Raw genomic sequence first — 57,671 nt, 5'->3', positions numbered from 1 at the left:
CATACGTAATATTAACTCCTTCATCAAATAAATTTGTGAATGGGGTTGTGTTTCGCCGAATACGTTCAACGTCCGAGCAAGCTCGTCCCTGTTAGGCTAGTCAGCCGCTGGCCTACAGCGAACGTATTTCATGAGGGTGACACAAAACCGTACGCCCATCTATTCATCAATATATAATATATGAAATATATAGTCATTGTCAAGGTTCATGCATGAATTTAAACAAGATCTTAAGAGCATCGAAAGTCCTATATTTTATCGACTTAGTAGTGCAAAATTCTCAAAGATGGAGTATGATGATTGTAATAATAAGCTAAAATGGGAAGCTCATCTCCTTGGTTATCAGATGAAAGGGTTGGGGCTGCATGGTTGATCGAGTGAATAGCAATTTTGCATATTATAAAACCTCTACAATTGTGGATATATCAGCAGAATCACAACCGATTTGGTTCAGTAGTGAAGATATACGCGATGCGGACAAGCCTTTGTTACCTCCTTTGTTTCAAGAGGGTTTTAATCAATGGGCAAATGAATCAGCTGCTTTGGCATCATTTAAGAATGGTGAGTTTGTGCTGTTCAATCAAGAAGCGGAAGAGGTTGCTGCAGCGGGTCAGTATGACGATGGGCGTGAAAATCGTAATGCTGCACTTGAGACAGCGGTCAGCCGTGTTCTAAGCAGCGGAGAGAGCTGTGAGAGTGGCGAAGAAGATCTATTTGTTGCAGCAGTGCCTGTGCATAGGCGTAACGATGGCGCTGTTTTTGGCGTTTTCACATACATTTCATCTAACGGCTCTCTGATGGATTTGACTCAGCTTCTAGGATGCTCGCTTCATTTCCGCAGCTGTTTTTACCATAAGTTCGAACAATTATACGTCAAGGATCTGCTCTTGCAGCAGCAGCGGGCAGAGAAGGAAGCGAAAAAAAGAAATGAGCTGTTTCAAGCAACCAAACGGCTGTATGATCAAATCGATGTTTCCTCCGTGCTATCGGAGCTGCTTCGCAGTTTAGAGATGCTGTACCCGAGCTCTGAGGTTTATTTGTATTTGTCGCAGGATCACTTGAACGGCGATCCTCGCGTGAAGCCGCTCGTCTTCAAAAATGCCGAGCATGATATTGTGGCTAAAGCGTTTCTTAACGGGAAATCCGTATCCGAGAAGGATCGGGACGGTACCCTTCGGCTGGCTGTTCCGATGACCGGCAAGCAAGCTGCATATGGCGTTCTATGCATGTCTATCGGGCCAGGAAAATGGGATGTGGCAGATTTGCCGGCCTTCCTGCTGTTAGCCGATACTTCAGGGTCAGCATTCGAGAATGCGAAACTGTACGAGCAGTCTAATTTGCTTATCAATGAGCTGCGCCTTATTAATGAGCTTACGAAACGACTGAACCAATCGCTAAGGCTTAAAGAAATTTTTCAATTTGCGACAAGCGAGCTTTTAACGATATTTGATGCTGACTTTTGCTGTGTTCTGCAGCTAAATAAAGATAAGAATCAATTTGTTGTAATGTCCAGCAATTTCCCGGCACTTACGAGCGAGCATTTCTCGCCCGACTATGGCTTCTGCGGCATTGTTTACCGTACGAGAGAGCCTTTAATCATATCCGATTACTGGCATACTCGTGTCGTAACCTCCAAGCTAATGGACAATACGAGCTCGAGATCGCTTATCGCTGCGCCTATTTTGGCGGATAACGAGGTCGTAGGCGTCATTTTGGTTGCGCATAAGGCGCCGAATTTTTTCTCTTACGAAAATTATAAGCTGCTTCAAGTGATGAGCACGCATATCGGTCTTGCGGTGACGAATGCTTCCTTGCATGCTGAAGTGCGTCGGATGGTTATTACCGACAATTTGACCGGGCTTCATGCCCGTCATTATTTAAATGAACAAATTTTAAACCGTCAGCGCAAGGATCCATTTGGGTCGCTTATCCTTGTGGATATTGATTTATTCAAGCGAGTGAATGACACTTTCGGGCATCAAGTCGGCGATCGCATTCTCATTCAAGTGAGCGACATTATAATGAACTCGATCAGACTTGGCGACATAGCGGCAAGGTGGGGCGGCGAAGAGCTAGCGGTATACCTGCCAGGCATAAGAGCCGAACAAGCTTACCGCATCGCCGAGCGGATTAGGCTGCAGGTGGAGAGAGAGACTGACCCGGTCGTAACCGTATCATGCGGCGTATCCGAGTGGACGTTTGAGGATGATAAAATTAGCGTAGAATCGTTATTTTATCGTGCCGACATGGCGCTCTATGAGGCTAAGAATAACGGAAGAAATTGTATTTATGTCGGACAAAGCTGAATATAGCCTGATTTTTATTACAGAACAGGTCAGATGAAGGATGCCTTAGCGGGCATCCTTTTCTTTTTGCCCATAAGTGGAATAAGTATCTTGCAGGTTAGGGACGATATTACAATAACCGATTGGATGGGAGGAGCAGAAATGAAACGAAACAAATCAATTGGAGCGGGTCTACTTGCATTAGCATTTATGTCGATGCTAGGATGCGGCGATGCAGGCGATAAGCGATCACCAGAGGAATGGCTATCCTTATCTTATTCAGGACTTGCGGCCACGGATCAATACGCTTTTACGGGCTCGATGAGCATGAAGACGGCGGATGGTTTGGAATTTAAACCGGAAATATTCGAAGGCAAAGTGGTGGACCATCAGCAATTGACGCTTCAGACGAGTACGGCAGACCCGCTGCATTGGAACCCTGTGCAAGTGCTGGAGGCATTGAACAATGCTAATGAGGGAGTTCGTTTGGCAAACGACACCTACGATCCAGAAACGGTCACGCTGCTGATTACAGAAAATGCCGCCGTCTCAAAGGAGCGATGGAAGCAGAGGCTGCGTCAGCAGCTCGATCAGCTCGATATCCCGGCAAAGAATCGTCCGTACCGCCAAGCATGGTTGAAGGAGCTTACACGCTCTCGCAAGCAGTTAGACGATATGCTGGCTACAATGAATGCGGTGACGAAGTATGAATTGGTCATTGATCGAGATCGGATGCTTCCACTTAAAATGGAGGAGAATACATCCTTCAGCTATACGTACAATCATAAACCGGCAGCAGAGGAAAGGTACACGACAGTAAGATTTCAATCCTTTAACGGAGCATCGAGCGAAACTGTTCAACAGAAGCAAAAACGTGTTACGATGGATTAGAAGGCAAGGAAGAAGGAGAGGATTTTTAACATGCGTGACCCAAGATTGCAAAAGCTGGCAAAAAATTTAGTCGAATATTCTATTGATGTTCAGCCGGGCGAAAATGTATTAATTGACATGGTCGGTTCAGAACGGGAGCTGACAAAATGTTTAATAGAAGAGGTTGCTAAGCGCGGCGGAAGACCTTTCGTTGAATCGAGCGATCGTTCCGTGCTTCGTACTTTGCTGCAGCATGCGACTAAGGAGCAAATGGAGCTATGGTCATCGCTTGATTTGGAGCGGATGAAAAACATGCAGGGCTATATCGCAGTACGCTCTGGCGACAATGTCAACGAGCTGGCAGGCATTCCTGATGCGAATATGCGCTTATACGAGCAAATCTACAGAAATCCGGTACATATGGAGCAGCGCGTTAAAAAAACGAAATGGGTCATTTTGCGTTACCCGACCCCTTCAATGGCGCAACTTGCGAACATGAGCACGGAAGCGTTCGAGGATTTCTATTTTGACGTATGCAATTTGGATTATGCCAAAATGGACAAAGCAATGGACCCGCTGCAGGCGCTTATGAGCAAAACAGATCGCGTCCGCATCGTATCGCCAGGAACGGACCTTAGCTTCTCGATCAAAAACATCGGAGCTAAAAAATGTTCCGGACATCGCAATATTCCAGACGGCGAAGTATTTTCCGCGCCGGTACGCGACTCCGTGCAGGGCACGATCACGTATAACGCGCCTAGCGTTTATTCTGGCGTAACGTTCCAGAACATCTCGCTCACGTTTGAGAACGGGAAAATTGTGAAGGCAGAGAGTAATGACACGGCCCGTTTGAATGAAATTTTAGACATGGATGAGGGCGCGCGCTACATTGGTGAGTTTGCGATAGGGTTTAATCCGCATATTTTGCATCCGATGAATGACATCTTGTTCGATGAGAAAATTGCGGGCAGCCTGCACTTCACGCCAGGCCAAGCGTATGAGGAAACGGATAATGGCAACCGCTCCTCCGTGCATTGGGATTTGGTGCTCATCCAACGTCCGGAATATGGCGGAGGAGAAATATATTTTGACGATATTCTCATTCGCAAGGATGGCGTTTTCGTAATTCCTGAGCTTGAAGCGTTAAATGCTGAAAACTTGAAATAAATAAAGAAAGTGTCATTGCTTTCTTAATTATAAATGGAAAATAAAGCGTTTTTCATTTTACCACTTGCTCGATGTTACGTTTCGGGTTATCATGGTGACAAAGGTAAGCTTTACTAATTTAACTGGAGGGATCTCCCATGTCCAACAATGCAGCTATTGTAGAAATTTCCCAAACGGCTAGCCAATTCACTTCGTCCATCGTACTGCAAGCCGAGAGCAAATATATTGATGTAAAAAGCATTCTCGGACTATTCACAACACTAGTAGGCGGCCATGCCTATGAACTGCATGTACACGGACCTGATGCTGAACAAGCAAAAACAGCGATGGCGGATATTTTCGCTAAGCATAACTTGAACGTTACTGTTATCACGGATTAGTAGTATTATAATATTCCAGAATAGCGTCCCTTCTTTTTGAAGGGGCGCTTTTCTGTTTTGACCTTGTATAATCCCTCTTTTTCGTCTAATATAAAGGGTATAGAAGACGGCGGCGGATACGCGCACAGGGGGGAAAACGATGTCTTCACCGGAAATTACGGTACAATTGCATGAGAAAGCGCTTCGTCTCCTTCAAGAAGATGCGAGTAAAATAGAAAAGCTAATCGAAGTTCAGATGGAAAACTTGACAACCCGTCAATGTCCGCTGTACGAGGAAGTGCTAGATACGCAAATGTATGGATTCTCGCGAGAGGTTGATTTTGCTGTTCGCGCAGGTTTGTTAGCAGAGATGGCAGGCAAGGAAATAGTGAGTCGATTAGAGCGTAATTTAGCAATGCTATACGAAGCTTTGGAAAGAAAAGAGTAGCCTCCAAATGGAGACTACTCTTTTTTTTTCTCTCGAATAGATCAATGGTGTATGCTTATACAAGGTAGAAGGCAATACCGAGAATAACATAGACCATAAGGAGCAGAACGCCCTCATACCAGTTCGTCTGTCCGTCGCGCGACACGGATTTGGCGATAAAGACGGATACGCCGATTGCGGTCAACTCGATTGGCGTGAAGACGATATCCATCGTGTTGCCGAACATTGCGCTGACGAGAATGAGTACGGGAGCTACGAACAACGCGATTTGAAGGCTGCTTCCGATGGCAATTTCAACAGCTGCGCCGATCTTGTTTTTCATGGCCAAGATGACGGCAGCGCTATGCTCTGCGGCATTACCGACGATAGCGATGACAAATGCCCCTATAAACAGCTCAGATAGGCCAAATTGCTCGCTAAATGCATCAAGGGTATGTACAAGCCATTCACTTACAAAGGCGACCATAACGGTAGCAAGGACGAGGAAAAAAATCGATTTTCCTTTGGACCAGGCAGGCTCCTCGCCATGATCGGCATTCATGACTTCGTCTGAGAGCATATCCTTATGCGTCACCATCGAGAAGATGAGCCACAAAATGTAGGAGATGATCAGAATGCCTGCAACCGCTAGGCTTAGAAACTGATCCTTCTCAAACGTGAAATTCTCTGAAACAACGAATACAGCTGGAACGAAGAGTCCGATGACAGCCATGATCATTAGGGTAGAGTTATGATCGGCCAATCGGTTGTTGAAGCGCTGCTCCTTATACTTCAGACCGCCCAACAAAATACTGAGTCCCAGCACAAGCAAAAGATTTCCGATGATCGCGCCCGTCAAGCTCGCTTTCACCATATCGAATTGCTGTTCCTTGATCAAGAATATAGCGATAATAAGCTCGGCGGCGTTGCCGAAGGTTGCATTTAGAAAGCCGCCCAACCGCTGACCCGCATAGTGCGCGACGCTCTCGGTCGCTTTGCCGAGAAACCCTGCCACAAAAATAATGGCAATCGCGGAGATGATGAACTGCAGCGTGTTGCCAAAGTGAGCAAAATGACCGATCCCGCTTAGCGCAAACATGACGATTAAACCTGTGAAAAACAATTTTTGATTCAAACTAAGCACCTCTTTGCAAATTTGCTGAAATCCTGTTAATAATATAGCGGAAAAGATGAGCTATGTAAACTTTACCATCTTTTAATCGAAATGAAACTTACAAATTATTATATTTTAAAATAACAGATTTTCGCATTCATTTAAAAGCAGTGTTCTTGCTTCGCGCCTAAGGTTCCATTACAATAAACGTATATGGCAAAATGAGGAGTGAGTTACATGTCCGAAGAACTTCAAACTGGTCTAATCCGAATCTCTGATGATGTAGTTGCAACGATAGCTGGACTTGCAGCACTTGAAACACCAGGCATCGCAGCAATGTCTGGCGGAATCTCCGAAGGTCTTGCCAAACGGCTGAGCGGCAAAAACGTGCAAAAAGGCGTGTCTGTTGAGGTTGGAACAACTGAGGCTGCCATTGATCTTCGAATTATCGTTCATTATGGCATCCCGATTCAAGAGGTTTGCCGTCAATTGCAGCTTAATGTGCGTGAGTCGGTAGAGAATATGACTGGCCTGCATGTAGTGGAAGTAAACGTGAAGGTAGAAGGCGTTGCCTTCAAAGAGGAAGAAATTGAAGAATCGCAGCAGCAGCAGCAACGGCTAAAGTAACGAATAGATAGGCAAGCAAAAAGACCTCTTACATGGAAGAGGTCTTTTGTTTTGTTGTGAATCGGTTTTGCGAACCGCTTTTCGCATTTCGATTTTCAACTTTATTCGATTCTCTTGAGATGCTTAGAAGAACGCCCATGCACATGAGGCAAATAAGCAAGGATGAACCGCCATAGCTTATGAATGGCAGAGTGACGCCGGTCATTGGAATCGCGTTGGTAACGCCTCCGATGTTGATGAATGCCTGCATAGTCAACAGCCCAACGATGCCGATGCCTACGATCGTTCCGTATTCATCAGGACAACGCAGGGCGACAATAAGGCCGCGCCATAAAAAGACTAAATAAAACAACAAGAAAATAGTGCTTCCGATAAAACCGAACTCTTCGGCTATGATTGAGAAAATAAAATCGTTGTAGGCGTATTTTAAATAATGCAATTTTTGTACGCTTTCGCCAAACCCGGCCCCGGTTAATCCGCCATGCCCCAATGCTTGCAAAGAAGACACAATTTGAAATCCGGTATTTTGTGCATCAGCCAGCGGATCAGAATAGGTCGTAAACCGGTCAATTCTATATTGCCATCCTTTTGGGTCGATTGCCATTCCTATGCTGACTATAACCGTACCTAAAATCGCGAGGACGATTCCGACAGCAAATAAATGCTTGAGGTTCGCGCCGCCTGCCAAAATCATTATAGCTGCACATGAGCCAAGTACTATACAGGATCCAAGATCGGGCTGCATCATAATAAGTCCACAAATGAACCCAACGATAACGATTACCGGCAGCAGTCCCTTTTTAAAATCGCGGAATTTCTCGCCTTTTTTGGAAATAAGCGCTCCGAGATACAAGATGAGTGCAAGCTTGGCAGCCTCAGTTGGCTGAATGCCAAGTGTTCCGATATTGAACCAGCTTCGGGCACCATTAACGCCCTCGTTGATAAAAGGAACAAGAAAGAGCATGAAAATAACAGGTACGAAGAATAGCATAAAAGCTTTCTTATATACTTGGTAGCGCAGGTTCATCATAAAAAGCATCATAAAAATACCAAGGCCAGCCCATACGAACTGGCGTTTGATAAAGTAAAGCGAGTCGTCTTTTACTACTGCTGCAACGCCTGAGCTTGCGCTGAATACCATCACAAGTCCGAAGCCTACGAGCAGAAAGGTCAAAATGAGAAGCAGAAAGTCCGGTCTTCCACGGCTACCGTTCTGCGTGGCTTTCATGATTCCACCGTTACACTAGCAGTTGTTTCAATTGCTGCAGTCTTTGCGTTGCCGTATTCATAATTGGCTGCGGTACCGGAGATTCATATTCAAGGCCATGAGGGAAAGTAGCTCGTCCGATGTAGACGGATTCGATAACAAGCACAGCATGAGGCGATTCCAGCTTGCCTTCAACGGCGCGAGTCGTAATTCTTAGAAAATATTCGGAGCCGCTAGCGCGATCCTCAAGTTTTAAATCGTATGTAGCGCGATAATATTCCCATTGCCAACGGACGAAGCCAACTTTTTCAGCAGATTCGTCTAAATGGTCTAGTTCGCTTTTAACACCGTTTAAGCCGGTATTTTCAATAATCATGGTAGTTCCTCCTAAAGGTTTTGTGAAGCAAAACTGACTTCGCAAGCATATGCTTCCAATTCAAAAGACAGAGTTGTACATTCTTTTCTCATGATAGTATGTTTCCCCAGCAAGCGCAACCCTTACTCCAACCCCTCAACGTGGTCAAAAGTGACATTTTGAAGAAATGTATATTTCCTTTTGATTCATTGCCGCATTAGCTTTCTTAATAAGGCCGTCATCTGGTAAACTAGATAAAATGATCTTATCCGTTAGGGAGCAAGGCTTCCTAAGGTAAGCTTTGTGAAATAAAACGCAGAGTGAGCTTTCAGAAGTTATTTGTTTCACAAAAATGTAAGGAGGTTTGCGATTTGCAGACAGAGGATGTCGTAGATCTAGAGCTTCAGCAGCTATATCCGAAAATGATTCGCTGGCGGAGGCATCTCCATCAATATCCGGAGCTTTCGTTCCATGAGCGTGTAACGTCGAGCTGGATTGCGAGCCAACTAGAGGGACTTGACTGCGAAGTGAAGAAGGATGTTGGCGGCCACGGGCTAATCGCCGTTTTTAAAGGGGGCAAGCCGGGTCCGGTTGTTGCGCTTAGGGCTGATATTGACGCACTGCCTATCCAAGACGAGAAAAAATGCGAGTACGCTTCAAAGGTACCTAACGTTATGCATGCATGCGGGCATGATGGCCACACTTCAACGCTGCTCGCAGTCGCTTCGTATTACTCGGCTAATCTCGCCGATATTAGCGGTGAACGCAGACTGCTGTTCCAGGCTGCCGAGGAGGTTACGCCAGGCGGGGCGATGCCAATGATCATAGACGGGGCGCTTGATGGTGTAGACGCCATTTATGGCGTGCATTTGTGGACGCCGCTTGCGCATGGATTGGTTGCTTCCAAAGCAGGGCCGTTTATGTCCGCAGCGGATGAATTCGTTATCGATATTGTTGGACGCGGGGGACATGGCGGATTGCCGCACCAAGCCACCGATGCGATTATGATCGGATCTACGCTCGTTCAGACGGTGCAGTCGATCGTTAGCCGAAATGTGAATCCGCTTCATCCAGCTGTCGTGTCGATTGGCTCCTTCCAAGCAGGCACTACCAACAATGTCATTGCTGAGCGGTGCAGGCTGATGGGCACGGTCAGATCATTTGACGAGAAGACGCGGAAGATGATTCATGAACGTTTGGAGTCGCTTGTTACGCATGTCTGCCAAATGCATGGAGCTGAGTTCGACTACCAGATGCGGATCGGATATCCGCCTGTGGTGAACGATGCGGCGGAGGCTGATCGTTTTTTCAAGGTTGGTGAGCGGTTGTTCGGTGAATCGGCTGTCGTCTTGTCGGAAGCAATCACTGTGGCAGAAGATTTTTCTTATTATTTGGAAAGGGTTCCGGGCTGCTTTATGTTTGTAGGTGCCGGTAACGAGAACGGTGGAGCCCATTACTCGCATCATCATCCTAAGTTCGATATTGATGAGCGGGCTATGCTTCGCGCAGCGAGACTTTTGATCGGAATGGCTGAAGATTACGCGAGCGGCTCTGCTCAATCAGCTCTGAGATGAATGTACAAGCTTCGAAGCGGACATGCTAATCCTCGGAATCACAATACGAGGAGGGAATTCAGATGAAAACCATTAAGCAAATTATGTCCACGGATTGCGTCACAGCTACGCTGCAGGATAATATATTCGAGCTTGCTGTGAAGATGAAGCAGCATGATATTGGATTCGTGCCAATCGTAGACGGCAAGAAGCTAATCGGTGTTGTAACAGACCGAGATTTGGTCGTGCGCGGTTATGCGGAGAAGCATTCCGGCTCAACGGCAGTTGCGGAAGTGATGACAACGGATGTGGATACGATAACTTCAGATACGTCAACCGATGAAGCGGCAGAGCTGATGGCATCGAAGCAAATCCGCAGGCTGCCTGTAGTGGATGGCGGCGAGCTGGTCGGTGTGCTGGCAATTGGAGACTTGGCGGTTCGTGAGATTTTCGTCAATGAAGCAGGGGAAGCGCTCAGTGCCATTTCCGAACAGGGGCATTCAGCGGTTCATTAATAAATAGGATTAAAATGAATAAGGCTGCCCGGAGCGTAGGATTACGCAATCGGGCAGCCTTATTTTTGCATGGGAATCAGCAAGTTTAATCATCTTCCCAGACGGATACTAATTCATTGTGTTGGTTGTAGAGCTCAGCGGGATCTGACTCTTTGTTATTCCAAATATTCGTAGCACCCCATTGCAGCATGGCAATGTCTGATGAGAACGACTCGTCTGCGGAGGAAATAATAACTTTTTGGTGAGCCTCCAGCAAATAATCTCCAAACGGGAATGTCTGGTTGCCGCGCACGCTGACGAGCTTCCAGCCGTTCAAATCAATCGCCTGGTCAGTCGTATTCGTAACGGTGGCAAGCTCTGCTTGCTTGTCTACCTCAATGATAATGCCGGTTCGAGCAGCTTTCTTAACTGGAAACTCCGTGCGATTGCTCTCAAAGTCGCTGCTCCAGAGTCCTCGCTTCGCTTGCTTTGCTTGCTGCTCCAATTGTTTGTATGTGTTTTCCATCCTGACATTTGGTTCAACAATAAGTACTTTTGCCAAACCTTGCTCCAGCAGCATTTCGTTTAGTATACGGCCATCTTTAAGCTCAACAACTGCCAGCGTACGATCATATTTATCGGTATCTTCCTTGTCGAAGGTAAGCCGGACCTCTTGCGATTCTGACAACAGCTTCTCTGTTACAGCGGATGCCTCGGGTCCGAATGGCTCCGCCGGACTATTGGGCTTTTTGGTTTCCGGCGTATCTACATATAGAAGTCGAATCGTCGTTTCATCGGAACCGGTCTTGATCTTAAAGGTGTCACCGTCAATATAGCCGGATACCTGATACCATTGGTTCGTCTGAATAACATTCGAGGAAAGCTCGGAAATGGCCGAACAGCCGACAAGCGGCATGCAAATGAGCATGAGGAGAATGATTATAATTCTTTTCATAGAAGTGATACCTCCAGCCCAATGTGCGGTCAATTATGAGAACTTCTTAATTACTATAACACATTTTATATAAAAAAATCGCGTTGCTCATGCGCTGGAATCGGCATAAAAAAGTGTTAAATTCTTCATACTGACAGGAGAGGGCTTATGCGTATATCCATAAGCTTATGATAGAGTGGTTCATTTGTGGAACAAATTGCTAAAGGAGGAGAATGATGCACGATCTTCTTGAAAGGCCTTTAGTCGTCCAATCGGATTTATTGGTGCTGCTTGATGAGAGCAAGCCTATGGCACAGGAAGCAAGAGAGAAGCTTGTTCTCTTCATGGATGCCATAAAGAGAGCAGGCTCGATACACACATACCGCATAACTCCCTTAACGCTATGGAATGCGGCAGCAGCAGGAGTCGCAACAGACGATATTATTGGCTTGCTTGTGAAATATGGGCGATATGAGCTGCCTTTTCAGGCTGAGGCAATGATACGCAAGCTGATGGGCCGATATGGGAAGCTTTGGCTGTCGACCGATTTAGGAAAGCTCTTCCTGCATGGTGAGGTATCGATAATGGATGAGCTTACAGATCACAAATCAATAATGAGCTATGTGACATCCCGGTTTGAGGCTGCTTGGGAGCTGAACGATAGCTGTAGAGGGGCTTTGAAGCAGGAGCTGACGCGTCTTGGATATCCAATTATCGATTTGGCGGGCTATCATGCGGGCGAGGAGCTAGCCGTTCAATTGAAGAATCGAACGCAGCATGATCGTACATTTGAGCTAAGGGAGTATCAACAGGCTGCTGTCGAGCTCTTTTATAAAGAAGGTACGGTACAAGGAGGAAGTGGAGTTATTGTACTGCCCTGCGGAGCGGGAAAAACGATTGTCGGCATTGCTGCACTAGCCAGGTTGAGCAGAGCGACGCTTATTCTTACGTCCAACTCCACCTCAGTTAAGCAATGGAAGGACGAGCTCCTTGATAAAACATCACTTACCGACTCTGAGATTGGTCAATATTGCGGTACGCTTCGGCAGGTAAGGCCGGTTACGATTGCCACTTATAATATGATGACGCATCGAAAGACAAAGGATTCGGCCTTTACCCATATGAAGCTGTTCTCTGAACGGGATTGGGGACTCATTATATATGATGAGGTGCATTTGCTGCCTGCTCCAGTGTTTAGGATGACAGCGGATATACAAGCGACAAGACGTCTTGGCCTTACGGCGACGCTTGTAAGGGAAGATGGGTGCGCTGAGGACGTTTATTCCTTGATCGGCCCGAAACAGTACGATATGCAGTGGAAAACAGCGGAGGCCGACTCCTATATTGCCTCGGTGTCGTGTACGGAGATAAGAGTGCCGCTCCATCCGAATAAGGAAGCTTTGTATGCTCAGGCAAGTGCACGCTCGAAGCTTAGGCTGGCTGCAGAAAATCCGGGTAAAATCCCAGTCGTGAAGCAGCTTTTGCGTGAGCATGAAGGCAAGCCTACCCTGATCATTGGACAATATTTGAATCAATTGCATGAGCTGTCCGCTGAGCTGGGTGCCCCTTTGCTTACCGGAGAAGTACCGCAGCAGGAGCGGCAGCAGCTGTATGACAGCTTTAAGGCGGGTCAAATATCCGTGCTTATTGTGTCTAAGGTGGCGAATTTTGCGGTTGATCTGCCTGATGCAGCCGTCGCGATTCAGCTCTCTGGCAGCTTTGGCTCACGGCAGGAGGAAGCGCAGCGGATCGGGAGACTGCTTAGGCCCAAGGCAGGCAACAATTGCGCTTGGTTTTATACCATTGTGACAGACCAAACAAAGGAAACGGAATTTGCGCTCAAGAGGCAGCTGTTTATGCTTGAGCAAGGCTATCAGTATGAGAGAGTTAGCTTGCCTCATGACGATATCAAGTTAGTGGAGGCTGCTGCTCAATGAGAATGCATCAACTGGCAGGGAAATTATCGGAGGAGCGAATAAAGAGCTTTATGCAGGCGTCAGTGTGGCAGTCTGCTAGTCACCGAGGATTGTCCTGGAAGGAAGCAGCTGCATGGGATGAAACCATTCAGGAGGCTGCCGCTTTGCTATCTCCTTATGCGGCGCAGGTGTTAAAGGAAATGCTGCGTTTCTTTTGCGCTGCGCCTGTCGAGGGTGATCGGCTTATTAAAGAATTGCGATGGCATACCGATTTATCCGGTGCTGAGTGTCAGATCGGAATAGCTGAGCTTGAGGAAGCAGGCATTTTATTTTCCGTTACAAAAGTATGGGGAGAGAGCCTGTATTTTGTACCAGTCGATGGCTTCGCCAGTTGGCAGAGGGCACTATTCCCATGCAAGCCTGAACCGATAACCGAAGGGGATAGGGAAAGATTAATGAAAGGGGTCATCAGACCGTATTGCAGGCCTTTTGGCAGGCAGCTGCTTTCCGCTCTTTCGGCATTGGGACGATGCAGCTTGGCGGTTACGGTAAATGGAACGCTGCCGAAGAAAACGATAAACAAGCTGGTACAGGCCGTTGATATAGATGAAAGTTATTTGAAATCGTTTGATCTAAAATGGTCATATTCAGACGTTTATCCATTGAAAGCAGCCTTTATATTGGAAGCGGCTTCCGCCTTTGGTTTGGTTGAAGCGATAGATGGGGCATTGCATTGGAATGAGGCGATGCTCAGCAGTTGGATGAGCACCGAGGAGTCTATGCGAGAGCGTCAATTGATGAACTGGTGTATGGCTTTGCTGCTTCCGGCCGGAGGCGGGAGCGCGCATCTGGCGGCAGCGCTTACGGCTTTGCATGCTGGGGAGTGGTATTCTGAGCGTGAGCTTGACAAGCGGCTAAGCGAAGCTGGCCTGCTGGCAGTTGACGGTACACAGTGTATAGAAGGCAGCAAGGCGCTCAGATGGTACGGACTATTGCATAGTCTCGGCTGGCTTGAGGTTGTGGATAGGTTCCATACTGATGGCAATGAGCTGTTTTTTAGATGGAGGTTTAGAGCTCCATTAAGCGGGGAGAACCAGCAACCGTACACTGCTGAACATCCTTTTATTGCTGTGCAGCCGAACGGAGAAATTATAGTTGAGCCGGAATGCCCTTTTTGGATCAGATGGGAACTTGAGCTTCTTGCGGAACGGAAATCGGATGAGCTGATCGCGATCTATAGATTGGAAGCGTCGTCGATTTCCCGTGCACTGGAGCATGGAAGAACACAAGCTTCCATTCTGTCTTTTCTTCAGCAATCATCGGGCGGTATTTCGCTGCCGCTTGCGGCTCAAGCTTTGCTGGTGGAATGGGCGAGCCGTGCATGCCGCACCGAGTTTGCAGAGGTTGCGCTGCTGCGCTGCGATAACGAAGCGATGGCGGCGATCGTTGAGAATCATCCTGCTATTTCACCTTTGCTTGTGCAAAAGCTGGGTTCCCTTGATTTTATTGTGGACAGGACTCAAATTAGTGCAATTAGAGGCATGCTGCAGAAGGCAGGCTATCCTGCTCGCAAGGCTGTGCTGTCAGACGGTCGGAATGAAGACAGCAGCTATCCGGTTGTCCAACCCGAGAACGAACAACCTGTAGGTCAGCTCTCCACGTGCAATCTAGGCAGACCTGCTCCTGCCTATATTTATGAAGCTTTTCCGCTTTATCATTTTGAACTTAATGAACATGCTGCAAGGAAGAAGCTTCAAACGATGGCTGAGCTTGACCGGGTCCCCGCGATGTGGACGAAGCAGCTGCGTGCCTATCACCACTCCACGAGGAAGGAGCTTATCGAACAAGCCTTGCAATGGCAAATGCCGGTACAGCTGCGAATGGAGCGAGAGCTTCGTTCATTCATACCTGAGAAGCTTGAGCTGCAGGATGACGGCTGGGCAGTCGTCGGATTGCTTCGCGATGAGCCGGAGAGACTGATGATTCGGCTAACTCCGGATATGTGGGAGGAAATGCGGCTCGTCATTCCGGGTCAATGGACTCCAATATAATCTCTATCTATTGGCTAAGCGAATATGATATGATAGTGTAGAATTTAGCGAATTGAAATGAGGTGGATGAATGCCAACTGCTGAAGGTTTAACGGCTATTCAGTTGGAGCAATCGCAAGGCGGCGTTTCTTCTCTCGATATGGCATCGCTGCTGCTTTGCGCCTATGAATTAGGTGACTGGATCAATCAATCGGCGGAAGTTGCCGAATATTTATATTGGAAGTCGGCTGTGAACGAGGACGAAGAAGTGAAGCAAATGACGAAGCGCTTCGCGAAAGCGAAGGAGCTGTTTGACGAATGTCAACGATTTGGCCGCTTTCACCCCGATTACAACGAAGCGAAGGACAAAGTAAAAGGCATTGAGCGAGAGCTAAGCGAAATTGAAAGCGTTCGCCGCTTCAAATATGCCGAGCAGGTCGTAGACGAGATGCTTTTTGATGTCTCTCGTACGATAGCGGAGTCCGTATCGGAAAATATTAAAGTGCCAGGCAATGAAAAGGCTGGCGGCGGCAGTTGCGGAAGCGGCGGTTCATGCAGCTGCGGAAGCGGCGGCTGCAGCTAGGCTTACGCTTTGCACAAAGTAGGTTTGCTACGCAAACCTTAGCACATGCTTACGAAGTAGGTTTGCTACGCAAACCTTAGCACATGCTTACGAAGTAGGTTTGCTACGCAAACCTTAGCACATGCTTACGAAGTAGGTTTGCTACGCAAACCTTACACATGCTTACGAAGTAGGTTTGCTACGCAAACCTTTGGGGAGGGAAAAGATGCTACCGGATCGAACTGGTTATATCGTTTGGGTAAGTGATTTGAAAGCTGCAAGGTCTTTGGAAAGATTCGGGACGGTTCATTACATGTCGCGCAAGATGCACTATGTCGTCATGTACATGAATGCGGAGCGCTCTGAAGAGGCTGTGCGGCAAATGGGGAAGCTTTCGTATGTTCGTAAGATTGAACGCTCCTATCGAAATGAGATCAAGACCGAATATAGCAAGGATAGCGAAGATAAAACAAGATTTTACAGCTTATAATAAGTTTCCCAATAAACATCATCTCAAAACCGACTGAAATTTAGTTGCATCGTTCGTTAAGTTTGTGTAATAATGTAAAATATTACATTCTTGCGAATATCAAGCGCTTCTCAGTGAGAAATAATACTGAGGAGCGTCTTTTTTGTATTAGTGTGCCAAATACTTACAAAAATGGTCTGACTTTAATTTATTGTTGTAATATCGGACAATCGTGGTAAAATGGAATAAAATGCATAGTATAAAAGCCCTGGTTCCTTGGAAGGAGTAGGTTGCGGATTGAAAGATAAAATGACGAGAAGATGGAGCACATATGAGTCGTTTTATATTGATCTGGGTGATAAGAAAGTTGCGGATATCGCAATTACGAACCATGCCAAAAGTCGCTGGTTAGACCGGATCGAAAGCGAGAAAACCGGTTTTGAGGACATTGCTGAATTTCTATGGGAATGTCTGAAGCAAGGACGGGTCGAGCCTTATTACCGCAACGAACAGGATGTTTATCTTATTGACGATGATCTTGTATTTGTTGCTGAATTTGCAGAATCATTAACGGAGACGGATATTACCGGACTTCCTTTACATAAGATGATCATCGTAACCTTTCTGGGACGTATGTCAGAAACCATTGAGCTCAGGGATCTGAAATCCTATTATTCATGGCTTCGTCATTCTAGGCGAATGACTCTTGTGAAGAGCAGTAGAAAACGTAAATAGGACTTTATACCTTTATAAATGGATAAAGCATGCAATCTGCAAAAGATTGCATGCTTTTTTGTTGGGGTTGTAAGATTCTGTACAAGCTATGTAGTATAATATTGACCAGAAGAAAGGATGATTGGTTCATGGCGCTTAATTTTCATCAACTGCATATTTTTTGTACGGTTGCGGAACGGGGCAGCTTCTCGGCTGCGGCGCAATCTTTACATATGACACAGCCCGCTGTCACGATGCAAGTACAGTCGTTGGAGGATTATTTCGGTACGAAGCTGCTGCAGCGTTCTACGAAACGCATTGAGCTGACAGAAGCGGGGCGGGCACTTATGCCTTACGCCCAGCGCAGCATCGATTTAATTCGTGATACGGACCAGGCGATGTCAGCTTTCACGAAACAACTGAAGGGAAGACTCCAGCTCGGCTCAAGCCTAACGATTGGCGAGTACATCTTGCCGCGCTTGCTCGGTCCGTTCGGTCAAGAATATCCGCATATTTCAATAAGCATGAAGGTTATGAATACTTCGCAAATTATGGAGGATATTTTGAATCATCAGCTCAATTTTGGGCTTATCGAGGCTCCTATAAATCATCCGGATATGCATATGGAAGCGGTGATGAGCGATGAGCTGAGATTAATCGTGTCCAAATCGCATCCATTAGCGGAGAGGGCTTCCGTTACGTTAGAGGAAGTTATGGAATACCCTTTTGTGCTGCGGGAGCAAGGATCGGGGACTAGGCTTGTGATGGAAGAACAGCTGCGAAACAAAAACATCGATCCCGCTTCTATGAAAATCGTAATGGAGCTGGGAAGCACGGGTGCCGTGAAGTCAGCGGTTGAAGCTGGCTTAGGCATTTCCTTCATTTCATCCTCATCCGTAAAGCATGAGGTGGCACTCGATTTAATTCGAATGATTAAGGTATCGGATTCGAAGTTTCAACGGCAGTTTTATTCGATTTACTTGAAATCAGCCATTTTGCCGATATCCGCCGTCACTTTTTTATCCTTTTTAAGAGAGAGGGACTTGCAGCAATGGCTATAATTAACGGACTTGCCGATCTGCACACACATACGACTGCTTCCGATGGCATGCAATTACCAGCTGAGAACGTTCGGTTGGCAAAAAAGGCGGGTCTTGCGGCAATTGCCATTACCGATCACGATACCGTTGCTGGCGTAGCGGAAGCGATGCTGGAAGGGAAACGATTAGGTATTATAGTTGTACCCGGCGTTGAAGTGAGCACCGTTGCAAGCGGGACGGATATTCACATTCTTGGCTATTACACCAATAACGACGACGAGAAGTGGCTAACACGCCTTGCAAGCCTCCGTGGATTAAGAGATCAACGGAATGAAATGATCCTTAATAAGCTGAACGAGCTCGGAATAGCGGTCACGATGGAGGAGGTCATAGCTGCGGCGCACGGCAACACTAACCTGGAGACATTGCAGGCGGCAGCTGTTAGTATCGGTCGTCCGCATATTGCTGCTGTGCTTGTAAGCAAAGGCATTGTTTCCGATATGAAAGAAGCATTTGACCGTTACTTAAAAACAGGTGCTGCGGCTTATGTCAATCCTCCAAGACTGAATCCGTTTGAAGCGGTGGATTGGATTCGCGAAGCTGGCGGCACCAGCGTCATTGCGCATCCGGGGTTATATGGCAATGATTCATTAGTCGAGGAAATTATTCGCTATGGCGTTCAAGGGATTGAAGTGTTCCACTCGGATCACAACCCTGAGGATGAAAGCCGATATGCGCAGCTCGCAGCGAAATATCAATTAATTGCGACAGGCGGCTCGGATTTTCATGGTTCGCGTCAAGGCGTTATTTTTCATGGTGAAATAGGCAATCGTACGGTAGAAGCAAAAGTGCTTCAGCAGCTTGAACCTTCCTGGTGGAAAGAACAAAATGAATCATAGGAAGGCGTTCCGAGCAAATTGAGACTGTTCAGTCAGTCATTCATGCATGCGGGTGATAGCAGGAGCTGCGCCAAAAAAACACGGCTGCTTATTCCAAAAGAATAAGCGGCCGTGTTTTTTTCATGCTTCTATAACCTGTTGTTTACTTTAATTCGCTTGCAAGCGATTTAATGCGCTGCTCGTCAGGCGTGATGTATAACGTCTTCTGGTTGTCATAAATAACGAAGCCGGGCTTCGCGCCATTCGGCTTGCGAACATGTCTAATCGTCGTGTAGTCTACCGGAATCGAGCTTGAGTCGCGGGCTTGGCTATAATGTGCGGATAGCATCGCGGCTTCCTCAAGCGTAGCATTGCCGAAGCCGCCGCCTCTAATCACAACATGCGACCCTGGGATATCCTTCGTATGGAGCCATGTATCGGAAGGCGCTGCGAGCCGGTTCGTTAAATACTCATTTTGCGTATTGTTCTTGCCGACATATATCGTTGCTCCCTCAGAGGAGGTATAGCACAGCAAGGTCGGTTTAAGCGTTTTTTTCTTCTTCGGACCGCGCCGGCCGCGCTCCTTCATATAACCCTGCTCAACGAGCTCATCGCGAATCTCGCCAATGTCGCCAAGCGAGGCGTTGTCGACCTGCTGCAGCAGCGATTCAAAATATTGGATTTCGGTACGCGCGATCTCCATTTGCTCGGCAACGATGGACAAGCTGTTCTTATGCTTCGTGTATCGGCGGAAATACCGCTGAGCGTTGTCCGATGGCGTAAGCTGCGGATCCAGATCAATCTTGACTAAAGCCTGCTCCTCATCATAAAAGTTAACGAGCTCAATGGCTGTGTCGCCGCGCTTTATTTGATGCATATAGGCGGTTAGCAGCTCGCCGAGCACTCTATATTTTTCCGCATCCTTCGCTTCAACGAGCGTATCCTCAAGCTTTTTAATTTTTGAAATGTTTTTAGCTTTTTCATTTTGGACGAACCGAATGAGATCCGCAGCGCGCTGCTTGACCGTATCGCGTTCCGCCTTATTGCCATAGAAGCCTTCAAGACAAGCGCTTATGTCTGGAAAAACAACAGCTTCACCTTCTATATGCGTAAGCTCCGTAATAGAGAAAAATGATTTGCCGGAGTCCGGGTTTGTTTTGATCGTTGGCGTATACCGATCCTTCCTCACTTGCTCTATAAAGCTGGAGTAGCTGCTCCATAATGCGGCAAGACCTTGCTGCGATGCAGCTTCTTCACCTGCTTGCTCTGCTGCGTCAATTCTCGCACGGTGCACAAGCTCCTTCGCGAGAAGCGGGCTGAAGCCGCTAAGCTTGTCCACCAGCCTTTTGTACAAGGGGGCAGTCTCGTCGGTGTCGCTAAGCGCATCTAGAAACTGCTGCTCGTTCTCTATGGCTAAAGGATCAAGCTTGCCTTGCTCAGGCGGCGAAGTGTAGCTGCTGCCGGGCAGCACGATGCGATGGCTGCTGATTGCTGGCGTGACATGATGAATGCCGTCATGAATGATGCCCGTTGATGGGTCCATCAAAATAATGTTGCTGTGACGCCCCATAATTTCGACTACTATCGTTTTGTTTGATAGGTCGCCGAGCTCGTCGCGGTGCTTCACTTCGATATGAATGATCCGCTCGCGTCCGATTTGGCGAATGGATTCGATCATGCCTCCTTCACAATGCTTGCGAAGAAGCATGCAAAACATAGGCGCTTCCATTGGGTTGACGTAAGTACCTGTAGTCCAGTGGACACGGGGATAGGTTGGATTGGCGGACAGCAGCAGCTTGCCCTGCGTTCCGGCGCCGCGAATGCTGAAAACAAGCTCGTGATCGGTAGGCTGATGGATTTTATGTATACGCGCGCCAATGCAGCGCTGCAGGTCATGCGTAATCGCATGGGTGACGATACCGTCTAATGCCATGGTGTATAGTTCCTCGCTTCCTTGGTCTTTCTTTCTCTATCATGCCATAGTTGAGACAAAAACTTAAGTCCTTGATGGGATATTTTATGGGCTGTCCGAATACATTTACCCTATAAAGGCTGTCCGAGGGGCCGGCGTCGTTGCTGCTTGGCTCGGCATATTACGGGAGGGAGTTATACCATGGAACAAATGAAATGGCATCAAATGGGGACAATTGAGCTGGTTGATGCGTTAGTCAGCTCCCCAGATCAAGGGCTGACGACGTCGGAAGCGGCGCAGCGGCTGGAGAAGCATGGACGGAACGAATTGACCGAGGGGAAGCGCGTTTCGCCGATATTGCTGTTCCTTAATCAATTTAAAGATTTTATGGTGCTCGTCTTAATGGGAGCGACATTGATTTCTGGCTTGCTTGGCGAATATTTGGACGCGATTACGATCGTCGCGATCATCGCCCTTAATGCAGTCCTTGGCTTCGCTCAGGAATTTCGCGCGGAACGCTCCTTGCGGGCACTCAAGGAATTGTCAGCCCCAACTGCAAAAGTTATACGCGGCGGGGAATTGCTGACTGTCCCGGCTAAGGAGCTTGTTGCCGGAGATCTTATTTATTTGGAAAGCGGAGACCGGATTCCGGCTGACGTTCGTCTGCTGGAAGCGAATAGCTGCTATGTCGAGGAATCGGCTCTAACGGGGGAATCTGTGCCTGTCGGGAAGCATGCCGCGGCTATTGGCGAGGATGATCTGCCGCTCGGTGATCAGCGCAACATGGGGTTCATGGGTACGATGATCACGCGTGGAACGGCTAGAGCTGTTGTCATTCGTACGGGCATGGATACGGAGATGGGCAAAATTGCGGGACTTATCGAGCAGACGGAGTCGATGGAAACACCGCTGCAGCACCGTCTGGAGCAGCTGGGCAAAATTTTGATCGTCGTTGCGGTAGGACTGACGATTATGGTTGTCGCAGCAGGAATTTTACATGGTCAGCCTCCGTATGGCATGTTCCTGGCCGGCGTAAGCTTAGCCGTTGCAGCGATTCCGGAAGGGCTGCCGGCAATCGTGACGATCGCACTAGCGCTTGGCGTGCAGCGGATGATCAAGCGGAAGGCTATCGTTCGCAAGCTGCCTTCCGTTGAGACGCTTGGCTGCGCATCGGTTATTTGTTCGGACAAGACGGGAACGCTGACGCAAAACAAAATGACGGTTACCCATGTGTGGATTGGCGGAAGACAGCTTGAGGTAAGCGGAGAGGGTTATGATCCGACCGGTGCTATTTATGAAGCGGGCAGCGCCCTTGATATTAAGCATGATCAATCTGTAAAACGTCTTCTTCAAATTAGCGCATTATGCAATAACGCTCAAATCGTGAAGGTTGAGTCAGCGGAAACGGGCAAACGCAAGAGCAAGGAAGTTCAAGAAGAATGGGTGCTTAAGGGTGATCCGACAGAAGGTGCGCTAGCCGTCCTGTCTGCCAAGCTGGGCTCATCCGCCAAGGCGCTTGAGCAGCTTTATAAGCGGGAGAAGGAATTTCCGTTCGATTCGGAGCGGAAACGGATGTCGGTCGTGGTGGCGCATCAGGGCGGACGTCTCGTCTGTACGAAAGGCGCTCCTGATCTTCTCATGGATCACTGCTCGTATGTACTTTGGGAAGGAAAGGTTGTGCCTTTCACCGCCACATTAAAACGCAAGTGTGCGGAGGCAGGCGAGCTAATGGCGCAATCGGCCCTTCGCGTGCTAGGACTTGCCTATCGTGATTTGCGTGCCGGTGATGTATGCGAGTCGGAGAGCGACGCCGAAAGCCAGCTAGTCTTTGTCGGCTTGACCGGCATGATCGATCCGCCGCGCCGCGAGGTGAAGGAAGCGATAGCAAACTGCAGACGCGCGGGAATCAAGACAGTTATGATTACCGGAGATCATCAGTTGACGGCGGAAGCGATTGCTGGACAGCTCGGCATTATGCCGCGCGGCGGCATCGCAATGAGCGGCAGGCAGCTGGAAGCGATGGACGACGAGCAGCTTGACCGGCTCGTGGACAATATTTACGTTTACGCGCGCGTCTCGCCAGAGCATAAATTGCGGATCGTCAAGGCGCTGCAGCGCCAAGGGCATGTTGTTGCTATGACGGGGGATGGCGTTAATGATGCTCCTGCGATAAAAGCGGCTGATATCGGCATCGCAATGGGCATCACCGGAACGGATGTGTCGAAGGAAGCTTCTGCGCTCATACTGAGCGACGATAATTTCTCGACGATTGTAGCCGCAATCGAAGAAGGACGAGGCATTTATGAAAATATTCGCAAGTTCATTCGGTATTTGCTTGCTTCGAACGTCGGTGAAATTCTCGTCATGTTTCTAGCGATGATGGCGGGGCTTCCGCTTCCGCTGGTACCGATTCAAATTTTATGGGTCAACCTGGTCACGGATGGTTTGCCGGCGATGGCGCTCGGCGTGGATCAGGCGGAGAAGGATTTGATGCAGCAGAAGCCGCGTTCGGCCAAAGAGAGCATCTTCTCGCGCCGGCTCGGCTGGAAAATCATCAGCCGCGGCATTTTGATCGGGGTCTGTACGCTTGGAGCATTCTGGATTACGCTGCATGACGCACCAGGCAGCGCTGCGCAGCTCATGAAGGCGCAGACAGTAGCTTTCGCGACCTTAGTTATGGCACAGCTCATTCACGTATTCGATTGCAGGAGCTCGCGCTCTATTTTCCACCGCAATCCGTTTCAAAATAAATATTTGGTGCTCGCCGTACTCTCATCGCTGCTGCTCATGATCGGCGTGCTCTATATTGAAGCGTTGCAGCCGATCTTCAAAACCGTTCCGCTCAACTTCCGTGAATGGTGTCTCGTCTTTGTAGCAGCCGGAATTCCGACTTTCGTAATGGGGATTGGCAGCGTGCTTGGCACGAAGAAGAAAAACAACAACAAAACAAAATGGCCGATTGGTCCTCAAACCGCGGCAAGATAACATAAAAATACAAATGATGATACAAATTATGAATAGCCTTTCTCCTTGCTTTGCGGTATGCTATTAGGAAATAATGATAGTTTTATTATACCTAGAGATGCGGCAAGGAGAGGGCTAACAGATGAATTTTACAAAGATGAACGGTTTAGGAAATGACTTTATCGTATTTGCAGGCGAGCAGCAGCTTCCTGATGATGTGGCGGATTTGGCCATCCGACTTTGCAACCGGTTTTTTGGAATCGGCGCTGACGGACTTGTTTACATTCTGCCTTCGGAGCTCGCGGATTTCCGCATGCGCATTATCAATTCCGACGGCTCTGAAGCAGAGCAATGCGGCAATGCGATTCGCTGCGTAGCTAAATACGTTTATGATAATGGCTTAACCGATAAAGAAGAGATTACGATCGAAACGCTCGGCGCCGGCGCTCAAAAGGTGCAGCTTACTGTTCAAGGCGGCGAAGTGTCATCGGTCCGCGTTGATATGGGAGAGCCGATTCTGAGTGGCCTTCAAGTGCCGACAACCGTCGATGCCGAGCGTGTCATTGAGCATCCGATTGAGGTGGATGGACGAGAATTCCGTTTCACCGCTGTATCGATGGGCAACCCACACTGCGTGATCTATGTAGACGATGCTGTTCATTTTGATCTGAACACATGGGGACCCAAGCTTGAGACGCATCCATTGTTTCCTCGCAAAATCAATGTAGAATTCGTCACGGTTACTTCCCGTTCCCATACCGACATGCGCGTTTGGGAGCGCGGCGCGGGCCCAACGCTTGCTTGCGGTACCGGCGCATGCGCAACGGTCGTCGCTTCGGTATTGACCGGCGCAACGGATCGGACGGCTACCGTATCGCTTAAAGGCGGCGATCTTCTCATTGAATGGAACGAGTCCGACAATCACGTTTACATGTCTGGTCCGGCTGCGGTATCATTCCGCGGCTCGTTATAAGAGCAGCGTCAGATGGGTGGTATGAAAATAATGAAACCGGATTTGCGGGAAGCGCTCCAGCAGCGTATCTTGACCGGGGACGGCGCGATGGGAACCTATCTTTATCAGATGGGGTTCCCTGTCGGCGTTTCTTATGAAGAATTTAATACGCTTCGTCCCGATGTCATCGAGAACATTCACCGCCGCTATTACGAGGCTGGTGCGCGTGTCATTGAGACGAATACGTTCTCGGCTAATTTGGAGAAGCTCTCCAAATATGGCTTGGAGGGCGAGATGGATGCAATCAACCGTGCGGGCGTACGCGTTGCTCGAGCAGCGATCGGCGATGACGCTTATGTCGTAGGCGCGGTTGGCTCTATTCGTGACGGCAAGCTGAAAAATTTGCGAACGGCAAAAGTAATCGAAGCCTACCAGCGTCAAATGCATGCTCTTCTTGACGAGGGCGTGGACGGGCTCCTGCTCGAAACGTTTTACGATCTTGATGAAATGCTGCTTGCTCTTCGCATTGCGAGAGCGGCATCCAACGTGCCTGTCATTTGCCAGTTTGCGGTCGAGGATGTTGGCCGCACGCAGGATGGCAATGGGATGAAAGGGGCATTTGATCAGCTCCAAGAGGCTGGGGCTGACGTTGTAGGCTTTAATTGCCGCAGCGGCCCTAACGGAATTATGAGAGCGATTGATTCGATAGCAGGACCAGTTGGATTGCCGTTATCGGTATATCCGAACGCGGGCATACCTGATTATATTGATGGCAAATATGCGTACAGCGCTGGCCCGGAATACTTTGCAGAGTCAGCCCAGCGCTTCGCTGATCGCGGCGCGCGCCTGATTGGCGGCTGCTGCGGAACGACGCCTGAGCATATCAAGGCGATAGCTGCAGCACTTGACGGTTATATTCCTAAGCTCGAACAAGCTTCGGCAGCCGCTGTGATCGAGAAGATTGTCGTAAAGCCTGTTGAGAAGCCGGCAGAAGCGGAAGCTGCACCTCAGAAGGTTGCGGTGCAGGAGCCGTCAATCGTTGATCTAGTGAGAAAGCGCCATACGGTCATCGTTGAGCTTGATCCGCCTCGTGATTTGGATATCCGCAAGTTTATGGATGGCGCGGCAGCGCTGAAGGAAGCGAAGGCGGATGCAGTCACGATGGCAGACAACTCGCTTGCGGTTACTCGTATGAGCAACATTGCGCTAGCGGCGCTTCTGCAGGAGAAAGTAGGCATTCGTCCGCTCGTTCATATCGCATGCCGCGACCGCAACCTGATCGGGACGCAGTCCCATATGATGGGATTGGATGCGCTCGATATCGATCATGTGCTGGCTGTAACGGGTGATCCAGCCCGGTTCGGCGACCTGCCGGACTCAAGCTCGGTTTATGATCTTACCTCATTCGAAATGATTCGGATGATCAAGCAGTTGAATGACGGAACGGCCTTCTCGGGCAAGCCGCTCAAGCAAAAGGCGAAGTTCGTAGTAGGCGCGGCATTTAATCCGAATGTCAAGCACTTGGATAAGGCTGTTCAGCGACTTGAGCGCAAAATCACTTCAGGCGCGGACTATATTATGACCCAGCCTGTTTATGATCCGGGCTTGATTGAGAGGATGGCAGAGGCGACGAAGCATTTATCGGTACCTGTATTTATCGGCATCATGCCGCTGGCAAGCGGTCGGAACGCTGAGTATTTGCATAACGAGGTGCCGGGCATTCAGCTGTCCGATGAGGTTCGTCAGAGGATGTCGGGTCTAGAAGGCGAAGCGGGCCGTGCGGAAGGCGTGCAAATCGCGAAGGAGCTGCTCGACGCGGCTTTGCCTCATTTTAAAGGAATATATTTAATAACACCGTTTATGTTCTATGATATGGGCGTTCAGCTCACGGAATACGTGTGGAAGAAGACAGAGCGTGTGTAGCCAAATAGGCTGAAATAAATGCGAAAATCAAGCTTTTTTGCTTGTTTTCGCATTTTCGCTTGTTCGTTTGTAAGAAATCAATTAAAATAAAGCATGGATACTGTTGCCTCGCTTACACTGCATGGCAAGGACAGGCTGCCGAGCATCGGCTTCGGCATATGCTTTAGCGTGCTTCGGGACGTATGTCCGGCACTTTTTTCGTCAACAATAGTGCAGTAGTTCTGTCTGTTTTTGGCAAGAACGCAAACTTGTCGTATTCACATTTATAAAATATAAACGAGTATTTGAACATTTGCAGGCAGATGCACAGGGAAGACCGTAGGCGGAGGAGGAACCAGGCTTGGCTATTAAACTTATTAATATCGGATTCGGTAATATTGTATCAGCAAACCGCATTATTTCAATCGTAAGCCCGGAATCGGCTCCGATTAAGAGAATCATTCAAGAGGCACGCGATAGGCATATGCTTATTGATGCAACATATGGACGCCGCACGCGCGCTGTTATTATTACGGATAGCGATCATGTGATATTATCGGCTGTTCAACCTGAGACGGTTGCGCACCGATTATCCACTAAGGACGACGATAACGACGAATAGTACGGGGAGTAATATGGATAAGGGATTGCTAATTGTATTGTCCGGCCCATCAGGGGTTGGCAAAGGAACGGTTTGCTCCGTTCTTCGTAATAAGGTTCCTGAGCTGGTATATTCGGTGTCGGCAACAACCAGACTGCCGCGTCAGGGTGAAGTAGAAGGCGTTAACTATTTTTTCAAAAGCAGAGAGCAGTTCCAGGATATGATTGCGCGAGACGCGCTTTTGGAGCATGCTGAATATGTTGGTAATTACTACGGAACGCCTCGTGATTTCGTGGAACTCACTTTGGCAAGCGGCAAGGATGTTATATTGGAGATTGAAGTGCAGGGAGCGCTCAAGGTGAAACAAAAGTTTCCCGAAGGCATTTTCGTATTTCTGTTGCCTCCATCCTTGGATGAGCTGAAGCAGCGAATTACCGGCCGCGGCACGGAAACCTTGGATACGATCAATAATCGCATGTCTGTAGCGGTAGAGGAAATGAATTTTCTCGGCCACTACGACTATGCGGTATTGAATGATGAGATAGATGCTGCTTGCGATCGTATTCGCAGCATCATGATTGCGGAGCACTGCCGCAGAGAAAGATATTTGCCTTACGTTTCGGGTATGGTTGCCGCAATTGAGAAAGCATGAGTGAGGAGAATGAACGATGTTATATCCGTCCATTGACGAAATGGTGAAAAAAGTTGACAGTAAATACACGCTTGTTGTAGCGGCTTCCAGACGCGCTCGCATGCTCCGCAATGGAGACAAGTCGGAGCTTAAAAATCCACGCTCCCGCAAGTATGTAGGCGTTGCGCTGGAAGAAATTTATGGCGACATTCTCCAAGTAGAAAACCTCGCTACCAAAGAGGATTAATCCAAATATTCGTTAGCTAGGAACAGAGTGCCTACTGCAAAGTAGGTGCTCTTTTTTTTATGCTAATGCGAAAGAAAGCTGACCAATTGCTGTTTTACGGTTTTGGGCAGCTTTTTTGTCGTGAGGGCCGTTTTTTTGATAAACTAATAGCAGCATCAATGAAACACAGCACGATAAGGGATTCAATAATAAATAGCGCTGCTGGAGAGGTTGATGACATTGGCTAACGATCAAGAAATTAAAGAAATAAAGAAAACGCTGCAGGAGCTGGAAGGTCAAGTAGCGCAATTGAGAGTGGATTCGAAACGTCAAAGATCAGGATGGTCTAGGTTTGCCATCGGTTTTCTTATCGTATTTGTTGTGATGTCCATTTCTGTTGGCGTTGCGCAGTTCATAAGTAATATGAAATAAATGCAGAGGAAGATTGAAGAGCTCATAAATTACACGCTCTTCGGTTGATTTAAATGCCACTCGTCTGCGAGCCTCTAAACCCGCCGGATGGCGAGCAGGTTATTGCGGTTGAGGTTGTTGACTTTGATGAGGCTGTAAGAAGGTTCGAGGAGATCGGCCGCAGCGATATTGCGGAGCTTTACAAGATGGCGCATCAATTGAAAAACGGTATTTTTTAAGCATAGAAAGTAGATTTTATCATATAAAAAGTAATCGGTCTGGTTAGATTTTGAAGCTGCATATGTTATGATAGATGGTGGGACTTACGATTCAGGGACGAATGAACAGGAGGGAACGGAATGGACAAATTACGTTATCCAATTGGCAGGTACTCGTTCGAGGGAATGACCGTAAAGCATCGCGAGCAGTGGATTTCAGACATCGAGAAGCTGCCAGGGCAGCTTAAGGCGGCGCTTGCAGATTTGAACGATGAGCAGTTAGATACATCTTATCGGAGCGGCGGCTGGACCGTGCGCCAGGTCGTCCATCACCTTGCGGATGCTTCAATGAATTGCTTCTCACGCTTCAAGCTTGCGCTCACAGAGCCCAATCCGACCATCAAGCCATTTAACGAAGAACGCTGGGCGGAGACGGCAGACAGCCTGCAAGCCTCGCCAGAGGTTAGCACAGCGATTGTAGAGGGCATTTATGTACGCTTAGTATTGCTGCTTCGATCGATGGAGGCATCTGATTTTGATAAAATGTTCTACCATCCGGAGAAGGGCAGTCAAATTGGATTGGCCAATTTTCTAGGATTCGTCGCGTGGCATGGCAAGCATCATGTTGCTCAAATTACGAGCTTGAGGGAACGCAAGGACTGGTAGACGTTTGAACAATCGTGTTGAATCGCTTATGTGAAAATAAATGAAATGATAAGCCTGACGCTCATCATGCGGCTTATCATTTTTATTGCGAAACGAGCTTTTGCTGCCAAAGGAGGCCTTTAGCCGTTTACGCTTGATAGGGAGATACACCATGCTAAAAGGGAAATCGATTATACTCGGCATTACAGGCGGGATTGCAGCCTATAAAGGCGCAGCGCTATGCAGCAAGCTGGTGCAGGCGGGCGCGGTTGTACATGTTATTATGACGGAATCAGCGACAAAGTTTATTACGCCGCTTACTTTGCAAACGTTATCGCGAAACCCGGTCTATACCGATACATTCGATGAGCGAGATCCCTCGGTCGTATCGCATATTCATTTGGCTGACCATGCGGATTTGATTGTTATTGCTCCGGCTACTGCCAATGCGATTGCGAAGCTGGCCGGAGGCCATGCCGATGACATGCTCAGCACGACGCTGCTGGCAGCAACTTGTCCGGTATTAATCGCTCCGGCAATGAATGTGCATATGTATGAGCATCCAGCCGTTGTGAGCAATCTGGAGCTGCTGGCAGCACGCGGCGTTATGTTCGTGGAGCCTGGCACAGGCCAGCTTGCCTGCGGATACGTCGCTAAAGGGCGTCTTGCGGAGCCTGAGGACATCGTTATGGCGATTGATTCTTGGTTCGGCAAAGGCGGCAAGCTGAAAGGCAATCAGGTGCTGGTAACTGCAGGCGGCACGATGGAGCGGCTTGATCCTGTAAGGTATTTGACGAATGATTCATCCGGCAAAATGGGATTTGCGATTGCAGAGGCAGCTCGTCTGATGGGCGCTGATGTGACGCTTGTCGCAGGCCGTACCTCGCTCGCTCCGCCTGCCGGCGTAAAGGTCATCCGAGTAGCGTCCGCGCAGCAAATGCTGGAGGCGGTAACGAGCGTCTATGACGAGATGGACATCGTAGTGAAGTCGGCAGCGGTGGCTGATTACCGGGCAGTAAACGTCAGCGATCAGAAGATTAAAAAGAGCGGCGAGAAGCTGGTGCTGGAGCTCGAGCGGACAACTGATATTTTGGAGACGCTTGGACAGCGAAAGAAGCATCAGTTTCTTGTTGGCTTTGCGGCAGAAACAGAGCAGATTGAGCATTATGCGATGGACAAGCTGCGAAGGAAGCATTGCGACCTCATTGTAGCTAACGATGTAAGCAAGGATGGGGCAGGCTTTAACGGCGATACGAATATCGTTAAAGTGTTTGCTTCAGAGGGACTTGTTGAGTCGATGCCGCTCTTGTCTAAGCGCGAGGTTGCCTCTCGTTTGCTGGAGTTGATTGCTGCGCGTCTTCCTTCCTCTGGAGGGAGAGGCGAATGATTGCTAAAGTCATTGTAGACGTGCCGAGCCGCCAGACGGATCGGCCGTTTGATTATGAGGTGCCTGCGGCGCTTGAAGACTGGATCGAGGTCGGAAGCCGCGTCGGCGTTCCGTTCGGACCGCGTGTATTGCAGGGATTCGTCACACATCTTGCAGAGACAACGGACGTAGACATGAAACGGCTGAGGCCCATATCGGAGCTGCTCGATCACGTTCCGCCGCTGCTGCCCGATCTCATCGAGCTTGCGAAATGGATGAGCGAGAAGTATTGCTGCTCTTGGACAACGGCGCTGCAAGCGATGATCCCGGCTGCTTTGAAGGGGAAGGCTGAGCGCCTTGTCGGCATTCAGGACGAGGAAGCGGCGAAGGAGGACCTCCCAGCAGCTATGACGGAATGGATAGGAGCGAGCGGACAGCTCGTAAAGCTGGAGGTGCTGCTGGAGCGATTTCCAGAGCATGCGAAAGCAGTGAAGGCTGCGCTTCGGGAGGGCGTGCTGGTAGAACAAACCTCGATCAAAGATCGGCTTGCGATCCGCAAGGTTCTAACCGTATTCGTACCTGATGATGCGGAGGAAGTCCGCAGGCAAATGGAGGCTTTGCCGGCAAGAGTGGCGAAGCAGCGCGAATTGCTGGCTTATATGCTTGATCACGGCGGCCCATTGCCAATGCAGCAGCTGCTCGCAGAGGCAGGGGGCTCAGCGGCAAGCGTACGCTCCTTGGCGGAGAAAGGGCTTCTTGTCATAGAGGAGATCGAGCAGCAGCGCGATCCTTATGCAGGGCGTTTATTCGAGAGAACGACGCCGCTCGAGCTAACTGAAGGCCAGAAAGACGTATTTGATCGGATTGCGAGAGCCGTTCATGCAGGCGAGCCGCAGACGATGCTTCTTCACGGCGTAACGGGCAGCGGCAAAACAGAGGTATATTTGCAATCGATTCAGTTCTGCTTGGAGCAGGAGAAGCAAGCGATCGTGCTCGTCCCGGAAATTTCACTTACCCCGCAAATGGTTGAGCGCTTTAAAGGACGATTCGGAGATGCGGTCGCGGTGCTGCACAGCAGGCTCTCGAACGGCGAGCGCTATGACGAGTGGCGCAAAATTCGCAGCCGCCAGGTGCAGGTAGCGATTGGCGCGCGTTCGGCGATTTTTGCACCGTTTGAACGGCTTGGGCTTATTATAATCGATGAAGAGCATGAATCGTCCTATAAGCAGGAGGAAAGCCCGAAATACCACGCGCGAGATGTGGCTGTGCGGAGGGCGAAGCAGCATGGCGCCGCGGTTGTGCTAGGTTCGGCGACACCTTCGCTTGAGTCGTTTGCGGCAGCGAGCAGACCGTTAACGGCCCGTGATGAGGGCCGCGAGCCCGCGCTGCTGCCAATGCCAATCCGCGTGGGCGGCAGGCCGCTGCCTCCCGTTGCGGTTATCGATATGCGCGAGGAGCTGAGAGAAGGCAATCGCTCTATGTTCAGCCGCTTGCTTCACAGCTCGCTTGCCGAGCGGCTTGAGCGCGGCGAGCAGTCGGTGCTGCTGCTTAACAGGCGCGGATACTCGACTTTCGTCATGTGCCGCTCCTGCGGCTATACGGCGGCTTGCCCGCACTGCGATATTTCACTTACGTACCATCAGAAATCGCGCGCGCTCCGCTGTCACTATTGCGGCCATGCCGAGCAGGCGCCAACGACCTGTCCTTCCTGCCAAAGCGAGCATATCCGTTATTTTGGCACAGGGACGCAGCGGGTTGAGGAGGAGCTCTCGAAGCTGTTTCCGGGCATTCGGGTGATCCGGATGGATGTGGATACGACGACGGAGAAAAACTCGCATGAGAAGCTGCTGAAGCAGTTCGGAGAGCGAAAAGCAGATGTGCTGCTAGGCACGCAAATGGTAGCGAAGGGACTCGATTTTCCTTACGTTACGTTAGTCGGGGTCATCGCGGCGGATACTTCGCTTAATTTGCCTGATTTTCGCGCAGCCGAACGAACATTCCAATTGCTTACGCAGGTTGCGGGGCGCGCCGGCAGACATCATTTGCCGGGAGAGGTCGTTATTCAGACCTATGCGCCTGAGCATTATGCGGTCGTAACGGCGCAGCAGCATGATTACGCGGCTTTTGTAAGCGAGGAGCTGCGGCATCGGAGCGCCATGGGTTATCCGCCTTATTGCAGGCTGATCCTCGTTACGATGTCTCATGAGCAGCTGCCGCTTCTATCATCGATCAGCGAACGATTTGCTGCGGATCTGCGCGAGTTGGCCGAGAATGAAGGCGTACTGCTTCCGCTGAACAGCGGATTTAGTAGAGCGCTCGAGGTGCTTGGGCCTGTTGCATCGCCCATTTCGAGAATGAAGGATCGCTACCGTTTTCAATGTGTGATAAAATATCGGGGGAACATCGATGCTTCGGCTCTCGTTCGCAAGGCGCTCACGTCATTCACGGACGGACCGCCGCAGCGTCAGGTGCAGTTCAGTATTGACGTAGATCCGCAAGTTATATTATAAATAGCTATTACTATTTTAATGAACGTAAAGGAAGGGAATACTATGAGTATCCGTATAATTGTGAAAGAACCAGACCCGGTTTTGCGGGAAGTAGCTAAGGAAGTAACGAAATTCAACTCCAATTTGGAAAAGCTGGTAAAAGATATGGCGGAGACGATGTATGACGCTGATGGCGTAGGCCTTGCAGCGCCGCAAATCGGTATTTCGAAGCGGGTTATCGTGGTTGATGTAGGCGATGACAACGGACTGATCGCAATGGTTAACCCTGTTATCGTTGAGCAGGATGGCGAGCAGCTTGGTCCTGAGGGCTGCTTGAGCATTCCAAACCTAAACGGTGATGTTCTCCGTGCGGACCGTATAGTCGTGACAGGTCAGCACATTGACGGCGAGTCGTTTACGCTTGAAGCACAGGGTTACTTTGCTCGCGCATTTCAGCATGAGATCGATCATTTGAACGGCATTTTGTTTACCGATTTGGCGGATAACATCTACGACATTTCGGAAAGAGCTAGAAAAGGCGGCGAATAGCTTCATGCGTATTGTGTTTATGGGAACGCCGGATTTTGCCGTTCCCTCTTTGAAGCTGCTCCTTGAGCAGCAGTACAATGTTGTCGCTGTTGTAACACAGCCTGATCGGCCGAAGGGCCGCAAAAAAACGCTGACGCCGCCGCCTGTAAAGGAAGCGGCGTTGTCGCTTGGCCTGCCTGTGCTGCAGCCAGAGCGGATGCGGAACAGCGGGGCCGTTGCAGCGGTGGCGGAGTTTGAGCCGGATCTTATCGTAACGGCTGCCTACGGCCAAATTTTGCCAAAAGCGCTCCTCGAAATTCCGCGGCTTGGCTGCATTAACGTGCATGGCTCCATGTTGCCGAAATATCGCGGCGGAGCTCCTATTCAGCGCTCGATTATCAATGGAGAGAGCAAGGCGGGCGTGACGATTATGTACATGGCGGAAGGACTGGACACAGGCGATATGATTAGTGTTGCAGAGCTTCCGATTACGGACGAGGATACGTCGGGAACGATGTTTGAGAAGCTGAGCATCGCCGGTGCGGAGCTGCTTGGCAAAACACTGCCGTCTATCATCGCTGGGGAAGCGAAGGCAGTGCCGCAGCAGGACGAGCAGGCGACTTATGCGCCGAACTTGACTCGCGAGGATGAGCGAATCGATTGGACGAAGTCCGCTCGCGCCATATTCAATCAAGTTCGCGGCTTGTCGCCGATGGCGGGGGCTTTCACGTACTTGAATGGCGAGGTTTTCAAAGTATGGCAATGTGCTGTGCCTTCGGCAGCTTCGAAAGCAGCAGCTTCTGCCCCTGGGACTGTCCTAGCTGCAGACAGCAGCGGCATATCAATTCAAACTGGTGATGGCGTTCTGGTGCTGGAGCAAATTCAGCCAGCAGGCAAAAAAGCGATGAACGCATCGGATTGGCTGAAAGGTGCGCGTCTTGAAGCGGGCACCCTGTTTGGCGACGGAGGTGCTGTATGACGGAGAGCACGCAGAAGCCTAGCGCCAATCGCAACGGCAGCAATGGCGGCAAAGGAAAGCCTAAAGCTGGACATGGCCATAAACGCCCTGTCGGCGGCAGCAAGCCTGCCGGGGCCTCGCAACAGCAGCAGCCTGGTTCTCGCAAAGCGAAATCACCGCGCGAGCTGGCGATGGATACGCTGGTGAAGGTTGCGGGGACCGGCGCTTACAGCAATTTGCAGCTTAATCGGACCTTGCAGGATGCTGGTCTTCAGCGGGCTGATGCCGGACTTGTGACCGAGCTCGTATATGGCACGATTCAGCGGCAAGCGACGCTGGATTACTGGCTGAGCCGATTCGTTTCCAAGGGGCTGCATAAGCTTGAGCCATGGGTTCATCAGCTGCTTCGAATGAGCGCTTATCAGCTGCTGTACTTGGATCGCATCCCAGCGCATGCTGCGGTGAATGAAGCGGTCACGATTGCGAAGAAGCGAGGCCATTCCGGCATCTCCGGCATGGTCAACGGCGTGCTTCGCAGCATCGACCGCGGTCGCGGAGAACTGTTGGCTTCCGAGATTAAGCATGCGGATCCTATCGTGCAAATCGCGCTTCGCCATTCCTATCCGGAGTGGCTCGTAAGCCGGTGGGTTGCCGCATATGGGGCTGAAACGGCCGAGGCCATCTGCGCTGCGGGCAACGATCATCCGCATTCCAGCGTTCGCGCGAATACGCTTCGCGGAACACGCGAAGAGGCAATAGAGCTTCTGAGGGAAGCTGGCTATGATGCAGAGCCGTCCGTGATCGCGCCTGCGGGCATAGCGATAAATCGAGGCGGCAATCTTGCTGATACGGACGGATTCCGTGACGGAATGTGGACGGTACAGGACGAGAGCTCCATGCTGGTCGCGGAGGTCGTAGCGCCAAAAGCAGGCATGCAGGTGCTCGATTGCTGCGCTGCCCCTGGCGGCAAAAGCACGCATCTGGCTGAGCTAATGGGCGGCAAGGGCAAAGTATGGGCGAATGACCTGCATGCTCATAAGCGGGATTTGATCGTAACGCAGACCGAGCGTTTGAAGCTTCGCAACGTCGAGGCCATTACCGAGGATGCGCTTAAGCTGGCAGAAAGGTTCAAGCCGCAATCGATGGATGCCGTCCTGCTGGATGCGCCATGCTCTGGATTTGGCGTTATTAGGCGGAAGCCGGAAATCAAATGGACCAAAACCGCAGGCGATGTATCCGAGATTGCAGCCGTTCAGCAGCGTCTGCTTGGCGCAGTGTGTGATTTGGTTCGCCCTGGCGGCGTGCTCGTATACAGTACTTGCACCATCGAGAAGGACGAGAACGAGCGGCAAGTCGCGACCTTTTTGAAGGAGCATCCTGAATTTGAATTGGATCGCAATTGGCCCGAGGCCGTTGTAGATCAGCTCAAGAAAGCTGGCGCAATCGACGAGAAATTCGATGGACAAGCGCAGCTGCTGCCGCAGCATTTTAACAGTGACGGTTTCTATATTGCAAGGATGGTAAAGCGTCCATAACCTGCGCTTATGGCTGAACATGGGCGTTTGTGGTAAAATAAATCGATGGCGGCGACCGGAACGGTTTAGCCGCCCTACTATAAGGTACAGGTGTGATGAAATGAAACCATGCGTATATGACTACACGCTCGAGCAGCTTCAACAATGGATGATAGACAACGGCGAGCCGGCGTTTCGCGGCGGACAGCTGTTTGATTGGTTGTATGTGAAGCGAGTGAAGAGCTTTGAAGATATGTCCAACCTATCTAAAGGGCTTAGAGAAAAGCTTGAGGAAAGCTTTCAAATTATAACGCTTAACGAAATTACGAAGTTTGAATCGAAGGACGGGACTGTTAAGTTTCTGTTCGGCCTTCACGACGCGCATGCGATCGAAACGGTTATCATGCGCCATAACTACGGCAACAGCATTTGCGTCACCACGCAGGTCGGCTGCCGAATCGGCTGTACGTTTTGCGCATCGACGCTTGGCGGCTTGAAGCGGAATCTGACTGCTGGCGAGATCGTCGCTCAGGTCGTGACTGCGCAGCAAATGCTTGACGCTACTGGAGAGCGTGTTTCCAGTATCGTTATTATGGGCTCTGGCGAGCCGTTCGAGAACTATGACGCTACGATGGCATTCCTTCGCATCATGATTCATGAGAAGGGTCTAAACATTGGACAACGTCATATAACTGTATCAACTAGCGGTATTGTGCCAAGCATGTATAAGTTCGCGGAGGAAAATACACAAATCAACTTGGCGATATCGATCCACGCGCCAAATGATGCGCTTCGCTCGAAGCTGATGCCGGTTAACCGCCGCTTCCCATTTGAAGATGTAATGGCTGCTTGCCATAACTATATTGCGAAGACCGGCCGAAGAATTACGTTTGAGTATGCATTGATCGGAGGCGTCAATGACCGTGCGGAGCATGCGCAAGAGCTTGCGGACGTGCTTCAGGGAATGCTGTGCCACGTCAACTTGATTCCTGTAAACCATGTGCCAGAACGGAATTATGTCCGTACGCCGCGCGAGGATATCTTTGAATTCCAACGCGTGCTCGAGAAAAATAAAGTGAGCGTAACGATTCGCAGGGAGCAAGGGCATGACATTGCGGCTGCATGCGGCCAATTAAGAGCGAAACATATGGAGTCTCAGGCGAGGTGATGACTGATTGTTAACGGCAAACCGCAGTGACATCGGACGGGTTCGTCATGTCAATGAAGATCAATCTTGGGTAAGTCAATTGCATAACGGGATCACTCTTGCCATCGTAGCTGATGGCATGGGTGGACATCAGGCTGGAGACGTAGCCAGCCAGAAAGCGGTGGACGCGTTCCGCAGCATGCTGGAGCAAAGCGCAGCCAAGTCTGACCTGTCTCTTCAAGAAGGTAAAATGCTCATTAGGCAAGCCATTTCGCAAGCAAATGAGGCTGTTTTTGAATTGGCCTCGCGCAATGAGCAATATCACAATATGGGCACTACGATTGTCGCTGCTTTGGTTAAGCAGAATAATGCGATCATAGGACATGTTGGCGACAGCCGCGCCTACAAAATTACCGAAGGCGTCATCACGCAAATTACGAATGATCATACGCTGGTCAATGAATTGGTCAAATCCGGCCAGCTCAGCATAGAGGAGGCCGCGCACCATCCGCGCCGCAATGTGCTCACCCGTGCAATAGGCACGGATTCACATGTCGATATTGAAGTGCAATCGGTGGAGCTCTCTCCGCAAGACGTGCTGCTCCTGTGCAGCGATGGATTAACGAATATGGTGAGCGAGCAGGAAATGCTGCTAACGGTCACCACTGAGCAGCTGGAGCTGGAAGCTAAAGCTGATCATCTCATTCAGCTTGCGCTGCATGCTGGCGGAGACGACAATATTACGGTCGTTCTCCTGCAAGAAGCGGCTGGCACGAATCGAGAGGGGTGACAAGGATGATCGGACAGGATTTAGGCGGACGTTATGAGATTTTAACACGTATCGGCGGCGGCGGAATGGCGCTTGTATATAAAGCCCATGATGTGCTGCTTAACAGAAAGGTCGCAGTGAAGGTGCTGCGGCAGCAATTTGTGCATGACGAGGAATTCATACGCCGTTTCCGTCGTGAAGCCCAGTCAGCAGCTGCGCTGTCTCATCCGAATGTCGTCAGCATTTATGATGTAGGGCAAGAAGAGGACACGCATTATATCGTTATGGAATACATTGAAGGCCACAATTTGAATGAAATCATACAAGAGCGTGCGCCGTTGCAAACAGATGAAGCGGTGCGTATTGCCATGCAAATTGCAGATGCGCTTGATCACGCGCATCAGAACCATATTATTCACCGCGATATTAAACCTCATAATATATTGATTGGCAAAAACGGGCGTGTTAAAGTTACCGACTTCGGTATCGCGCGCGCGGTTACATCGTCAACGATTACACAGACCGGCTCTGTCATGGGCTCAGTTCATTATTTTTCTCCGGAGCATGCGAAAGGCATTAATACGGGAGAAAAGTCTGATTTGTATTCGCTTGGCATCGTGCTTTATCAAATGCTGACCGCACAGCTTCCGTTTCTCGGCGAAAGTCCGATTAGCATTGCTTTGAAGCATTTGCAGGAAAATTTCGAGGAGCCGCGTATCGTTAATCCGCATATTCCGCAAAGCGTGGAGAATGTCGTTCTTAAAGCGATGCGCAAAAATCCGAGCGAGCGTTACAACTCCGCGCATGAAATGCTGGTCGATCTGGATACTTGCATGCGTCCAGAGCGATTGAAGGAGCCCAAAATTACGTTTACGCATGTTAACGATCTGGAAGAGACACGCGTGATGCCTGCTATCCGCGGGGATATCGGACCTGCAGCTTCCCAGGAGCGAGAGCGGCCGATCAACGCGAAGAAGGAAGAGCAAATCCACGATAAGGAGCTTGCTTCTAAGTCAAAGGGCTGGAGGAAACCGCTAACTGTCGTTGGTGTCACGCTAGCTGTGCTGGGTCTCATCATCTGGGGCTTTATCTCGCTGCTCGGCTTCATTGATGTAGCGGAGGTAGAGGTGCCTTATGTCGTAGGCAAGTCGGAAACCGTGGCGCGGCAAATGATTGAGGCCAAAGGTCTTAAGGTGGAAGAGCCGGTCCTTCACGAGCATAACAAGGAAATTCCGAAGGATCAGGTACTTGATCAGACTAAGTCGAACATGAAAGTGAAGGAAGGCTCCTTTATTCAAATTACAGTCAGCGACGGACCGGAGCTTGAGGAGCTTGGCAACTATGTAGGCAAGCCGCTGCAGACTGCGATTGATGAGCTTGGCGCTTTAGGCATCATAATAGAGGATCAGATCGAAATTGAATCGGTGTTCAGCGAGGAGGCTGCGGATACGATAATTCAGCAGTCGCCAAAGCCAGGGGAGCAATATAATCCGGAATCGGTTGAATTTTATTTCATGGTCAGCAAAGGCCGCGAGACCGTTCCAATGCCGAATTTAATTGGCAAGAGCCTCGCCGAAGCCAAAGATCTGATCAAGGCGAATGAGCTGACGCTGGATGACGCCGATATTTTGTACGAACCTAGCTTTTTGCATCAGAAGGATTTTGTCATTAGCCAACACCCGCACAAACCGAAGGATCATGTATCCAAAGGGGCAAAAATTTCGATCCGAGTAAGCTCAGGGCCGCCTGCGGATGCAAAGGAGCATCAATTCAACATTACGATCTCGCCGGCTGTAGCTGGAAAGACAAGTGAGATCAAAATTGTATATTCCGATGCGCGCGGTGAAAATACCGAGTGGGATAAACGGCAAATTACGAGTACCCAAACATTCCCTGTTACCGTTCTTTTAGCGCCTGATACAGAAGCTAGAGTAACGGTTTACCGCGATAACCAGTTTATCGACACCAAAACGATTACGTACGATGAATTATTGCAGGGTTCGAATTCATCCACCTTGACCATTCCGGGTGAAGAAGTGCCAGCTACGGATGTTCCGGCACAAACGGAGGTTACCGAAAGCGATGAGCCAGTTGAAGAAGAGCAACAGCAACAGCAGCCATAACAGCAAAGAAGGTCATCTCAAAGGGACAATTGTAAAAGCGCTCAGCGGCTATTACTATGTGCGAGCGGAAAATACGGCATCGGACTCTACAACGGTCCAATGCCGTGCTCGCGGCGTGTTTAAGAACAGAGGCCTTACACCGCTCGTCGGCGATGTGGTTATGTACAGCTTAACGGAGAATGGGGAGGGAACCGTTGAGGAGCTCTTGCCTCGAACGTCGGAGCTTATCCGTCCTCCTGTAGCTAATATCGACCTGGCGATTCTTGTATTCTCCGTTACGGAGCCGGCACTGAATTTGCAGTTGCTCGATAAGTTTCTTGTCCATATCGAGCATGCGGGCATCCCGGCGGTATTATGCTTGAGCAAACAGGATTTGGAGAATGACGGTTTGGAGACAGAGGAGGCGCAGGCTGCAGCTTCCTCTGTTAATCGTATATACAGGTCCCTTGGTTACGAGGTATTTGGGACAAGCTCGCTGCTTGGCGAAGGGATTGCGCCGTTTCAAGAGAGGCTGAAGGGCCATTTGGCAGTTTTCGCTGGCCAATCGGGCGTAGGAAAGTCTTCGCTGCTAAATGCGATCGTGCCTGGTTTAGAGCTGGAGACGAATGCAATCAGCAACAGGCTAGGGCGAGGGAAGCATACAACTAGGCATGTCGAGCTCATTGAGATCGGCGGCGGCTTAGTAGCGGATACTCCAGGTTTTAGCCAGCTGGATTTTCAGGAGTTAGGGATTGAGGATTTGGGCTACTGCTTTATCGAGATGCGTGAGCTTTCTCCTAATTGCAAGTTTAGAGGCTGCACGCATGTGCATGAGCCAGGCTGTGCGGTGCTCGCAGCGGTTGAGAGCGGCGCAATCGAGAAAAGCAGACATGATCACTACCTCCTGTTTCTAGCGGAGATGAAAGAGAAAAAACGGAGGTACTAAACACAATGACTATAATTGCACCTTCCATATTATCAGCAGATTTTGCAAGATTAAGTGAAGAAATTAAAGCCGTGGATGCGGCTGGAGCGGATTGGATTCACATTGACGTGATGGACGGACATTTTGTGCCCAATCTTACCTTTGGACCGCCTGTCATTTCTGCTGTTCGTTCAGCGACAAAGCTGCCATTTGATGTTCATCTCATGATCGAGCGTCCAGAGCTGTCTTTTGCAGACTATATAGCCGCTGGAGCCGACCGCATTACGATCCATGCCGAAGCGTGCGTGCATTTGCATAGAACGGTACATTATATTAAAGAAAAGGGGCTTCCGGTTGGCGTAGCCATTAATCCAGCAACGCCGGTATCCGTGCTCGAGCCTATTTTGCATGATCTTGATCTTGTCCTCATTATGACGGTAAATCCAGGATACGGTGGACAAAAGTTCATTCCTTATTCGCTGGTGAAGCTGCGCCAGCTGCGCGCTATGCTGGAGGAGCAGGGCTTAGATGAGGTGCATGTCCAGGTTGACGGAGGCGTTAACAAGTCGACGGCAGCGGTCATCCGCGAGGCTGGAGCTAATGTGCTAGTTGCGGGGAATGCCGTATTTGCAGAAAATGATCTTGCCGCGGCAATCGCGGTACTGCGTTAGGGGCGGGCGCAATGAACGAGAAGTTGAAAACAACGTTCTGGCTGCTCGGCTACACCTTTCTAGCAGGTCTGATGCTGGCTCTTTTCTCGATGTTGACGGAAATTTATCGGTATCTATTCTCGTTGCTGGCCCTATACATAGGCATACGCTTCTTTCGGAGGTATGAGACGATCGGACTGCGAATTGCATTCTTCGTTCTTGCGATCATATTTTATTTGCTAATCGCTGTTGTTGCTGCTGCTATTATCTTTTTGAGAGATAATCCGGCACAATAATGGGCATGTCGTTCCCTCTCTTCACTAGCTCACGATGGAATAGGACGAACTGATAACGCATAGGATGGTTACATGAGCGTAGTAATTTTGTCACGGATTAATTCGATGAGCGTGTCTGAGGAGGGATGAGGCATGAAATTTTATACAATCAAACTGCCTAAATTTTTGGGCGGGTTCGTAAAGGCGATTTTGAATACCTTCCAAAAAAATTAGGTCAGATGCTGCAGGACACCCTTCGGCCGTGATCGTGGAAAAGTAAAAGAAAAGCACCTGAGCGCTCAGGTGCTTTTGTCTATGGCCAAAGCCATCATTATACGCGGGTAACTTTACCAGCTTTCAGTGCGCGAGTGCTGACATAAACACGTTTTGGCTTACCGTCAACCAAAATGCGAACCTTTTGCACGTTTACGCCCCAAGAACGACGTGTTTTGTTGTTTGCGTGGGATACGTTGTTACCTTTACCAGGTGCTTTACCTGTAAGAAAACATTTGCGGGACATGACTACACCTCCTTTAAGTCTTGCTAGAGCAAAACTGATTCCATTAACAATGGCTTCGTTATGCGTGAGGAAAACTTCATTCGTAAGCGAAATAACATTTAAACACACTTGAATATCGTATCATAAACATTGATTCTGTTCAACCTAAATATAAGGACAACATGGTTGTACATCGCTTTCAAAGCTAGAAATGACGCAGAAATACTGGATTTATTGAACGGACTTCTATAAAGGTCCCGTTTATAGTACAATGAACGTAGTCCATAATATATACAGTAAGGGAGTGTATTGCCATGCCTCTGCAGCTAAGCAACGAATTAGGTTCCATACATGTCTCAGACCATTGCATTGCCATTATTGCCGGCTCTGCTGCCATGGATTGTTATGGACTTGTCGGAATGGCTTCCCGCAAACAGTTGAAGGACGGAATTGCCGAGCTGCTCGGACGGGACAATTTGACCCGCGGCGTCGAAGTTAGACGCGAAAATGAAAAGCTGCATATTGACCTCTACATCATCGTGAGCTACGGAACGAAAATTTCCGAAGTAGCGCATAACATTCAATCCAAGGTGAAATATGTGCTGAATGACGTAATCGGTCTACAAGTGGAAGAAGTCCATATAATTGTGCAAGATGTCAGGGTACTCAAGTAACAGGGAGGGAAATTTCGTTGAGTAAGCGCTTTATAAACGGATCTGATTTTGCCGCAATGGCACTGCTCGGCGCGGATTATTTACAGCGCAACGCAGAGCACGTTAACGCATTAAATGTGTTCCCGGTGCCGGATGGCGATACGGGAACAAACATGAACTTAACGATGTCCTCTGGTGTTGGCGAACTCCGCAGCAAGCCGTCAAGCAGCATCGGAAAAGCGACGGAAGCATTATCGAAGGGGCTGCTGATGGGCGCAAGGGGCAACTCTGGCGTTATTTTGTCTCAGTTGTTCAGAGGCTTTTCCAGATCGCTTGCCGGTCTTGAAGAGGCGGGAACTGTGCAGCTTGCCGCTGCTTTGCAATACGGTGTTGACCTCGCTTATAAAGCTGTCGTGAAGCCAGTTGAAGGAACGATTCTTACGGTTGCGAAGGAAGCTGCCAAGCATGCGGTTCAATATGCCCGCAGAACGAATGATGCCGTTGAATTGATGCGCGAGGTGCATCAGAAGGCACATGAAGCTTTGCAGCGCACGCCTGACTTACTGCCTGTGCTAAAGCAGGTAGGCGTAGTTGATTCCGGCGGACAAGGCCTCGTATTTATTTATGAAGGCTTCGTACGCAGCCTTTCGGAACTAGACGGCAATTTGGATTCCGATTCGATGGGTTCAGAGGCGGCTCCTCCGGAAGAGGTCGCAGTGCCGAACACTGCTCCTCCAATCATCCGTAAGCAAGAGCTGTCATCGGCGCAATCACGCTTATCAACGGAAGCGATTGAGTTTTTATATGATATGGAATTTTTTATCAATCGCAAGCTAGCCGGGCATACAGGAGCGTTTTTTGATGAATCCGCTTACAAACGAGCGCTTGGAAAAGATGGAGACTCCATATTGGTTATTACGGAAGACGATATTATTAAAGTGCATGTTCACTCGCGCAAGCCTGGCGACGTGCTAAATCTTTCCCTTCCTTACGGTGAATTAACGGATATTCATATCCTCAACATGCGTGAGCAGCATCGTGATTTGCTGGAGCATGAGCAAGACAACTCTGCTGTTGCAGACTTTTCAGCGGCTGAGCTGCTCGCTGGGCAGGACGTAGAGGTTATTCCGCCGGGTCAAGTGTTCGAGAAGGCACCATTTGGCATCATTGCCGTTGCATTAGGCGAGGGTATCACGGACATTTTTCTAGAAAATGAAGTCGATACGGTATTGTCCGGCGGGCAGACGATGAATCCAAGCACGGAGGATTTCGTGAAAGCAATCGAGGCTTTGTCCGCGGAGTATATTTATATTCTCCCGAATAACGGAAATATTATTTTGGCGGCGGAGCAGGCAGCCGAGCTAAGCGAGCGCAGCGTCACAGTCATTCCGACACGCACGATACCGCAGGGGTTAGCGGCAGTGCTCGCTTTCAAGGAAGACGAAACGGCTGAGCGAAATAGCGCATGGATGAAAAACGCGGCGGAGCAGGTGATATCTGGACAAGTAACGAAGGCTGTGCGTGATACGACGATTGAAGGCGTTGATATACGCGCTGGCCATTTTATCGGGATCAAGGAAAAAACGATTGTCGTGTCTCATGCTGATCTGCTTGCGGCTTGCCAATCGCTTATTGCAAGCATGCTGAGCTCAGGCGGAGATTTGCTGACGATTCTTACAGGCGAGGAAGCTGATGCAGAAGAGACGGCATCGCTATGCGAGTGGACCGGGGAGCAGTATCCTGAGCTGGAGCTGGAAGTGCAAAAGGGCGGACAGCCGCTGTATCCTTATGTTTTTGCATTGGAGTAAATTGCAATCGTTTTAATGCTGGGAGGGGTAACGTTGGGGAAGGTCAGAATAGTAACGGATAGCACGTCGGACGTTCCAAAAGAAATTAGAGAACGGTTGGGAATCACAGTAGTCCCTCTTAAAGTACTCTTCGGTGAAGAAACGTTTCTAGATGCCGTGACGATTACATCTGAGGAGTTCTATGAGAAGCTGGCACATTCTTCTGCGCTTCCGACGACATCGCAGCCATCGCCAATGGAATTCTCAGACGTATACGAGCGTCTGCTTGCGGAAGACGCTGAGTCGCCTATTATTTCGCTTCATCTCTCTGCGGCGCTCAGCGGTACGTATCAATCGGCTGTTATTGCGCAGTCTATGCTGGGTGAAGAGTCGGATATTACGGTATTGGACTCGAGATCAGCTTCCTTTGGCTTTGGGATGCGCGTCATAAAAGCGGCTGAAATGGCACAGGCAGGCGAATCGAAGGAACGGATTATCGAGGCTATTGAGCAATTAGAGCGCGATACGAATTTATATTTTCTCGTCGATACACTCGAGTATTTGCAGAAGGGCGGACGGATTGGCAAAGCTTCCGCGCTAATTGGTTCGATTCTAAACATAAAGCCTATCCTGTCCTTGGACAAGGATGGCGTTGTGCTTGCGGTAGATAAGGTGCGCGGCTCAAAGAAGGCGATGGCGCGTATCGCCGAGCTGCTGAAGCAGTCGTACGGCGATGAGCCGGTTGGTCTCACAATGGCTTATTCTTTCCGCAAGGATGGGGCAGAGGAGCTGCTAGAGCTTCTGAAGAGCCAGTTCAATGTGCAAGCCATTGGCTGGACGACAATAGGCGCGGTTGTTGGCACCCATACGGGACCTGGCGCATCGGCCGTGTTTATGTACAGGATGTGATTGGATGATGACGCTGGACCAAATTTCTGTTCGGCAAATCAAAGGCGTGAGCGCTCCTAAGGAAGAGGAGCTTCACGCCTTTGGCGTGAGAACAGTTGCGGATTTGCTGGATTATTTTCCGTTTCGGTATGAGGATTACCGCATTCGCGAGCTCACCGACGTGAAGGAAGGCGAGAAGGTCACGGTGCTGGGTCATGTTCGGGGCGTTCCCCTCCTGCAGCGCTACGGGAAGAGCAAGTCGAGACTGACGTGCAAGGTGGAGGTGGGGCAATGGCTGGTTACGGCCGTATGGTTCAATCGTCATTTCCTGCAGGATCAGCTTGTAATCGGAAGGGAAATTATGCTCACGGGCAAATGGGAGCAGCAGCGGCTGCAAATGACGATATCAGACTCTGAATTTCCAGGAAGCGGCGGAGCAGCGAAGTCAGGAACGCTGCAGCCGGTTTATTCGGTCGGTGGAAGCATTACGCAGCCGTGGATGCGTAAGACGGTTCGTCAGGCGTTAACACAGTACGGAACTATGATTGAAGAGATGCTGCCGCATGAGTTGGTTCGCCAGCATGATCTGATGGCAAGGCGCGATGCGGTGCATCGCATTCATTTGCCGGATGATACAAAGGAAGGACAAGCAGCCCGCAATCGGCTTGTGTATGAAGAGCTGTTTCTATTCCAGCTGAAGCTGCAGGCCTATCGGGCGCTTAATCGCAAGCGCAATGACGGTATTGCGCATCAGATCGAGAGCGAGACGATACGCAAGTTCGCTGCTACGCTTCCGTTTGAGCTGACCGATGCCCAGAAGAAGGTCGTTAATGAGATTTGCGTGGATATGAGAAGGCCATCTTGCATGAATCGTCTGCTGCAGGGCGATGTTGGCTCCGGCAAAACGGTTGTCGCAGCCATCGCTTTGTACGTTGCGGTCAAATCAGGCCATCAAGGCGCGCTAATGGTGCCGACTGAAATATTGGCGGATCAGCATATGCGCTCGCTAACTAGAATGTTTGCTGAACTGGGCATCCAGGTCGCGTTGCTGACGGGGAGCCTGACGGAGAAGAAGCGGAGAGATGTGCTTGCCGGTCTTCAGATGGGAATCATCGATATTGTAGTCGGAACGCATGCTCTTATCCAAGAGGATGTTTTCTTTCGAAGTCTGGGGCTCGTTGTCGTCGATGAACAGCATCGCTTCGGCGTAAACCAGCGGAGCGTGCTGCGCCGCAAGGGAATGAATCCGGATGTGCTCACGATGACGGCAACGCCTATCCCAAGAACGATGGCGATTACGGCGTTCGGAGATATGGATGTATCGACGATTCGCGAGCGGCCGCATGGACGCAAGCCGATCAAGTCGTATTGGGTGAAGCACAGCATGATGGAGCGCGTGCTTGGCTTTATTCGCAAAGAAGTTAGCAAGGGGCGTCAAGCGTATATTATTTGTCCGCTGATTGAAGAATCGGAGAAGCTCGATGTGCAAAATGCAATTGACCTGTACGTGCAAACGCAGCAATCGTTTCCGGATTTGCGGGTAGGCCTGCTGCATGGCCGGCTTTCTGCTGCCGAGAAGGAAACGGTAATGGGCGCTTTCGGCGCGAACGAGACGCATGTGCTTGTCGCGACGACGGTTGTCGAGGTTGGTGTCGACATTCCGAATGCGACGCTCATGATCATTATGGATGCTGAACGATTTGGCTTGTCTCAACTGCATCAGCTTAGAGGACGGGTTGGCCGGGGCGAGCATCAATCGCATTGTATTCTCGTTGCCGATCCGAAATCGGAAACCGGTAAAGAGCGGATGAAGGTTATGACGGATACGGATGACGGCTTTGAGGTATCGCGGCGCGATCTTGAAATTCGCGGCCCAGGCGACTTCTTTGGCACAAAGCAGAGCGGGCTTCCGGAGTTCCGATTGGCGGATATGGTAGCCGATTACGAGGTGCTTGAGCTTGCTCGGGACGATGCCGCGGAGCTAACGGAGCGAGACGATTTTTGGACGAATGAGTCTTTTGCCAGAGTGCGCAGCTTGCTTGCGAAGGATCAATTTTTTCAGGGAGAACAGCTGGACTAGGCAATAATTACCTCCAGACGGCATATAGATTAACGATATGATCGGATTGCCGGATGGAGGTGTCAGAGCAGTGAGTTACCAAAACTATGGAATTCGGCCGCAGCTGGTCGAGCGCGTTAAATACAAAATGAAAAATCCTGTCGTGAAGGACAAAATCAGGCAGCTGCTTGGAAATGTGACGAAGTATGATTTGCAGGACCGGCCAAAGGTAAGGAAGCTTGTGAAAGCAGCGGCCGTTATTTTGCAGGAGCAGCTGACGGATACGCAGGAGGATCAAATCGTAGCCTTCGTTATGGGGCAAAAAATCGATCCCAACAACACGTTTCATTTGTTGAAGCTGTGGGGAATGTTTCGCTGACCGCTTACGGTCAGCGATTTTTTTTTTGGTTTGCAGCAGGGTCGCAGCATTCTTGCTTCCGCTTACCATAGCTCTAGCTGCTCGTCCACATTACAGGGTTCGATTAACATTGACTCGTCATTGCGGACACTCCCTACTGCTGTTGAAACGGGATAGGCTTCTAGCTCATGCGCCGAGTAAGGCCGCAGGAGCGGCGTGATCGCACTAACGTCCGTCACCGCGCGGTTTAGCCACAGCTGCTCATCCTCGGGATGCAAAATGACCGGCATGCGGTCGTGGATTGGCGCAACGAGTTCGTTCGGCGTTGTCGTTAGTATCGTGCAGCTATTGATTTTGGTTCCATCTGGCGAGAGCCATGTCTCATAAAGTCCTGCCATACTGAAAATAGAGCGGCTCTTCAGTACGATGCGCATCGGCTGCTTGCCGCTCGCCGTCGTTTTCCATTCATAGAAGCCATCTGCCGGAATGAGGCACCGCTTGTGGCGCAGCGCCTTCTGGAAGGCAGGCTTGCTCGCTGCCGTCTCTGATCGCGCGTTCAGCATTTGGAAGCCGATCTTCGGATCGTCTGCCCATGGCGGCACAAGTCCCCATTTTAGCTCGCCCAGCCGATTGTGGTGCCCGTCATTAATGATCGTCAGCACCTGCTGGCTCGGAGCTACGTTATATTTTGGCCGGTGAAACGGCACCATCGTCTCCTCGATCATATATCTGACCATCAGTTCCTCGAGCGTTACGGTGAGCGTATATCTTCCGCACATGACCCCTGGCTCCTTTCCTTTCGCATGCTCTTATTATACATCTTGGGAAATAGATGCGCATATGTTGCTTACACGGTATGACAAGAGGCACAGTGGCAGATACTGGTTCATATAGGCATGCAGCTTTATCATCTCCTACATAGGCTATGACGTTGAACAAGGAGCGCTTACGATGGGCAAAAATAATGGAGTAGGGACATATCGCCGTTCAATCGGCTACTGGCTGCGCCAGCTGCTTGCGCTTCCCGGCGCGGCGTTTGATTATGCGTTGGGCAAATGGGGCGCAATGAGCGCCTCGCATGCGATGATGGCGGAGGCGATTCCGCTGCAATTGTCGCCTGCCGCCGTAGCGAAGCTGATGTACGCATGGTCAAAGCCTGTCGTCTTGCCTGCGGCTGGGCCATCGGGCAGCTGGAGCATCGAAGAGCTGGCGCTTATTGAACGAATCCGCTCGGAGACGGCAGCCAGCAACCGCAATAATGTGACGCGAACCGAGGCATACCGCAGCATCTATTTTCGCACGCCTGAGCTGCACTGGGCGTTTCTTGCCCATATGGTATCGCGCAATGGCGGCTGGAACATGACGGATTTGCAGGGGGAGTGGCTCCCATTGCTGCTCACGGCAGAGCAGCGGGAGGCGGTGTTCCGGTTTTTGGAGCAGGCGAATGCCTTGATCTTTCAAGATGCATATCCGCAGCTGCTATTGTACGAATGGAGCAGGCGCGAGGGGAGAAGCTTATTCCATCTGCTGCCTGCATTTGGCGTATCGGCTTTTATGGCGCCGGTCTGGAAGCAGTTTTGGCGTGAACGCGATGCGGTGCCGCTGACGATAGCGTTAATTGTAAACGAGCAGCATTATATCGAGCAGCGTGTCGTCCAGCAGCCGTATTTCCGCGAAAAGGTGCTTCATACGTTGTTTTTTGGACTGCAGTCGCTTCTTCAGTTGAACGGCGTTATTTTTCCATATGGGAATGGGAATGGGCAAGGAAAAGGAAATGAAGCTGACGTGCTCAGGCTCTCCGGCCTTATTCTGGAAAGCTTCGAAAATTTGCAGGAGCGAATAGAATTCGGCAAGCGTCTATATGCGATGCTGTTTGGCATCCCGCGTGTCTATGATGGTGCAAGATGCTTTGCAGGAGCGGTCAAGCATAGCGGCTCGCGCGCTGATTATGCGCCGCATATGTTCGCCCGCGTTCGTCAAAGGCCGCCGCAGCGCGTCTATGTGGAGCGACTGCTTGGCGGGCGGCTAAAGCCTGGAGCAGAGCCGATCTATAGTCCGGAGCTAGGCGCAGCGTGGGGCGATCAGCCGCTGGAGCCGCCGGAGCTTGGCGATTGGTTTAAGTCGGCAGCCGATATCGCGCCTTATTTTGAGAAGCTGCCGCTGCCGCATTCCTTTGAAATTACGAATGAATACGGGCTAATGCTCAATAAGATCGAGCTGGCCGTGCTTGCGATGCAGCGCGGGAAATGAGTTTGCTTCAGCTGGTTCTTACAGCTTTTTACAAAATTGAATATTGACAACCTCCATCCTCTGATAGATACTGAGTATATATACTCAGTATCTATTTTTAGTTATTAGGGGGAAGAGAATTGATTCAAGCAAAGCAGATAATCAAGTCCTATCCATCGGATGGTCAAATCCAAACGGTGCTCCATGGCATCGATCTCCAAATTAATCAAGGTGAATTTGTCGCTATAATGGGCTCCAGCGGCTCGGGGAAGAGTACGCTGCTGCAACTGCTTGGAGGACTTGACAAGCCTACGCAGGGTGAGGTCATTCTGGATGATGTTAATCTGTGCAGCTTGAGCGAAAGGGAACGCGTCTTATTTCGTAGACGAAAAATTGGTTTTGTGTTTCAAAACTATCAGCTCCTGCCGACTCTTACTGTAGAAGAAAATATAGCATTTCCTTTGTATTCGGATGGCGTGTCCAAATCGGAAGCAGCAAGCCGTGTTAATCTGCTGCTGAAGCAGGTTGGACTGGAGGAGTGGAGGAAGTCGTTCCCGTCGAAGCTGAGCGGAGGCCAGCAGCAGCGGGTGGCGATTGCGCGCGCGCTTTCACTGAGGCCGAGGTTGATCCTGGCGGACGAGCCCACAGGCAATCTTGATCGGAAGCGGGGACTAGAAATTTTGCAGTTGCTCGCGAAGCTCCATCGTGACGATAGGCTTACCGTTGTGATGGTCACCCATGATATGTATGCCGCCGGCTTTGCTGACCGAATCATTACGATGCAAGACGGCCGAATTATTCAGGAGGTAGGAATGGGGGCGAAGGGCAATGATCAATTCCTGGAAAATCTCGTGGCGAAACTTAACTCGTAAGAAGCTGAGAACGCTGTTTACTTTTTTGGCTATCACAATCGGCGTTGCCGCTATTTTGGCTGTAACCAGCACAGTAGCGACAACTAAGCAAACGGTTGCCGATTTCGTCAATTCTTTTAACGCCAAGTCGCATATGCAAATCAAAGGTACGGATTCCACGTTTGCTTATCCCTTTCAGAATGAGCTAGAGAGCGAAGAAGGCGTTCTTCATGCGATAGCGCATTTATTTGTGCCTGTTAGGCTGGAGCTGAGCTCCTTGCAAGTTGTCACTGATAAACCGGAACCGAACATTAAGGCTGTGCTGCACGGCTATAGCAGCTTCGATAATGAAGTGCTTGATTGGCAGCTTGTGGATGGGAGCCTGAAGGAGCGCGGACTTGTTATAACGACCAATACAGCGGAAAAATGGCATGCTTCCGTCGGTCAGCTTGTTGCCTTTCAGGTTGGGGGCAATAGACGTGAAATTGCGGTTTCGGCCATTGTACGTACCAACGATGAGCTGCCATCTCCATCAAGCTGGGATTCGCTGCGAGTGAGCCGGTGGCATGCAGCCATCCCGCTTGATTTGCTTCAGGCTTGGTCCGGCATGAGCGGCGAAGTGCGTGATGTTCAGCTTCGAATTGCAGAAGGACAAGAAACGGTGACTGCTTCTCATCTGGAAGCGCTGCTGAAGGCGTATCCGGATACGTATTTGGACCCGATTATTTTGAATGAAAATGATGTGCTGTACGGATTGGATGATATCTTCTCGAGCTTATATATGCTCGGCGGGCTTGGACTGCTTATGAGTGCGATGATTTTGTTCAGCACGCTTTATGTGAGCGTAGTGGAACGGCGGCGTGAATTCGCCGTTATGAAGACGATCGGCTGCACATCGGAGCAGGTTGCCTCTATCGTACTGCGCGAGGTGCTGCTGCTCGCTGTTATGGGAACGGCTGCCGGCATCGTCCTGGGCACCTTGCTAGCTTATGGCATGACAGATTTACTCATGCAAATGCTGGATGATGTAGAGCAGCAAGGTCAAGCGGTTGTCGCCATTTCCTGGCAATCTATCTGTTTTGCAGCAGCGATTGGATTGATTGGTTCTTTGCTTGCTGCATTGATTCCGCTCTATAAAGCTTCAAAGGTAGATGTATCCCATACGCTAAGGCAATCGGTCGCAGAAGGGGAGGGAGCAAGAGGGTATGCGGGAGCTGCTATCGGTCTAGCGCTTATCGGAAGCGGCTTATGGCTTTCAGGATCATGGCGAATATTGCCTATCTTTGCAGGCTTGCTGCTCGTATTTCCCTATTTGATGCGAATCATTCTGATGCTGTTGCGTCCGGTGGTTCGATTGCTGTTCGGTTTCGAAGGGCAGATTGCTTCCACTGGCGTTGCCAGACAGCTTCGCCGAATGTCTCTAGCCTCTGCCATTTTATGTATCGGTCTTGCGTTCTTGCTGGTGATGGGCTTTCTTCGCGATTCCTTGGAGCGGAGCGTCGAGCAATCGGTACGCTATATGGTAGGAGGCGACATTGTGCTGAATACAGCCGTCCCGCTGACAGAGAAGGATAGGCAGGAAGCGATGGCGGTTAACGGCATTGCCGGTGTCTCCATGATTAAGGAAACTTCGGTTGTTTGGAGAGGAAAGACTGCTGCGAGGAAAATGAGTCTAATCGGTGTCAAGGAGCAGTCGAGCGATTCGATACCGATGTTTACTTCAAGCAAGCCTTCCATTCCAGATGTTGTTAAGCTATTGCAAGAGCCGCATACGATAGCCCTCGGCCATTCGATATATATGGCATGGGGCGGGCAGGTTGGCGACAGTATAACACTAGACACTCCTACGGGGAACCAAACACTCCGAGTGGTTGCTGCCGTAAATGCGACACGGGAGAATGGGAATATCGCCTTCGCAGCGGATGAGCATATGCAAGTAGAGTTTGATATTATAGATAGCATGAGCATGTCTATGCTGCTTGAGCCGGATGCTTCGCAGGAAGCGATTAAGCGTCAGATGGTCGTACAGTTTGGGGAGAGACTCTCCGGCGTACGGATGGCAGACGAGTATTTGGAGAGCCGCAAGGAGGATCTTATTATTCCATTCACGATGATGAACATATTGATCGCGCTGATTGTTCTTGTCTCGGGTGTAGGTATTTTGAACACGCTGCTGATGAACGTATTTGAACGAACGAGAGAGTTCGGTACGATGAGAGCGATAGCCAGTACACCGTGGCAGGTTCGGAAAATGGTGCTTTGCGAGGGAATGATCGTGGGCATTTGTGCTATTGTAACGGCAATTGGGCTTGGGATTTCACTCTCCTATGCGATGTCTTCTAATCAGATGATTGCTGGATTCCCGTTAACCTTCTATATTCCGTGGCAGTCGATCACGCTCACAGCGGGATTTGGGCTATTGCTATCGCTACTCTCATCGTGGCTGCCTGCAGCATTGGCGTCGCGTATTCCACTTAATGAAGCGCTACGTTATGAATAAATAAAGGCGGAGGGGCTTATGTCTATCAAACATGCGATACTTGGGCTTTTGCATCAGAAGCCTCGGCATGGCTATGAAATAAAAACCGAATTTGAACAAATGGTGCATAAGCAATGGCCGCTCAACACGGGCCAGATTTATACGACAATAGAACGGCTTGTTCGCGATTCGCTTGTCGAGCCAGTTGATGGGGAAGAGCAGGATCGGAAGCCATATAAAATTACGGCTAAAGGGACAAAGGAATTGCTTGATTGGCTGCTTCAGCCTGTCGAGCGTTCCTTGTTCAAGGATGAGTTTTATTTCAAGCTGCTTTGCGCCAAGCAAATCAATTTCGAGCAACTGCAGCCGATGATTGATGGACAGAGACGGCTGCTGCTTATGTCGGTGCTTCAAATGACACATCTGAAAAATGAGATGGACATGGAGCGCGATGCCGCCATGGTGCTTCTGCTCGAGGGCAGCCTTCTCCATCTGGAAGCGGATATTAAATGGCTGGAGCTTGTCGAGTCCCTCCTTGCAGACAAGCCTTGAAAATTCATCAAAGAACAATTAAATACACAAATATACAAAAAACAGGCTATACATCTTATCGAATGAGATGATAGAATGTTAATTATCATTCTGTATAAAATTTCTAAATTATCATGATAAAGGTCACTTTGGTGGCCTTTTTGATTTTCTGCGCAATTGCCAATCCGTTAGAATCGAGGTTTTATGTCTTGAAAAAAAGCTATTTTATTTTAATATTAATTTTTATTTTGATTTTAACGGGATGCCAAGCGCATCAAGTCGAGATGAAAGAGGATGCAGTCGTAAAGATACTTGCTACGAATGAAAGTAGTTTTTACGAAGAATATGGAAAAGTATTTCTCGCTACGCACCCTAGTTATACATTAGAGGTGATCTCTATCTTCGATCATCATACCGCTGGTACGGATATATCGAAGACTATTGAGGATCTTATTTTGAAGGAAAACCCGGATGTACTATCTGTTCCAATGGAAGCTTACTCCGTCTTGCAAGAAAAGGGGAAGCTGGCATCGTTCTCCGATTGGATCAAAAGAGATAAATTTGACCTAAAGGGCTATACGCCAGCTGTTATTGATTATTTGAAGGATGAGCAGGGCAGCCTTTATGGATTAACGCCTACTTTTGTTGGACAAGCACTTTATTATAACAAAAAGATTTTTGATCAGTCAGGCATCTCGCATCCTGTAGACTTTATGACTTGGGATGAGGTTTTTGAGCTGGCACAGAAGTTTGCTGTCCCTATTGATCGTGCTCCTGTGCAGTTTGGCTTATACCATAAAAACGTGCTAAACCCTTTCATGATGGCTCTGACTATCGGAGAAGGCAGTGGTTTGTCATTCTATAACAATGAGAAGTTTACATTCAGCTCGCCAGCTTGGGACAATGTATTTTTGAATGTAACCAATTGTTTCAAGTCAAATGCCTGTTACGATGCAAGCCGAGTTGAAAAAATGGACTCGATGAAAAGGGATGAAGCAGCGAAGAGCACGTATCCATTTCTAGTTGGAAATATCGCCATGGCAGTCGAGGAATCAGGCATGTATCAACATTTAATGAAAGCTGGGGAAGAGGATCATGGCTTTGATTGGGGAGTGGTTACCCTTCCAGCTAGTTCTGAAAATCCAGATATGGGAAATGGTATTTATTTAAAAAATATTTTTGCTATTCTATCGGATGCACAAGAGCCGGAAGGCGCCTGGGAGTTTGTAAAATATTTAGCGGGCGATGATTATGCAAGACTCCTTCCTCAAATAAATGTTGATGATCTGCCTGCGCGGCCGAATCCAGCTTCGCAGGACGAGAAGCTGGCGCCTTTTTATCAATTAGAGCGTGTAAATAACAAGCTGATCAATCAGCTGCGCAGTCTTCCTAGGCCTATGATCGCTAAGCTGGACGAAGTGACTCCAACGTATATTGCTGACATCTTCTCGGATAAAAGTTCAGTTCCTGAGGCTTTAAAAGCAATGGAGGAGGAGCTGCAGGCTGCGCTTGCGCAGACTATGGAATAACTCAAACCTACTCTACTTGTTATGGAGAACTCGACTTCTGAAATTGGAAATGTTGGTTCTTATAGTGAAGCTGCCCAGCCTTCGAGCAGGGCAGCTCCTTATTATGAAATGCGTGTTTAGAAAAAGGGGCTCGCCTCGCTATTCCTCGGCCGCAGCGCCTTCGATATCCCGAACCATAAACCATTCGCCGTCGACCATAAAGCGGCCCTTCAGCTGATCGACCCGATCGACGATGCCGACGACGGTCAGCTCCTCAAGCGGATGGAACAGGCGGAGCGTGATGGAATGGCGCTGCTGCAGCGATTCGGTGACGAGGCGGGCAACATTTTCCCATTCCTGCTCGTCAAGCTCTACGCGCTCTCGATGCCTCAGCGTCTTCTCGTGCTCATTAATGGCGACTTTATGCTCGGGCAGCATCATGCGGCTCGACTCCCAAAGCCCGTTGCCTTCAAGCTTCTTTCTCATTTGTAATGTCCTCCGATCTTCTCCGAGCGATGCAGCGCTTGCCCGGCGGGAGATACGGACACCGCTCTTAAAATAACGGCGTCCCCGTACTTCTGCTTCAGGGCATCCGTTGCCCTCTCAAGCGCCATCGTCTTCTCGCGGTTTGGGTCAAACAGCGAAAGCTGGTACTCGTCATCCTGCGAAAATTGCGTCAGGCTGACTCCGACCTTTCTCACGGGATAGCCGTCCCAGTGCCGCAGCACCAGCTGCACCGCAGCGCGGTAAACCTGATTGGTGACGTTGGTCGGATCGTCCATTTTCATTTGTCGGCTAAAGCCGGTCGGCCGGTCATAGTCAGCTCCCATTAATCCCACGGACACGACATGCCCCATATACCCTTTGCCGCGGCAGCGCTGGCAAACAAGCTCAGTCAGCTCAAGCAGCACGACCTTGATTTCCTCCAGCTTGCCATAGTCGCGCGGCAGCGTCATCATATGTCCTACCGCCTTCGGAGCGACCTGATGCGTTCCCGGCGTAACGGGGCTGTCATCGATTCCGTTCGCAATCCGCCAGTACAGCTCGGCGTTGATATCAGAGTTTTTGCCGAATTTGCGGCGCATCATCTGCTTCAGCTTATCGAGCGGCGTTGCGGCTATTTTGCCGATCGTATCGAGTCCCATCGCATTAAAATGCCGTGTCATCCGGCTGCCGACCATGAACATTTTGGTGGTGGGCAACGTCCATAGCGTATCTTGAAGCTTATCCTTCGAGAGAATATAAATGCCCGATTCATTTTTCTTCGCGTAGTTGTCGCAGGCCGTCTTCGCCAAAATTTTATTTTCCGCGATGCCGAAGCGGGTGTATATGCCAAGCTCCGCAGAAATGCGGGTTTGGATATGATGCGCGAGCTCCTCAGACGATCCGTACAAATGCAGCGAGCCGGTCACATCTAGAAACTGCTCATCGATCGAATAAGGCTCGACAAGATCGGTATACGACTGATAAATGCGCGTAATGATCATGGAAATATCGATGTACAGCTGCATGCGCGGCCTAATGATCACTAAATTCGGACACTTGGCAAGCGAATCGCCGAGCCGCTCGGCAGTCGTTACCCCAAATGACTTGGCGATGGGGCAAGCGGCAAGAATAATGCCGGATCTGCGTTCGGGATCGCC

General features: G+C 49.7%; 56 protein-coding genes (2 of these 56 cut by a window edge). 46 read left to right on the top strand and 10 right to left on the bottom strand.

The window, feature by feature from the left end; genetic code table 11:
- Window positions 1-3: the 5' portion of a 30S ribosomal protein S4 gene (gene rpsD / locus AC2TDN_RS06615; RefSeq protein WP_482066879.1), read on the bottom strand. Its footprint begins 600 nt before the window's first position; 3 of the gene's 603 nt are visible here — the first part of the coding sequence; its start codon is at window positions 1-3; its stop codon lies beyond the left edge, outside the window.
- Window positions 4-365: 362 nt separating this feature from the next.
- On the opposite strand from rpsD, the gene AC2TDN_RS06610 reads away from it, so the two are divergent.
- From AC2TDN_RS06610 to AC2TDN_RS06590, 5 genes are all read left to right on the top strand, one after another.
- Entirely contained in the window at window positions 366-2,306 is a 1,941-nt protein-coding gene (locus AC2TDN_RS06610) for a sensor domain-containing diguanylate cyclase (RefSeq protein WP_484687371.1), read from the top strand.
- A gap of 141 nt (window positions 2,307-2,447) precedes the next feature.
- Window positions 2,448-3,176, top strand: coding sequence for a hypothetical protein (locus AC2TDN_RS06605; protein ID WP_484687370.1), 729 nt, complete (start codon window positions 2,448-2,450; stop codon window positions 3,174-3,176).
- Between the two features lie 30 nt (window positions 3,177-3,206).
- Complete coding sequence (locus AC2TDN_RS06600) at window positions 3,207-4,322, top strand: aminopeptidase (RefSeq protein ID WP_484687369.1); 1,116 nt, start codon at window positions 3,207-3,209, stop codon at window positions 4,320-4,322.
- 137 nt (window positions 4,323-4,459) lie between these two features.
- A complete protein-coding gene (locus tag AC2TDN_RS06595; RefSeq protein WP_482066883.1) occupies window positions 4,460-4,702 on the top strand; it encodes an HPr family phosphocarrier protein in 243 nt (80 codons plus the stop codon).
- A gap of 139 nt (window positions 4,703-4,841) precedes the next feature.
- Complete coding sequence (locus AC2TDN_RS06590; protein WP_482066884.1) at window positions 4,842-5,129, top strand: Fpa/YlaN family protein; 288 nt, start codon at window positions 4,842-4,844, stop codon at window positions 5,127-5,129.
- Between the two features lie 55 nt (window positions 5,130-5,184).
- Here the strand turns inward: AC2TDN_RS06590 and cax are convergent, their stop codons facing one another.
- A complete protein-coding gene (cax, locus tag AC2TDN_RS06585; RefSeq protein ID WP_482066885.1) occupies window positions 5,185-6,243 on the bottom strand; it encodes a calcium/proton exchanger in 1,059 nt (352 codons plus the stop codon).
- Between the two features lie 216 nt (window positions 6,244-6,459).
- Between cax and AC2TDN_RS06580 the strand changes: the two genes are divergently transcribed.
- Window positions 6,460-6,849, top strand: a complete 390-nt coding sequence (locus AC2TDN_RS06580) for an Asp23/Gls24 family envelope stress response protein (RefSeq protein WP_169083174.1) — start codon at window positions 6,460-6,462, stop codon at window positions 6,847-6,849.
- Window positions 6,850-6,877: 28 nt separating this feature from the next.
- Here AC2TDN_RS06580 and ftsW read toward each other — a convergent pair whose 3' ends face one another.
- Entirely contained in the window at window positions 6,878-8,077 is a 1,200-nt protein-coding gene (gene ftsW / locus AC2TDN_RS06575; RefSeq protein WP_484687368.1) for a putative lipid II flippase FtsW, read from the bottom strand.
- Between the two features lie 10 nt (window positions 8,078-8,087).
- The gene (locus tag AC2TDN_RS06570; RefSeq protein WP_169083172.1) at window positions 8,088-8,432 is read right to left on the bottom strand and encodes a YugN family protein; all 345 of its coding nucleotides are present in this window, start codon (window positions 8,430-8,432) and stop codon (window positions 8,088-8,090) included.
- Window positions 8,433-8,782: 350 nt separating this feature from the next.
- On the opposite strand from AC2TDN_RS06570, the gene AC2TDN_RS06565 reads away from it, so the two are divergent.
- On the top strand, window positions 8,783-9,985 hold the full coding sequence (locus AC2TDN_RS06565; RefSeq protein WP_484687367.1) for an amidohydrolase: 1,203 nt from the start codon (window positions 8,783-8,785) through the stop codon (window positions 9,983-9,985).
- A gap of 62 nt (window positions 9,986-10,047) precedes the next feature.
- Complete coding sequence (locus AC2TDN_RS06560) at window positions 10,048-10,479, top strand: CBS domain-containing protein (RefSeq protein ID WP_482065641.1); 432 nt, start codon at window positions 10,048-10,050, stop codon at window positions 10,477-10,479.
- An 85-nt stretch (window positions 10,480-10,564) separates the two neighbouring features.
- Here the strand turns inward: AC2TDN_RS06560 and AC2TDN_RS06555 are convergent, their stop codons facing one another.
- On the bottom strand, window positions 10,565-11,413 hold the full coding sequence (locus tag AC2TDN_RS06555; RefSeq protein ID WP_484687366.1) for a thermonuclease family protein: 849 nt from the start codon (window positions 11,411-11,413) through the stop codon (window positions 10,565-10,567).
- Between the two features lie 212 nt (window positions 11,414-11,625).
- Between AC2TDN_RS06555 and AC2TDN_RS06550 the strand changes: the two genes are divergently transcribed.
- The 7 genes from AC2TDN_RS06550 to AC2TDN_RS06520 all read left to right on the top strand — a co-directional run bounded on the left by AC2TDN_RS06550 (window position 11,626) and on the right by AC2TDN_RS06520 (window position 19,022).
- Window positions 11,626-13,329, top strand: a complete 1,704-nt coding sequence (locus AC2TDN_RS06550; RefSeq protein ID WP_484687365.1) for a DNA repair helicase XPB — start codon at window positions 11,626-11,628, stop codon at window positions 13,327-13,329.
- Window positions 13,326-15,359: a helicase-associated domain-containing protein gene (locus tag AC2TDN_RS06545; protein WP_484687364.1), complete on the top strand. Its 2,034-nt coding sequence runs from the start codon at window positions 13,326-13,328 to the stop codon at window positions 15,357-15,359. Before AC2TDN_RS06550 ends, AC2TDN_RS06545 begins: the two co-directional genes overlap by 4 nt.
- A gap of 70 nt (window positions 15,360-15,429) precedes the next feature.
- Complete coding sequence (locus AC2TDN_RS06540) at window positions 15,430-15,921, top strand: YlbF/YmcA family competence regulator (RefSeq protein ID WP_484687363.1); 492 nt, start codon at window positions 15,430-15,432, stop codon at window positions 15,919-15,921.
- A 205-nt stretch (window positions 15,922-16,126) separates the two neighbouring features.
- Complete coding sequence (locus tag AC2TDN_RS06535; RefSeq protein ID WP_053375618.1) at window positions 16,127-16,390, top strand: YlbG family protein; 264 nt, start codon at window positions 16,127-16,129, stop codon at window positions 16,388-16,390.
- Window positions 16,391-16,666: 276 nt separating this feature from the next.
- Window positions 16,667-17,104, top strand: coding sequence for a hypothetical protein (locus AC2TDN_RS06530; RefSeq protein WP_484687362.1), 438 nt, complete (start codon window positions 16,667-16,669; stop codon window positions 17,102-17,104).
- A 128-nt stretch (window positions 17,105-17,232) separates the two neighbouring features.
- Window positions 17,233-18,144 carry a selenium metabolism-associated LysR family transcriptional regulator gene (locus AC2TDN_RS06525; protein WP_169083165.1) on the top strand — a complete coding sequence of 304 codons (912 nt, stop codon included), beginning with the start codon at window positions 17,233-17,235 and terminating at the stop codon, window positions 18,142-18,144.
- Entirely contained in the window at window positions 18,135-19,022 is an 888-nt protein-coding gene (locus tag AC2TDN_RS06520; protein ID WP_484687361.1) for a PHP domain-containing protein, read from the top strand. Before AC2TDN_RS06525 ends, AC2TDN_RS06520 begins: the two co-directional genes overlap by 10 nt.
- 142 nt (window positions 19,023-19,164) lie before the next feature.
- Here AC2TDN_RS06520 and AC2TDN_RS06515 read toward each other — a convergent pair whose 3' ends face one another.
- On the bottom strand, window positions 19,165-20,934 hold the full coding sequence (locus AC2TDN_RS06515) for an Rqc2 family fibronectin-binding protein (protein WP_484687360.1): 1,770 nt from the start codon (window positions 20,932-20,934) through the stop codon (window positions 19,165-19,167).
- A gap of 180 nt (window positions 20,935-21,114) precedes the next feature.
- Here AC2TDN_RS06515 and AC2TDN_RS06510 point away from each other — a divergent pair, with 180 nt between their 5' ends.
- The 21 genes from AC2TDN_RS06510 to spoVM all read left to right on the top strand — a co-directional run bounded on the left by AC2TDN_RS06510 (window position 21,115) and on the right by spoVM (window position 42,420).
- Complete coding sequence (locus AC2TDN_RS06510) at window positions 21,115-23,898, top strand: calcium-translocating P-type ATPase, SERCA-type (protein ID WP_484687359.1); 2,784 nt, start codon at window positions 21,115-21,117, stop codon at window positions 23,896-23,898.
- 121 nt (window positions 23,899-24,019) lie between these two features.
- Entirely contained in the window at window positions 24,020-24,850 is an 831-nt protein-coding gene (dapF, locus tag AC2TDN_RS06505) for a diaminopimelate epimerase (protein ID WP_484687358.1), read from the top strand.
- Window positions 24,851-24,880: 30 nt separating this feature from the next.
- A complete protein-coding gene (locus tag AC2TDN_RS06500; protein WP_484687357.1) occupies window positions 24,881-26,752 on the top strand; it encodes a bifunctional homocysteine S-methyltransferase/methylenetetrahydrofolate reductase in 1,872 nt (623 codons plus the stop codon).
- A gap of 340 nt (window positions 26,753-27,092) precedes the next feature.
- A complete protein-coding gene (remA, locus tag AC2TDN_RS06495; RefSeq protein ID WP_005548256.1) occupies window positions 27,093-27,353 on the top strand; it encodes an extracellular matrix/biofilm regulator RemA in 261 nt (86 codons plus the stop codon).
- Window positions 27,354-27,366: 13 nt separating this feature from the next.
- Entirely contained in the window at window positions 27,367-27,984 is a 618-nt protein-coding gene (gene gmk / locus AC2TDN_RS06490) for a guanylate kinase (RefSeq protein ID WP_482065630.1), read from the top strand.
- Window positions 27,985-28,000: 16 nt separating this feature from the next.
- On the top strand, window positions 28,001-28,210 hold the full coding sequence (rpoZ, locus tag AC2TDN_RS06485) for a DNA-directed RNA polymerase subunit omega (RefSeq protein WP_053375625.1): 210 nt from the start codon (window positions 28,001-28,003) through the stop codon (window positions 28,208-28,210).
- A 219-nt stretch (window positions 28,211-28,429) separates the two neighbouring features.
- Window positions 28,430-28,621, top strand: a complete 192-nt coding sequence (locus tag AC2TDN_RS06480; RefSeq protein ID WP_482065629.1) for a hypothetical protein — start codon at window positions 28,430-28,432, stop codon at window positions 28,619-28,621.
- Window positions 28,622-28,674: 53 nt separating this feature from the next.
- Entirely contained in the window at window positions 28,675-28,839 is a 165-nt protein-coding gene (locus AC2TDN_RS06475; RefSeq protein ID WP_484687356.1) for a hypothetical protein, read from the top strand.
- Window positions 28,840-28,959: 120 nt separating this feature from the next.
- Window positions 28,960-29,484, top strand: a complete 525-nt coding sequence (locus tag AC2TDN_RS06470) for a YfiT family bacillithiol transferase (RefSeq protein WP_482065627.1) — start codon at window positions 28,960-28,962, stop codon at window positions 29,482-29,484.
- A 151-nt stretch (window positions 29,485-29,635) separates the two neighbouring features.
- A complete protein-coding gene (gene coaBC, locus AC2TDN_RS06465; protein WP_484687355.1) occupies window positions 29,636-30,850 on the top strand; it encodes a bifunctional phosphopantothenoylcysteine decarboxylase/phosphopantothenate--cysteine ligase CoaBC in 1,215 nt (404 codons plus the stop codon).
- Window positions 30,847-33,339 carry a primosomal protein N' gene (gene priA, locus AC2TDN_RS06460; protein WP_482065625.1) on the top strand — a complete coding sequence of 831 codons (2,493 nt, stop codon included), beginning with the start codon at window positions 30,847-30,849 and terminating at the stop codon, window positions 33,337-33,339. Before coaBC ends, priA begins: the two co-directional genes overlap by 4 nt.
- A 42-nt stretch (window positions 33,340-33,381) precedes the next feature.
- Window positions 33,382-33,867: a peptide deformylase gene (gene def / locus AC2TDN_RS06455; protein WP_484687354.1), complete on the top strand. Its 486-nt coding sequence runs from the start codon at window positions 33,382-33,384 to the stop codon at window positions 33,865-33,867.
- 4 nt (window positions 33,868-33,871) lie between these two features.
- A complete protein-coding gene (gene fmt, locus AC2TDN_RS06450) occupies window positions 33,872-34,825 on the top strand; it encodes a methionyl-tRNA formyltransferase (protein WP_484687353.1) in 954 nt (317 codons plus the stop codon).
- Window positions 34,822-36,339, top strand: a complete 1,518-nt coding sequence (gene rsmB / locus AC2TDN_RS06445; protein ID WP_484687352.1) for a 16S rRNA (cytosine(967)-C(5))-methyltransferase RsmB — start codon at window positions 34,822-34,824, stop codon at window positions 36,337-36,339. The genes fmt and rsmB overlap by 4 nt, the downstream gene beginning before the upstream one ends.
- A gap of 100 nt (window positions 36,340-36,439) precedes the next feature.
- The gene (rlmN, locus tag AC2TDN_RS06440) at window positions 36,440-37,486 is read left to right on the top strand and encodes a dual-specificity RNA methyltransferase RlmN (protein ID WP_484687351.1); all 1,047 of its coding nucleotides are present in this window, start codon (window positions 36,440-36,442) and stop codon (window positions 37,484-37,486) included.
- Between the two features lie 7 nt (window positions 37,487-37,493).
- Window positions 37,494-38,255 (top strand): Stp1/IreP family PP2C-type Ser/Thr phosphatase, encoded by a 762-nt coding sequence (locus tag AC2TDN_RS06435; RefSeq protein ID WP_482065621.1) that lies wholly within the window; start codon window positions 37,494-37,496, stop codon window positions 38,253-38,255.
- 5 nt (window positions 38,256-38,260) lie between these two features.
- A complete protein-coding gene (pknB, locus tag AC2TDN_RS06430; RefSeq protein WP_484687350.1) occupies window positions 38,261-40,357 on the top strand; it encodes a Stk1 family PASTA domain-containing Ser/Thr kinase in 2,097 nt (698 codons plus the stop codon).
- Window positions 40,317-41,282, top strand: coding sequence for a ribosome small subunit-dependent GTPase A (gene rsgA / locus AC2TDN_RS06425; RefSeq protein ID WP_484687349.1), 966 nt, complete (start codon window positions 40,317-40,319; stop codon window positions 41,280-41,282). Before pknB ends, rsgA begins: the two co-directional genes overlap by 41 nt.
- Window positions 41,283-41,287: 5 nt before the next feature.
- On the top strand, window positions 41,288-41,932 hold the full coding sequence (rpe, locus tag AC2TDN_RS06420) for a ribulose-phosphate 3-epimerase (protein ID WP_484687348.1): 645 nt from the start codon (window positions 41,288-41,290) through the stop codon (window positions 41,930-41,932).
- 11 nt (window positions 41,933-41,943) lie between these two features.
- Entirely contained in the window at window positions 41,944-42,207 is a 264-nt protein-coding gene (locus AC2TDN_RS06415; protein ID WP_482065617.1) for a hypothetical protein, read from the top strand.
- A gap of 132 nt (window positions 42,208-42,339) precedes the next feature.
- Entirely contained in the window at window positions 42,340-42,420 is an 81-nt protein-coding gene (gene spoVM / locus AC2TDN_RS06410) for a stage V sporulation protein SpoVM (protein WP_010345573.1), read from the top strand.
- A 97-nt stretch (window positions 42,421-42,517) separates the two neighbouring features.
- On the opposite strand, the gene rpmB is transcribed toward spoVM, so the two are convergent.
- Complete coding sequence (gene rpmB, locus AC2TDN_RS06405) at window positions 42,518-42,706, bottom strand: 50S ribosomal protein L28 (RefSeq protein ID WP_053375639.1); 189 nt, start codon at window positions 42,704-42,706, stop codon at window positions 42,518-42,520.
- Window positions 42,707-42,999: 293 nt separating this feature from the next.
- Here rpmB and AC2TDN_RS06400 point away from each other — a divergent pair, with 293 nt between their 5' ends.
- The 5 genes from AC2TDN_RS06400 to AC2TDN_RS06380 all read left to right on the top strand — a co-directional run bounded on the left by AC2TDN_RS06400 (window position 43,000) and on the right by AC2TDN_RS06380 (window position 48,451).
- Complete coding sequence (locus tag AC2TDN_RS06400; protein WP_482065616.1) at window positions 43,000-43,359, top strand: Asp23/Gls24 family envelope stress response protein; 360 nt, start codon at window positions 43,000-43,002, stop codon at window positions 43,357-43,359.
- A 56-nt stretch (window positions 43,360-43,415) separates the two neighbouring features.
- Window positions 43,416-45,146 (top strand): DAK2 domain-containing protein, encoded by a 1,731-nt coding sequence (locus AC2TDN_RS06395; RefSeq protein ID WP_484687389.1) that lies wholly within the window; start codon window positions 43,416-43,418, stop codon window positions 45,144-45,146.
- Window positions 45,147-45,179: 33 nt separating this feature from the next.
- The gene (locus tag AC2TDN_RS06390) at window positions 45,180-46,034 is read left to right on the top strand and encodes a DegV family protein (RefSeq protein ID WP_484687347.1); all 855 of its coding nucleotides are present in this window, start codon (window positions 45,180-45,182) and stop codon (window positions 46,032-46,034) included.
- A 7-nt stretch (window positions 46,035-46,041) separates the two neighbouring features.
- Entirely contained in the window at window positions 46,042-48,093 is a 2,052-nt protein-coding gene (gene recG / locus AC2TDN_RS06385; RefSeq protein ID WP_484687388.1) for an ATP-dependent DNA helicase RecG, read from the top strand.
- Window positions 48,094-48,163: 70 nt separating this feature from the next.
- Window positions 48,164-48,451, top strand: coding sequence for a stage VI sporulation protein F (locus AC2TDN_RS06380; RefSeq protein WP_053375644.1), 288 nt, complete (start codon window positions 48,164-48,166; stop codon window positions 48,449-48,451).
- Between the two features lie 62 nt (window positions 48,452-48,513).
- Here the strand turns inward: AC2TDN_RS06380 and AC2TDN_RS06375 are convergent, their stop codons facing one another.
- Complete coding sequence (locus tag AC2TDN_RS06375) at window positions 48,514-49,209, bottom strand: SOS response-associated peptidase (RefSeq protein ID WP_484687346.1); 696 nt, start codon at window positions 49,207-49,209, stop codon at window positions 48,514-48,516.
- A gap of 172 nt (window positions 49,210-49,381) precedes the next feature.
- Here AC2TDN_RS06375 and AC2TDN_RS06370 point away from each other — a divergent pair, with 172 nt between their 5' ends.
- The 5 genes from AC2TDN_RS06370 (at window position 49,382) to AC2TDN_RS06350 (ending at window position 56,049) form a co-directional block, all read left to right on the top strand.
- Entirely contained in the window at window positions 49,382-50,680 is a 1,299-nt protein-coding gene (locus tag AC2TDN_RS06370; RefSeq protein ID WP_484687345.1) for a DUF2515 domain-containing protein, read from the top strand.
- 119 nt (window positions 50,681-50,799) lie between these two features.
- Window positions 50,800-51,531, top strand: coding sequence for an ABC transporter ATP-binding protein (locus AC2TDN_RS06365; protein WP_484687344.1), 732 nt, complete (start codon window positions 50,800-50,802; stop codon window positions 51,529-51,531).
- The gene (locus AC2TDN_RS06360) at window positions 51,488-54,010 is read left to right on the top strand and encodes an ABC transporter permease (RefSeq protein WP_484687343.1); all 2,523 of its coding nucleotides are present in this window, start codon (window positions 51,488-51,490) and stop codon (window positions 54,008-54,010) included. The genes AC2TDN_RS06365 and AC2TDN_RS06360 overlap by 44 nt, the downstream gene beginning before the upstream one ends.
- Before the next feature lie 18 nt (window positions 54,011-54,028).
- Window positions 54,029-54,541, top strand: a complete 513-nt coding sequence (locus AC2TDN_RS06355; protein ID WP_484687342.1) for a PadR family transcriptional regulator — start codon at window positions 54,029-54,031, stop codon at window positions 54,539-54,541.
- A 188-nt stretch (window positions 54,542-54,729) separates the two neighbouring features.
- Window positions 54,730-56,049, top strand: a complete 1,320-nt coding sequence (locus AC2TDN_RS06350) for an extracellular solute-binding protein (RefSeq protein WP_484687341.1) — start codon at window positions 54,730-54,732, stop codon at window positions 56,047-56,049.
- Window positions 56,050-56,187: 138 nt separating this feature from the next.
- Here AC2TDN_RS06350 and AC2TDN_RS06345 read toward each other — a convergent pair whose 3' ends face one another.
- Window positions 56,188-56,514, bottom strand: a complete 327-nt coding sequence (locus AC2TDN_RS06345; protein WP_482065608.1) for a YolD-like family protein — start codon at window positions 56,512-56,514, stop codon at window positions 56,188-56,190.
- Window positions 56,511-57,671, bottom strand: partial view of a DNA polymerase IV gene (locus AC2TDN_RS06340; protein ID WP_482065607.1) — the 3' portion only. It continues 105 nt past the right edge of the window; the window shows 1,161 of its 1,266 coding nt (coding positions 106-1,266); the start codon falls outside the window, past its right edge — the gene reads right to left on this strand; it ends in the stop codon at window positions 56,511-56,513. The genes AC2TDN_RS06345 and AC2TDN_RS06340 overlap by 4 nt, the downstream gene beginning before the upstream one ends.

This window comes from Paenibacillus sp. Y660 (assembly GCF_057221575.1).
This window is presented reverse-complemented; position numbering and strand designations above follow the sequence as displayed.

What these genes read in the sequence shown, in the direction of transcription:
- AC2TDN_RS06610 (WP_484687371.1), top strand. Translation starts at nt 366, where the DNA reads ATGGTTGATCGAGTGAATAGCAATTTTGCATATTATAAAACCTCTACA.
- AC2TDN_RS06605 (WP_484687370.1), top strand. Translation starts at nt 2,448, where the DNA reads ATGAAACGAAACAAATCAATTGGAGCGGGTCTACTTGCATTAGCATTT.
- AC2TDN_RS06600 (WP_484687369.1), top strand. Translation starts at nt 3,207, where the DNA reads ATGCGTGACCCAAGATTGCAAAAGCTGGCAAAAAATTTAGTCGAATAT.
- AC2TDN_RS06595 (WP_482066883.1), top strand. Translation starts at nt 4,460, where the DNA reads ATGTCCAACAATGCAGCTATTGTAGAAATTTCCCAAACGGCTAGCCAA.
- AC2TDN_RS06590 (WP_482066884.1), top strand. Translation starts at nt 4,842, where the DNA reads ATGTCTTCACCGGAAATTACGGTACAATTGCATGAGAAAGCGCTTCGT.
- AC2TDN_RS06580 (WP_169083174.1), top strand. Translation starts at nt 6,460, where the DNA reads ATGTCCGAAGAACTTCAAACTGGTCTAATCCGAATCTCTGATGATGTA.
- ftsW (WP_484687368.1), bottom strand. Translation starts at nt 8,077, where the DNA reads ATGAAAGCCACGCAGAACGGTAGCCGTGGAAGACCGGACTTTCTGCTT.
- AC2TDN_RS06570 (WP_169083172.1), bottom strand. Translation starts at nt 8,432, where the DNA reads ATGATTATTGAAAATACCGGCTTAAACGGTGTTAAAAGCGAACTAGAC.
- AC2TDN_RS06560 (WP_482065641.1), top strand. Translation starts at nt 10,048, where the DNA reads ATGAAAACCATTAAGCAAATTATGTCCACGGATTGCGTCACAGCTACG.
- AC2TDN_RS06555 (WP_484687366.1), bottom strand. Translation starts at nt 11,413, where the DNA reads ATGAAAAGAATTATAATCATTCTCCTCATGCTCATTTGCATGCCGCTT.
- AC2TDN_RS06550 (WP_484687365.1), top strand. Translation starts at nt 11,626, where the DNA reads ATGATGCACGATCTTCTTGAAAGGCCTTTAGTCGTCCAATCGGATTTA.
- AC2TDN_RS06545 (WP_484687364.1), top strand. Translation starts at nt 13,326, where the DNA reads ATGAGAATGCATCAACTGGCAGGGAAATTATCGGAGGAGCGAATAAAG.
- AC2TDN_RS06540 (WP_484687363.1), top strand. Translation starts at nt 15,430, where the DNA reads ATGCCAACTGCTGAAGGTTTAACGGCTATTCAGTTGGAGCAATCGCAA.
- AC2TDN_RS06535 (WP_053375618.1), top strand. Translation starts at nt 16,127, where the DNA reads ATGCTACCGGATCGAACTGGTTATATCGTTTGGGTAAGTGATTTGAAA.
- AC2TDN_RS06525 (WP_169083165.1), top strand. Translation starts at nt 17,233, where the DNA reads ATGGCGCTTAATTTTCATCAACTGCATATTTTTTGTACGGTTGCGGAA.
- AC2TDN_RS06520 (WP_484687361.1), top strand. Translation starts at nt 18,135, where the DNA reads ATGGCTATAATTAACGGACTTGCCGATCTGCACACACATACGACTGCT.
- AC2TDN_RS06515 (WP_484687360.1), bottom strand. Translation starts at nt 20,934, where the DNA reads ATGGCATTAGACGGTATCGTCACCCATGCGATTACGCATGACCTGCAG.
- AC2TDN_RS06510 (WP_484687359.1), top strand. Translation starts at nt 21,115, where the DNA reads ATGGAACAAATGAAATGGCATCAAATGGGGACAATTGAGCTGGTTGAT.
- dapF (WP_484687358.1), top strand. Translation starts at nt 24,020, where the DNA reads ATGAATTTTACAAAGATGAACGGTTTAGGAAATGACTTTATCGTATTT.
- AC2TDN_RS06500 (WP_484687357.1), top strand. Translation starts at nt 24,881, where the DNA reads ATGAAACCGGATTTGCGGGAAGCGCTCCAGCAGCGTATCTTGACCGGG.
- gmk (WP_482065630.1), top strand. Translation starts at nt 27,367, where the DNA reads ATGGATAAGGGATTGCTAATTGTATTGTCCGGCCCATCAGGGGTTGGC.
- rpoZ (WP_053375625.1), top strand. Translation starts at nt 28,001, where the DNA reads ATGTTATATCCGTCCATTGACGAAATGGTGAAAAAAGTTGACAGTAAA.
- AC2TDN_RS06475 (WP_484687356.1), top strand. Translation starts at nt 28,675, where the DNA reads ATGCCACTCGTCTGCGAGCCTCTAAACCCGCCGGATGGCGAGCAGGTT.
- AC2TDN_RS06470 (WP_482065627.1), top strand. Translation starts at nt 28,960, where the DNA reads ATGGACAAATTACGTTATCCAATTGGCAGGTACTCGTTCGAGGGAATG.
- coaBC (WP_484687355.1), top strand. Translation starts at nt 29,636, where the DNA reads ATGCTAAAAGGGAAATCGATTATACTCGGCATTACAGGCGGGATTGCA.
- priA (WP_482065625.1), top strand. Translation starts at nt 30,847, where the DNA reads ATGATTGCTAAAGTCATTGTAGACGTGCCGAGCCGCCAGACGGATCGG.
- def (WP_484687354.1), top strand. Translation starts at nt 33,382, where the DNA reads ATGAGTATCCGTATAATTGTGAAAGAACCAGACCCGGTTTTGCGGGAA.
- fmt (WP_484687353.1), top strand. Translation starts at nt 33,872, where the DNA reads ATGCGTATTGTGTTTATGGGAACGCCGGATTTTGCCGTTCCCTCTTTG.
- rsmB (WP_484687352.1), top strand. Translation starts at nt 34,822, where the DNA reads ATGACGGAGAGCACGCAGAAGCCTAGCGCCAATCGCAACGGCAGCAAT.
- rlmN (WP_484687351.1), top strand. Translation starts at nt 36,440, where the DNA reads ATGAAACCATGCGTATATGACTACACGCTCGAGCAGCTTCAACAATGG.
- pknB (WP_484687350.1), top strand. Translation starts at nt 38,261, where the DNA reads ATGATCGGACAGGATTTAGGCGGACGTTATGAGATTTTAACACGTATC.
- rsgA (WP_484687349.1), top strand. Translation starts at nt 40,317, where the DNA reads ATGAGCCAGTTGAAGAAGAGCAACAGCAACAGCAGCCATAACAGCAAA.
- rpe (WP_484687348.1), top strand. Translation starts at nt 41,288, where the DNA reads ATGACTATAATTGCACCTTCCATATTATCAGCAGATTTTGCAAGATTA.
- AC2TDN_RS06415 (WP_482065617.1), top strand. Translation starts at nt 41,944, where the DNA reads ATGAACGAGAAGTTGAAAACAACGTTCTGGCTGCTCGGCTACACCTTT.
- spoVM (WP_010345573.1), top strand. Translation starts at nt 42,340, where the DNA reads ATGAAATTTTATACAATCAAACTGCCTAAATTTTTGGGCGGGTTCGTA.
- rpmB (WP_053375639.1), bottom strand. Translation starts at nt 42,706, where the DNA reads ATGTCCCGCAAATGTTTTCTTACAGGTAAAGCACCTGGTAAAGGTAAC.
- AC2TDN_RS06400 (WP_482065616.1), top strand. Translation starts at nt 43,000, where the DNA reads ATGCCTCTGCAGCTAAGCAACGAATTAGGTTCCATACATGTCTCAGAC.
- AC2TDN_RS06395 (WP_484687389.1), top strand. Translation starts at nt 43,416, where the DNA reads ATGGCACTGCTCGGCGCGGATTATTTACAGCGCAACGCAGAGCACGTT.
- recG (WP_484687388.1), top strand. Translation starts at nt 46,042, where the DNA reads ATGACGCTGGACCAAATTTCTGTTCGGCAAATCAAAGGCGTGAGCGCT.
- AC2TDN_RS06375 (WP_484687346.1), bottom strand. Translation starts at nt 49,209, where the DNA reads ATGTGCGGAAGATATACGCTCACCGTAACGCTCGAGGAACTGATGGTC.
- AC2TDN_RS06370 (WP_484687345.1), top strand. Translation starts at nt 49,382, where the DNA reads ATGGGCAAAAATAATGGAGTAGGGACATATCGCCGTTCAATCGGCTAC.
- AC2TDN_RS06360 (WP_484687343.1), top strand. Translation starts at nt 51,488, where the DNA reads ATGATCAATTCCTGGAAAATCTCGTGGCGAAACTTAACTCGTAAGAAG.
- AC2TDN_RS06355 (WP_484687342.1), top strand. Translation starts at nt 54,029, where the DNA reads ATGTCTATCAAACATGCGATACTTGGGCTTTTGCATCAGAAGCCTCGG.
- AC2TDN_RS06345 (WP_482065608.1), bottom strand. Translation starts at nt 56,514, where the DNA reads ATGAGAAAGAAGCTTGAAGGCAACGGGCTTTGGGAGTCGAGCCGCATG.